Below are 57,671 nucleotides of genomic sequence, written 5' to 3'. Positions count from 1 at the left end.
TCTGCTGCCGGAGTGTCTCCTGCTGGGCATCACTGCTTTGTTGCAGGTGCGCGTAACGGGTTCGCGCTTCGCTGAGGTCAAGTTGCGCCGCCTGATTGCTGCGCCACAGCTGAATGAGCGGACGAACCGGAGCAGGAAAATCACTGCTGTAGCTGTCCAGGGTGGCGACATACTGGCGCCGCTCGACCGGCGTGACGTTGCCGTTAGCCATTAACACGCCCTGCTTAAAGGCGCGTGACCAGCCGTCTGCCGGCCAGCGGTGCGCTTCAGCCCGGGCTTCGGCTGGCGACAACCGTTCTGCACAGTCGATGGTGCGCATCCAGTAGAGCGGATTAGCCAGCGCCGCGTGGTTTTCAATCTGCCACACATCACTGCAGCGGGTCGCCAGATAATCAGCTATTTTGACCTCCGGTTCCATCACCGGATGGCCCGACGGCAGCGATGAGGTGGCCGGAGAGGCAGTACATCCGCTGAGCAGCAGCGTGGTCAGCGTGCTCAACAGCAAAGCGGGTAAATATTTCATCAGTCAGACATTCCCGGCTGTGGTGTTCAGTTCAATGCGAAAACAGACGCCGGTGCGATCGCTGGAGACCAGCGACAGGTCGCCCTGCATCCGGCGCAGACAATCTTTGGCAATACTCAGGCCCAGCCCGCTGCCTTTCACCGGCCCTTTACGCTGCTGGCTGCCCTGAAAGAACGGCTCGAATATCATCTTCTGCTCGTCCGGCGGAATCGGGATGCCGCTGTTGGCAACCTCGATCCAGATCCGATCGCCCTGCTGCTGACTGCGCAGCCAGATGGTACCGGATTCGCTGCCGTAGTTCACGGCGTTCGAATAGAGGTTGTCGATCACCCGCATCAATAACGTCGGCTCGGCCAGACAGCGGGTCGCGTTGAGATCCAGCACCGTCTGCATCAGTTTGGTCCGCGCCGAAAGCGCATGCGCGCTGACCACCCGTGCCACAATTTCATCCAGCCTGACCGTTTCCAGTTGGGTCGGGCCATCGGCCAGTTTACGGTTGTAATCCAGCAGTTGCTCAATCAACCGCTGCAGATGGCGGCTGCTGCTGTCCAGAATCGACACCACCTCTTTCTGCTCGCTATTAAGCGATCCGGCCACTTCATCCGCCAGCAGTTCGGTGCCTTCGCGCAGGCTGGCTAACGGCGTTTTCAATTCGTGGGAGAGATGACGCAGGAATTCATGACGCTGGGTTTCCAGCCAGGCCAGTCGCTCACTCAGCCAGAGGATACGCTGGCCGAGTGACCGCAGCTCACGCGGGCCGCGAAGCTCTATGCTGCTGCCCAGTTCGCGTCCTTCACCCAGCCGGTTGATCATCCGTTCAATGCGCTTAACCGGCCCGATGATCATGCCGGTGAAGAGCATCATTAACGCCAGGCTGATGATAAACAGAATCAGCGCCTGCCAGCCAAAGAACTGGCCGCGATCGGCAATCTCACGCTGTAGCTGTAAGCCACGTGAAAACACCACTTCGCGCGTATCCTGCACCATCCGGATATTAGTGGCCGAGAAGCGATCCAGCGCCTCGGCGGCGCGCGGCACCGGATTGCCATTGTCGCACTGCGGTTGGGTCAGCAGGGGCAGCGTGGCTTGCAGTGTCTGGAAAGCCGGCAGTTCCGGCAGGCTGGCGCTGTGGGCGCTCAGCATCTGGCTGTAACGAGTACGCTGCGTTTGATAGAGCCGCGCCAGCGAGGCATCATCCAGCACGCAGTACTGGCGATAGCTGCGCTCCAGTTCAACCGCGGTGCGGGCCATCGCCTCGCTGCGGCGCACGTCGGTGAAGGTGTTGCGGTTGGTATCCGCCGCCTGTTCGCTGAGGGCTGAAAGGCTTTCCCACGCCTGCCAGGCCAGCACCAGCAGCGGTAACAGCACCAGCACAAACGCCATCAGCACCAGCTGGCGCAGAGAACGGGGAAATAAACGCCATCTTTTCACGCGGCCGCTTCCTTAGAAAAATGCTGTCTGGATGCTAGCGGACTCTGATGCAGGAAGAAAGAGGCAGAAAAGAAAACGGCAGGCGCGCTGGCCTGCCGTTGACGCGACGCCAGCGGCATCGCGGAACAATGGGTGGAGCCTTACTCAACGTTACGTCCGGCGTTTGATAACGTTGCAAAGCAAACGATTATCGATGAGGTGGACGGCAGGCTCCGTTTGGTGCGTCATTCGGGTTTTATGAGCTCTTTTCCGCAGTGCGGGGCAATCATAAACAGGTGAATGAGCAGCGCACGGAGTATAGCAAGTTTCATGCCAATTAATAAATAACTATATTTTTCAGTTAATTGTCAGATTCACCGGGCTAACGGCAGCGTTAGCGAACCGCAAAAGCCGGTAAAAGTGTCGCCTGAAAGCAACACTCAGTACGAGAGGAAAACTAGCTGATATAAATCAGCAGGATAAATGTCGCCAGACGGCGACACCGTTAAGCCACGGCTGTCGCCATTTGCCAACAGCCGCCTGAAAATAAAACAGGAGGCGCTGTGGCCTCCTGTTGTTATCAGCGGATTATTTAACCCAGCTGTTTACGTGCGTTGCGGAAAATACGCATCCACGGGCTGTCTTCGCCCCACTCTGCCGGATGCCAGGAGTGGCTGACGGTGCGGAACACCCGCTCCGGATGCGGCATCATGATGGTGACGCGGCCGCTTTCGTTGGTGACCGCAGTGATACCGTTTGGCGAGCCGTTCGGGTTAGCCGGATAGGTTTCTGTCACTTTGCCGAAGTTATCGATAAAGCGCAGCGCCACCAGTCCTTTCGCTTCCAGTGCGGCCAGATGAGCCGGGTCGCGCACTTCTACAAACCCTTCCCCATGGGAAACCGCGATAGGCATATGCGATCCGGCCATTCCGTCCAGTAACAGCGACGGGCTGGCTGCCACTTCGACCAGGCTGAAACGGGCTTCAAACCGCTCAGACTGGTTACGCACAAAGCGTGGCCACAGGTCACTGCCGGGAATCAGTTCACGCAGGTTGGACATCATCTGACAACCGTTACAGACGCCGAGCGCCAGCGTCTGCGGACGGTGGAAGAAGGTCTCAAACTCATCGCGTACCCGAGCGTTGAACAGGATTGATTTTGCCCAGCCTTCGCCCGCGCCCAGCACGTCGCCGTAAGAGAAGCCACCACAGGCAACCAGCGCCTGGAACTCTTCCAGACCGCGCCGTCCGGCCAGCAGGTCGCTCATGTGCACATCAACCGCGGTAAAGCCGGCCCGGTCAAAAGCCGCTGCCATTTCAACGTGCGAGTTGACGCCCTGCTCACGCAGCACCGCAACCCGTGGACGCGCGCCAGTGGCGATCATCGGGGCTGCGACATCTTCCTGCGGATTGAAGGTCAGCGTAACGTTGAGGCCCGGATCGCTGTCGTTCTTTTTCGCCTGGTGTTCCTGATCGGCGCAGGCCGGGTTATCACGCAGGCGCTGCATCTGCCAGGTGGTTTCTGCCCACCAGGTGCGCAGCGTAGTCCGGCTTTCGCTGTAAACCGCGCTGTCGCCCGAACGAATCACAAAGCGGTCGCCTGGCTGAGCATGACCCAGCAGATGACTACAGTCTGCCAGACCGTGATCGGCCAGGATTTGCTCTACCGCCGCGCGATCAGCAGCGTTAATCTGAATCACCGCACCCAGCTCTTCGGTAAATAAGGCGGCCAGTGGGTCATTGCCCAGCGCCACGATATCAACTTCAACACCGCAGTGGCCGGCAAAGGCCATTTCTGCCAGCGTCACTAACAGGCCACCGTCGGAACGATCGTGGTAGGCCAGCAGTTTCTGCTGCGCCACCAGCGCCTGCATCGCATTGAAGAAGCCCGCCAGCTGGCTGGCATCACGCACATCGGCTGGCTTGTCGCCCAGTTGACGATAAACCTGTGACAGCGCCGTAGCGCCGAGGGTATTGGCCCCGTTACCGAGGTCGATCAGCAGCAGCAGGTTTTCCCGATCGGGCTGCAGCTGCGGCGTGACGGTGCGACGCACATCTTCAACCCGCGCAAACGCGGTGATCACCAGCGACAGTGGCGACGTCATTTCACGCTGTTGGTTGCCTTCCTGCCAGCGGGTTTTCATCGACATCGAATCTTTACCGACCGGGATGGTGATGCCCAGCGCCGGACAAAGCTCTTCGCCGACCGCTTTTACCGCGGCGTACAGACCGGCGTCTTCGCCCGGATGACCGGCAGCCGACATCCAGTTAGCCGACAGTTTGACGCGTTTCAGCGAGCCGATAGAGGTGGCCGCGAGGTTAGTCAGCGCTTCACCCACCGCCAGACGGCCAGAGGCGGCGAAATCGAGCAGCGCAACCGGCGCACGTTCGCCCAGCGCAAAGGCTTCACCGTGATAGCTGTCGAGGCTGGCGGTGGTCACGGCGCAGTTGGCGACCGGGATCTGCCACGGCCCGACCATCTGGTCGCGCGCAACCATGCCGGTCACGCTGCGGTCACCAATGGTGATCAGGAAGGTTTTCTCCGCCACGGCGGGCAGATGCAGCACGCGATTGACCGCATCCACCAGGGTGATGCCATCACGCTGCAGTTCATTGCCCTGCGCCTGCTGCGTCACCACGTCACGCGTCATCTTCGGCGTTTTGCCCAGCAGCACGTCAAGCGGCATGTCGATCGGTTTATTGTCGAAATGGCTGTCGCTCAGGCTCAGATGCAGCTCTTCGGTGGCTTCACCGATTACCGCAAACGGTGCGCGCTCACGCTGGCAAATCGCTTCGAACTCTGCCAGCTTCTCGGGTGCCACCGCCATCACATAACGTTCCTGTGATTCGTTGCACCACACTTCCAGCGGACTCATGCCCGGCTCATCGTTGAGGATATCGCGCAGGTTAAACTGACCACCGCGGCCGCCATCGCTGACCAGCTCAGGCATCGCATTCGACAGACCGCCCGCGCCCACGTCATGAATGAACAGAATCGGGTTGTCATCGCCCAGCTGCCAGCAGCGATCGATCACTTCCTGGCAACGACGTTCCATTTCCGGGTTGTCACGCTGTACCGAGGCGAAGTCGAGATCGGCATCAGACTGGCCCGACGCCATTGAGGAGGCGGCACCGCCGCCCAGACCGATGTTCATCGCCGGACCGCCCAGCACCACCAGCTTAGCGCCGACGGTGATTTCACCTTTCTGCACGTGGTCAGCACGGATATTGCCAATGCCGCCCGCCAGCATGATCGGCTTGTGGTAGCCGCGCAGCTCGGTGCCATTGTGGCTGGTAACCTGCTCTTCATAGGTACGGAAGTAACCGTTCAGTGCCGGACGACCAAATTCATTGTTAAATGCCGCGCCGCCCAGTGGGCCATCGGTCATGATCTCCAGCGCGCTGACGATGCGGTCCGGCTTGCCGAAATCCTCTTCCCACGGCTGCTCGAAGCCAGGAATACGCAGGTTCGACACTGAGAACCCGACCAGGCCAGCTTTCGGCTTGGCGCCGCGTCCGGTTGCCCCTTCGTCACGGATTTCGCCACCAGAGCCGGTTGCCGCGCCAGGCCACGGTGAAATCGCCGTGGGGTGGTTGTGAGTCTCAACTTTCATCAGGATATGTGCCGCTTCCTGATGCCAGCGGTATTCGCTTTCTGCCGCATCAGCGAAGAAACGGCCGACGTCGGACCCTTCCATCACCGCAGCGTTGTCTTTGTAAGCAGACAGCACGTAATCCGGCGTCTGCTCCATGGTGTTTTTGATCATCTTAAACAGCGATTTCGGCTGCTTCTCGCCATCAATAATCCAGTCGGCGTTGAAGATCTTGTGGCGACAGTGCTCAGAGTTAGCCTGAGCGAACATATAGAGTTCGATGTCGTTCGGATTGCGGCCCAGGCGGGTGAACGCCGCCAGCAGGTAATCAATTTCATCGTCTGCCAGCGCCAGACCCAGCGAGAGGTTAGCCTGGACCAGCGCCTGACGGCCCTCACCCAGCACATCGACACTTTTTACCGGCTGCGGTGAGTGGTGAGCGAACAGCTGCTCAGCTTGCGCCAGATCACTGTAGACCGTCTCCATCATGCGATCATGCAGCAGCGCGCCAAGCGATTGCCACTGCGCCTCGGTTAACTGAGGGGCCTGCACGTAAAATGCCAGACCGCGCTCCAGGCGACGGACCTGCGGCAGATCGCAGTTGTGAGCAATGTCGGTGGCTTTCGATGACCATGGCGAAATGGTGCCAGGACGCGGTGTCACCAGCAGCAGACGCCCTTGTGGCGCATGTTCAGCGAGAGAAGGACCATATTTCAGCAGACGCTGTAAACGGGTCTGTTGGTCGGCGCTCAGTGGCGCGCTGACATCGGCAAAATGGACGTACTCAGCGTAAATATCACTCACCGGCAGGTGAGCGTCCTGAAAGCGGGTCAGCAGTTTGTTTACACGAAATGCCGACAGGGCGGGCGAACCACGCAGAATTTCCATCATAAGATCTCTCGTCTTCGAAACGCCGGGCGACGCTTCATTGGGCGCAACAGGGGAAAACGGGGCGTATTATAGAGAAAGCGCCCTCGCGACGAAACCGTTTGCGCAAAATTTATGGCCCACCGGATTTGCCTGAAATTTGCGCAAAACCTGCTATATGAGTTGCTCAGCTTCGCTTTGTTGCGCAAAATGCCCCTCGCTCTGGGAGTTCAAAGAAGACAAATACTGCCTTTAAAAGACAGAGGCCTTAGAGCCAGCGAGAGATAACTATTTGAAACGCCTAAAATTTAATTATCTGTTTATCGGTCTGGTCGCCGTGCTGTTAGCGATGGCATTGTGGCCGTCCATCCCGTGGTACGGCGGTGGGCAGGATACGATTTCACAGATTAAATCACGGGGAGTATTGCGTGTCAGTACCATCAATTCCCCTCTGACTTACTACACCATAAATCAGGCCCCGGCCGGTATGGACTACGAGCTGGCAAAACGCTTCGCCGATTATCTGGGCGTTAAACTGAAGGTGACGGTCCGCCCGAACCTGAGTGACCTGTTTGACGATCTTGATGAAGGGAAAGCGGATGTGCTGGCGGCGGGCCTGAATTATAACAGCGAACGCCTGGCGCGGTATCGAACCGGGCCCGGCTACTACAACGTTTCGCAACAGCTGGTGTATCGCGTGGATAAGCCACGCCCTAAAAACCTCGGTGATCTCAAGGGGCGGCTGACGGTCGCCTCGGGATCGGCGTACCTCTCCAGCCTGAAAAGCGCCCGCTCTAATCAGTTCCCCGATCTGGACTGGGCGATCTCCACCGATCAAAGCCCGAAAGCGCTGCTGGAAGCAGTGGCGGATGGCAAACTCGACTATACCATCGGCGACTCGGTGACGATCGCCCTGCTGCAACGCATCTATCCGCAGCTGGCAGTGGCGTTTGACGTCACCGATGAAGAGCCGGTGACCTGGTACATGAAGCACAGCGACGATGACAGCCTGAATGCGGCGATGCTCGACTTCTTTAACGGCATGGGTGAAGAAGGCGCAATGGCGCGACTGGAGGAGAAATATCTCGGTCACGTAGGTACCTTTGACTATGTCGATACCCGCACTTTCCTGCGCGCCATCGACAGCACCCTGCCCGACATCAAGCCGCTGTTTGAGAAGTATGCCTCCGGCATCGACTGGCGCCTGCTGGCAGCCATCTCTTATCAGGAGTCGCACTGGAATCCGCAGGCCACCTCGCCGACCGGCGTGCGCGGCATGATGATGCTGACCCGCAATACCGCTGAGAGCCTTGATGTGGGCGACCGCACCGATCCTGAGCAGAGTATTCGCGGCGGCAGTCAGTATCTGCAGAATATGATGGAGAAAGTGCCGCAAACTATCCCGGAAGATGAGCGCATCTGGTTTGCACTGGCGGCCTACAACATGGGCTATGCCCACATGCTCGACGTGCGTAAACTGACGGCGCGTCAGGGCGGCAATCCGGATAGCTGGGCGGACGTTAAGCTGCGGCTACCCATGCTGAGCCAGAAGCGTTACTACACCCAGACCACCTATGGTTACGCGCGCGGGCACGAGGCGTATAACTACGTGGAGAACATCCGTAAATATCAGATCAGTCTGGTGGGGTATCTGCAGGAGCAGGAAAAACGCCTGGCACAGCAGATGGCTGCGCAAGCGGAACTGGCAAAAGGCTATCCGGCAGTTGAACCGAACATCGCCATGAATTAACTCTGGCGTTGCGCCTGACGCAGCGCTTTTTTCTGCTCGCGCCGCATGCGGAAGAAATCACTCAGCATGGCGGCACACTCTTCTGCCAGCACGCCGCTGTGCAATTCAATCTGATGATTCATGCCGGGATGCCCCAGCACATCCAGCAGCGAGCCTGCCGCCCCGGTTTTGACATCATGCGCACCATACACCAGCCGGGTAATGCGACTGTGGACCATCGCGCCCGCGCACATCACGCACGGCTCCAGCGTCACGTAAAGCGTGGTGTTCAGCAGCCGATAGTTTTCCAGTACCTTACCGCCCTGTCGCAGCGCCATCATTTCGGCGTGGGCGGTCGGATCGTGCTGACCAATCGGGCGATTCCAGCCTTCGCCAATCACCCGCTCATCCTGTACCAGCACCGCGCCGACCGGCACTTCGCCCTGCTCCCAGGCTAATCGCGCCAGGCCGAGGGCGTGGCGCATCCAGTATTCATCGCGTTGTTGATTCATGCAGGCCACTCCCGTCAACAGAAAAGCGGCGCATTATAGCGGTCTCGCGGTCGCGGGTGAAACTTATTCCAGCTGTTGCAGTTCGCCCGCCGGCGTGACACGCCAGCGATGCTGGCAGAAAAACAGCAGCGGGTTATCCTGCTTGCTGTCGCTGTACCCGCTGTAAAGCTGCAGCGGCGTGCCGATTTTCTCCTCCAGCTGCGCCACTTTTTCATGGCCGAGACAGCGCATCGCCAGCACCCGACCGCCCCAGCCGCGCTGCATCTGGCTGGCAATCATTTTCACCCGCGGCAGAAAAGCCGAGTCGTAATAGACCTGTTCGACCAGCGACTGTGGTGAGCCGGTAATCAGCCAGACATCGGCGTCATCGCTGCCGAGATAGTCAGTCAGGCGCTGTTGCACCACCGGGAACGCTTTCACCCGCAGGCGAAACCATTGCGCGAATTCAGCTTCTAGACGCAGCAAGGTTCGCTCTGAATGACCAAAGGTGATCGACCACAGCAACAGGCTCATCGGCCAGCGTGCCGCCCGGCCTTTGAACAGCAATCCGAGCCCCACCACCGGCAGCAACGGGACCACCAGCAGCAGATTCAGCGGCCGGCGTCGCAGCAGATAACGCATAAAGGTGCCAAACATATCCTGCTGATGCAGCGTGCCGTCCAGGTCGAAAAATACGATGCGACGTTGTGTACCCTTGGTCAAACAACTCTCCTTTTCGCTGATTTTGCGCCAATAGACTCTATTGTAGCCATCATCAGGCGGCACGGCGATGGCTGTCATTTTTAATTCCGATGACTACAATGCCAGATGAATAGTTTATTCTTCGCAAATTACTCCTGAATCATGAGGATTGGGCATGAGTTCATTGCTGCGCATTCGCCAGCTTTATCCCCGTCTGGCGCTAAACGAACGCCGGCTGGCTGATTTTCTGCTGTCACAACCCGATCGGGCCCGTCATCTGAGTTCGCAAAAGCTGGCGGAGGAGTCAGGCGTCAGTCAGTCGAGCGTGGTCAAGTTCGCTCAGAAGCTGGGCTATAAAGGGTTTCCAGCGCTGAAACTGGCCCTGAGTGAGTCACTGGCCGACAAGGATGCGATTACCGTGCATAACCATATTCTCAGCGATGACCCGCTCAAAATGGTGGGAGAAAAGTTGCTGGCTGAAAAGCTGTCGGCGATTCGCGCCACGCTGGATATCAACAGCGAAGAGAAGCTCAACGAGGTGTTGCAGCTGCTGAAGAATGCCCGGCGCATCCTGCTGGTGGGAATTGGTGCTTCCGGGCTGGTGGCAAAAGATTTTTCATGGAAGCTGATGAAAATCGGGATCAATGCGGTCGCCGAGCAGGATATGCACGCCCTGCTGGCCAGCGTACAGGCGATGGGGCCGGGCGATGTGCTGCTCGCTATCTCTTATACCGGTGAGCGGCGTGAGATCAATCTGGCCGCGCAGGAAGCCGCCCAGGTAGGTGCCGACGTGGTGGCCTTTACCGGCTTCACCCCGAATACCCTGCAACAGAGCGCCAGCCAGTGTCTCTATACCGTAGCGGAAGAGCAAAGCACCCGCAGCGCAGCCATCTCCTCGACCACCGCCCAGCTGGCGCTGACTGACCTGCTGTTTATGGCGCTGGTGCAAAACGATCCGGAACGCGCCTCCAGCCATATCCGGCACAGCGAAGCGCTGGTGAAAAAGCTGGTCTGATCAGCCGGAGGGCGTATAATAGCCGCGCTTTTTCTGTTGTAACCAGGTGGGAAAAATGGCGCTGTTGATCACGGCCAAATGCATTAACTGCGATATGTGCGAACCGGAATGCCCGAACCAGGCCATCTCGCTGGGTGATGCGATTTATGAAATTGACGTCAGCCGCTGCACCGAGTGCATCGGGCATTATGATGAGCCAACCTGTCAGCGGGTTTGCCCGATCGATAACACCATTATTACTGATCCACAGCACACCGAATCACGCGATGCGCTGTGGGATAAGTTTGTGGTGCTGCACGGTTAGCTTTCGATAATCACCGTGGCGCAGGCGTAATGACGTTCGTCAGCCAGCGTCACGTGAACGCTTTTCACGCCCAGTCGCTGTGCCAGCTCATCCGCATGCTGGAAAAAACGTAACCCCGGTTTTCCCAGCGCATCGTTATAAACCTCAAACTGATTAAAGGCCAGACCGCCACGAATGCCGGTGCCAAATGCCTTGGCCGCCGCCTCTTTGACGGCAAAACGCTTGGCGAGAAAGCGCACCGGCTGCTGGTGCGCCTGATATTGCTGCCATTCCGCTTCGCTCAATACCCGCCGCGCCAGTCGATCGCCGGAGCGCTCAATCACCCCGGCGATACGCTCGATTTCAACGATGTCGGTACCCAGCCCGAGAATTGCCATCAGCGACGCGCTTCACGCAGCAGCTGCTTCATCTCCCGGACTGCGTCAGGCAATCCGCTCATCACCGCACGGCCAATAATCGCATGACCAATGTTCAGCTCATGCATTTCCGGCAGCGCGGCAATCGGCAGCACGTTGTGATAGGTCAGACCGTGGCCGGCGTTGACCTTCAGACCAAGGCTGGCCGCGAAGGTAGCCGCCTGACGGATACGTGCCAGTTCTGCATCGCGTGCCAGGCCTTCCGGGGCTTCAGCGTAGGCACCGGTATGAATTTCGATATACGGCGCTCCGCTGGCCACCGCCGCTTCAATCTGGCGGTGATCGGCATCAATGAACAGTGAGACCAGAATTCCCGCTTCACTCAGCAGCTTGACCGCCGTATTCAGCTTGTCCTGCTGGCCCGCCACGTCCAGTCCGCCTTCGGTGGTCACTTCCTGACGCTTTTCCGGAACCAGACAGCAGAAATGCGGTTTGATATCGCAGGCGATGCCAATCATCTCATCGGTAACCGCCATCTCCAGATTCATCCGCGTCTGGATGGTGTCACGCAGAATACGCACATCACGATCGGTGATATGACGGCGATCCTCGCGCAGATGCACGGTAATGCCATCCGCGCCCGCCTGCTCAGCGATAAACGCCGCCTGCACCGGATCGGGATAGTTTGTCCCGCGCGCGTTACGTACCGTGGCAATGTGATCGATATTGACGCCTAACAGCAACTCAGACATGACCATCCTCACCTCTTGTTTGTCGTAATGTTGAGTGTACCGCGTTGCATCCGGCAAGCGGTACGACCAGCGCTATTCAGCGGCTTCGTCGGTTTTTTTCTTCGGGATAAACTGACGAAACAGTTCCTGACTCTTGAGCGGCTTACCGCCAAGGTAAGGTTTCAGGGCGATACGGGTGAACCGCTTAGCGGCTCGCAGGCTGTCGGCATCAGGGAATTCGCGCTCACACAGGGCGCGCAGCTGGCGACCGGTGAAGCTGCGTTGATTCAGCACCAGGCTGGCGATAAAGCCGCGCTCTTCGCGGTAGCTGTAGGTCATCTCGTCGCTGACCGGCTCGCCACTGCCGGCACAGTGCAGGAAATCGACGCCGTAGCCAAGATGGCCGAGCAGCGCCAGTTCAAAGCGGCGTAGGGCCGGTTCTGGCGAGCCCTGCGATGAGGCTAAGCTTTGCAGACAGTTAAGATAATCGAAGAACAGATCGGAGAACGGGAATTCCTGCTCCAGTACGCGGGATATCAGCTCGTTGACGTACAGGCCGCAGTAAAGCGTGATACCGCTGAGCGGTAACGCCAGCGATACCGCTTCGGCATTGCGCAGGGTTTTGACCTCGCCCCGCCCGCTCCAGCGAACCAGCAGTGGGGTAAAAGGCTGTAACGCCCCTTTCAGCTGGGAGCGCCGTGAACGCGCCCCTTTCGCCAGTACCCGCACCCGCCCTTCACTTTCGCTGAACAGGTCGAGCAGCAGACTGGTCTCACTGAAGGGACGACTATGCAGCACAAAGGCGCGTTGCCAGCCTTCCATCGAATCAGAGATCGTCTGTGTAACCCAGGCTGCGCAGCGCACGTTCGTCGTCCGCCCAGCCCGATTTCACTTTAACCCACAGTTCGAGATGCACTTTCGCTTCGAACATATCTTCCATGTCTTTACGCGCTTCAATGCCGATCGTTTTGATTTTGCTGCCTTTGTTACCAATCACCATCTTCTTCTGACCTTCACGCTCAACCAGAATCAGGCCATTGATGTCGTAGCCGCCGCGTTCGTTAGAGACGAAGCGTTCAATTTCTACCGTCACCGAGTAAGGCAGTTCAGCACCGAGGAAACGCATCAGCTTCTCACGGATGATCTCCGACGCCATAAAGCGCTGTGAACGGTCAGTGATGTAATCTTCCGGGAAGTGGTGATCGGCCTGGCGCAGATGTTTACGGGTAATCGCCGCAATGGTATCGACGTTCTTTCCGCTTTCCGCCGAGATCGGTACGATATCGAGGAAGTTCATCTGCTGGCTCAGGAACTGCAGGTGCGGCAGCAGAATACTCTTGTCCTGGATGTTATCGACTTTGTTGATCGCCAGCACCACCGGCACTTTGCCGTCGCGCAGTTTGCCTAACACCATTTCATCATCCGGCGTCCAGCGGGTGCCTTCAACCACGAAGATCACCAGTTCCACGTCGCCAATTGAGCTGCTGGCGGCGCGGTTCATCAGACGGTTAATCGCGCGTTTCTCTTCCATGTGCAGGCCGGGCGTATCGACGTAGATCGCCTGATAGGCGCCTTCGGTATGGATGCCCATGATGCGGTGGCGCGTGGTTTGCGGCTTACGCGAGGTGATCGACACCTTCTGTCCCAGCAACTGGTTCAGTAAAGTGGATTTGCCGACGTTAGGTCGGCCGACAATCGCGACAAAGCCGCAATAAGTTACGTTTTCGCTCATTCGAGTCCTGAGTTATTCAGCGCCTGTTCAGGCGCCGGGATAGTGCATATTCGGGTCATGATTGATTCAGCGTCGGTTCAGACGCCAGGGCCAGCAGGCAGTCAGGTCATGATATATCGGGCACCGTTGCCGGTGCCCGGGTCAGGGGAATTATTCGAGACCCAGTTTAATCAGCGCCTGTTCGGCGGCTGCCTGTTCTGCTTTACGGCGGCTGGAGCCTACGCCCACCACCGGATCGGCCATGCCACTCACCTGACAGTGAATGGTGAATTCCTGATCGTGAGCTTCGCCACGCACCTGTACCACCAGATAGCTTGGCAGCGGAAGGTGACGCCCCTGCAGATACTCCTGCAGACGCGTTTTCGGATCTTTTTGTTTGTCGCCAGGACTGATTTCGTCGAGGCGGCTCTGATACCAGTCGAGGATCAGTTTTTCTACCGTCTGGATACTGCTATCGAGGAAGATACCGCCAATCAGCGCTTCCACCGTATCCGCCAGGATCGATTCGCGACGGAAACCGCCGCTTTTCAGCTCACCCGGCCCTAAACGCAGGCATTCGCCGAGATCAAATTCACGCGCCATTTCCGCCAGCGTATTACCGCGCACCAGCGTGGCGCGCATGCGGCTCATGTCACCTTCATCAACCCGCGGAAAGCGGTGATAAAGCGCGTTCGCAATCACATAGCTGAGAATGGAATCGCCGAGAAATTCAAGACGCTCGTTGTGCTTACTGCTGGCGCTGCGGTGAGTCAGGGCCTGCTGTAACAGTTCCGAATGAGTAAAAGTGTAGCCCAGTTTGCGCTGAAGCTTGTTAATCAGGATGGGGTTCATGCGATTCCAGTTCTTTGTTGCGTCTGTGACTCTGCATACCAAACAGGGCTGAGAATCCAACACATTCCGTTTGGTGTGCAGTGGCCTCCCGCAGGAGGCCACCCGATTTGCCTGTTAATCAGACAATACTTTTAGTGGATGCCGCCGATACGACTGAATCGCACGCCGGTAGGCCACTGTCCTTCTTGTTTCTCAAAGCTCATCCAGATAGCGACCGCTTTACCGACCAGATTACGCTCCGGGACAAAGCCCCAGTAGCGGCTGTCGGCGCTGTTATCACGGTTATCGCCCATCATGAAATATTGCCCTTTCGGCACTACCCAGCTCGCCTGTGGCTGACCCGGCTGCTGGTAATACATGCCCGCCTGACTCTGCGCTTCGTTCACCAGCAGGATGTCATGGGTCACGTTGCCAATCGTCTCTTTACGGGTGCCGAGGCGTAAGCCACCGCGCATCGTATCGCCCTGTGGCACCTGATAAAAACCGTTGCCAGTTTCGTTACCATCAAAGCCGCTGAAGGTCTGAATAAAGTTGCTCGGCTCAACGTCGGTATAAGTCACCGCTAACGCGGTGTCACAGGCTTTACCGTCGGTACAGGCTGGCTTGACCGTCAGGGTTTTGCTGTAAGGATCATAGATCACTTTATCGCCAGGTAAACCAATCACGCGTTTAATGTAGTCGAGGCTCGGATCTTTCGGGTATTTAAATACCGCGATGTCACCGCGCTTTGGCTGACCGGTCGGGATCAGCGTGGTCTGAGTGATTGGATCTTTAATTCCATAGGCAAACTTCTCCACCAGAATAAAATCGCCAATCAGCAGCGTCGGCATCATCGATCCCGAAGGGATCTGGAACGGTTCGTAAATAAACGAACGCACGATGAACACCACGGCCAGTACCGGGAACACCGAGGCGGTAGTTTCAACCCAGCCCGGCTGCGACGATACTTTCGCCAGCGTTTTGCTGTCGAGCGTATTACCGGTTTGCGCCTGAGCCGCCGCCTGTTTAGCCCGACGTTGCGGTGCCCATTTAAAACGATCAATAACCCAGACGATGCCAGTAATCAGCGTCGCTATCGCCAGTATCAGGGCGAACATATTAGCCATTGGAAATCCTTATTTGCTGTCCTTACCGACATGCAGAATCGCGAGGAAGGCTTCCTGCGGCAGCTCAACGTTACCGACCTGCTTCATTCGCTTCTTACCGTCTTTCTGCTTCTGCAACAGTTTCTTCTTACGGCTGACGTCGCCGCCATAACACTTGGCGAGTACGTTTTTACGCAGCTGTTTAACCGTTGAACGCGCGATAATGTGGTTGCCGATTGCCGCCTGAATCGCAATATCAAACTGCTGACGCGGGATGAGCTCTTTCATCTTCTCAACCAGATCGCGTCCACGATACGGTGCGTTTTCACGGTGGGTAATCAGCGCCAGCGCATCGACACGTTCGGAGTTAATCAGAACGTCGACGCGCACCATGTCAGAGGCCTGGAAACGTTTAAAGTTGTAATCCAGCGAAGCATAGCCGCGTGAGGTGGATTTCAGACGGTCGAAGAAGTCGAGCACCACTTCTGCCATCGGAATCTCGTAAGTCAGCGCGACCTGATTGCCGTGGTAAACCATATTGGTCTGAACGCCACGTTTCTCAATGCACAGTGTAATGACGTTGCCCAGATATTCCTGCGGCAGCAGCATATGACACTCGGCGATCGGTTCGCGCAGCTCTTCAATATTATTCAGCGCTGGCAACTTAGACGGGCTGTCTACGTAGACCACGTCGCCGCTGGTGGTAACCACTTCATACACCACGGTCGGTGCCGTGGTAATTAAATCGAGATCGTATTCACGCTCCAGACGCTCCTGGATGATCTCCATGTGCAGCAGACCGAGGAAGCCGCAACGGAAACCAAAGCCCAGCGCCGTCGAGCTTTCTGGCTCATAGAACAGCGAGGCGTCATTCAGGCTCAGTTTGCCGAGCGCATCACGGAACGCTTCATAGTCGTCAGAGCTGATCGGGAACAGACCGGCATAAACCTGCGGCTTCACTTTTTTAAAGCCTGGCAGCGCTTTGTCTGCCGGGTTACGCGCGGTGGTCAGGGTGTCCCCTACCGGCGCGCCGAGGATGTCTTTAATCGCACAGACCAGCCAGCCAACTTCACCGCAGTTAAGCTCGGTACGGTCAACCTGCTTCGGGGTGAAGATGCCGAGACGGTCAGCGTTATACACCTGGCCAGTACTCAGAACCTTAATTTTATCGCCCTTGCGCATGGTGCCGTTTTTAACCCGCACCAACGACACCACACCGAGGTAGTTATCGAACCAGGAGTCGATAATCAGCGCCTGCAGCGGTGCTTCCGGATCGCCTTCTGGCGGCGGGATGTCACGCACTAAACGTTCCAGCACTTCCGGTACGCCAACGCCGGTTTTTGCCGAGCAGCGCACCGCGTCAGTAGCATCAATGCCGACGATATCTTCAATTTCCTGCGCCGCACGATCGGGATCGGCCGCTGGCAGGTCAATTTTGTTCAGAACCGGCACTACTTCCAGATCCATCTCAATCGCGGTGTAGCAGTTCGCCAGGGTCTGCGCTTCTACGCCCTGCCCGGCATCCACCACCAGCAGTGCGCCTTCACAGGCCGCCAGTGAGCGGGAAACTTCATAGGAGAAGTCAACGTGACCCGGAGTGTCGATGAAATTGAGCTGGTAAGTTTCGCCGTCTTTCGCGTGGTAATCGAGCGTTACGCTCTGTGCTTTGATGGTAATACCGCGCTCGCGTTCCAGATCCATAGAGTCAAGAACCTGGGCAGCCATCTCACGGGCGGTGAGGCCACCACAAATCTGAATCAGGCGGTCAGAGAGCGTAGATTTACCATGGTCGATGTGGGCGATGATGGAGAAATTTCTTATGTGCTTCATTTATATGAATATCTTCGCATAGAGAATCAGTTGAAAACCTGAGCACAGACACATTCAGGAAGATCGCTCTTTACCCACAATCCTGTCAGCCTCATTAATGACGACGCATATTACACTGTTAACGCCGCGCATAAAAGAATGGAACGTTGTGGAAGCGAAACAGAGTTTTGCGTAAGGGAGAACAGACAAAGGCCGCGGAGTGCGCGGCCTGGAGATGCGTTACGCTTCGCTTTCAACGCGCAGCGCATCAGGAGGTAATGCGATGTTCAGGATCACCGGTTGAAAGGCTTCGCGATCGCCCAGTTTCATCGAGACGCCTTTGGCGATAATAAAGCCGCCAATACCGCCCAGCAGCGCACCACAGGCGGCCGCCAGATCGCTGCTGAACAGCGCCTGAAACAGCCCTGCCACCACAAACAAACCCAACAGCGGCGTCATATAGACCAGCAACGCCGAGCCCAGCAGGCTGCTCTCGCGGATACCCAGTTCGATACGCTGACCCGGCTGCAGCGGTTTGCTGCTGGCGATCTGCATTACGTGGGCATTTTTCGGGCCGAGTTTGTTCAGCATGTGGCTGCCGCAGCCTTTACGCGCCTGGCAGCTGTTGCAGGAGGTTTTCGCTTCAGTATGCAGAGTGGCGATGCCATCCTGCCATGCCACCACGGTGGCCCATTCTCTCATCATTTTTGTGACCCCAGGTCGATGCTGTCCGCAATGCGTTTTGCTGTCGAAGGCGGTAATTCGCCGACCACCGCAATCTCGCTATTATTGCGCACAACCGTTTGTACCGTACGACGTCCAGTGCGCAATGTCTGGGTGGTACTACTTTTATCGGCCGGAGTGATATTAATGGCGAAGCTGAACAGGCCGTCGCTGTAGAGACGCGACTCCATGTTTTTGTTCAGCGCGGGCAACGTACGACGATTCTGAGAGACCAGCGTCATGCCGGCGGGTATCCAGCCTGGCTGCCAGTTGAGCGTCACCGCATCCCCTTTCGGGACGGAGAGCGATGGCGGCAGGTTGGCCTTCTCCAGCCCCTGCATCAGGTTACGCACCCCTTCATCCACCGCGAAGCTGATGACACGGAACTGCTCCAGCGTTTCACCGTCGCGGTCCAGCAGGTCAATCCGCAGAGGCAGCCTGGTATCCACATCCAGCCAGACGACATAGCTGTAGCGGGTGCCATCGCGTGACACGATGCGCAATACGTCGCACATCTGATCGGCAATACGCGAGCGGCCAACGGTAATGAAGTCGTACGCACTGCCCAGCTTGGTGAAGTCTGCAAAAATCACCGACGGCAGCGCATCGATAATGTGGTTACCGGGCAGCGAAAACGGCTCAAGACCAGGTTCGAAGTAGCTGATATCGTTGCCACGCTGGATCACTTCACGTCGCGGGCCGTCCATCTGCAACAGCTGAGCAAAAATACGCTCATCAATCACAGCATGACGATAACGCAATGATTCAATGCCGAGGCGGGAGACGTTGATATAGGCGAATTCGTAGTTGAGGTTTTGACTTGCCTGCTCCATCTGCTGCAATAACGCCCCGGACGCAGAAGGTTGCGCCGGGGCGGCAGATGACCACAACAGGCTGCCTGTCAGCAGGCTAACAGCATACCAAAGCGGCTTCATTACTGCTGCTGGAGTCCTAAGGATTGGTTTCCGGGAACATCAGCCTGTGCTTGTTTCGGTGCATCGGTTTCAAACTGCAGCTGATCGGCATGTAAACGGCGTTGCAGTTCATAATCCTGCAGCATCGCATTGACGCGACGACGCTGATCCTGAACCTGCTGATTAGCGCTGTTGGTATCAAACGCATCAGAAGGCACGCCGAGGCTGACCGGTGAGGCTTTGCCCATCATCGGCAGCGTGTTAAACACCGGAGAATCGGACGATTCAGCCGTGCCGCCGTTTGGCTGGTTGTAGTGCTGGACGCCAACGATAACTGCCAGAGAAACACAGGCAGCCACGCCGACCTGGGTTAACTGTGCTGCCCATGGACGCACTTTCTGCCAGAACGGCATTTTTTCCCAGCGGGAAGGTTCTGGCTGCGCTTCAGGGATCAGCGGTGTAACAGTACGCAGCGGTTCTTTTTCGATGGCAGCGGCAACGCGCGCAGAGATATCGAAATGCAGGAACTCGCCAACATCGCCGCGCATGGTATCGCGAATCAGATGGTAGCTTTCCCAGCTTTTCTGTAGATCTGCATCCTTCGATAAGGCTGAGAACAGCTCGTTATCTAAGGTCTCACCATCCATTAAAGCGGAAAGTTTTTCTTTCTGCATGCCTATGTACCCTTCCAGTAGCCGTTATCACTGACGTTGGATAAGCGGTTGAACTTTATTATCAATGGCCTCTCGCGCACGGAAGATACGTGACCGAACAGTGCCTACCGGGCAATCCATAATGACGGCGATCTCTTCATAGCTCAGGCCGTCCAGTTCCCTGAGGGTGATTGCCATACGCAAGTCCTCGGGTAGCGCCTCGATGGTACGAAAGACAATTTGTTTCAATTCGTCAGACAACATTAAGTTCTCAGGGTTCGAAATTTCTTTTAATGCACCCGCACTTTCGAAATTTTCTGCGTCAATCGCATCCACATCGCTGGATGGCGGACGTCGCCCCTGAGCAACCAGGTAATTTTTCGCTGTATTAACCGCAATGCGGTACAGCCAGGTATAAAACGCGCTATCGCCCCGGAAAGAGTCCAGTGCGCGATACGCTTTAATAAACGATTCCTGTACTACATCAGGCACATCGCCCGACGGAACATAGCGTGAAACCAGGCTCGCCACTTTATGCTGGTAACGAATTACCAGTAAGTTGAAAGCTTTTTGATCTCCCTTCTGTACCCGTTCAACGAGGATCTGATCCGTTAACTGCTCGCTCATCCGAGGTAATGTCTCCCCAAATTTTTTATACGCGTAAAGTAACTGCCAGCACATCTCAATGGTTCTGAGCAAGCATGCGCTTAGAGTTGTGATGTGGTGCGAAGTTCACTTATCGCCCTAATATTTACCGCTCCGCTGGTGATTATCCGGCTTGTTCATTTTCGTTCAGTACAGGGAGCGTAAATCGCAGGCAGAGTAACCTATGACAACGGCTTTTTCATCTTTAAATCCCTGCGCTTAATTAAGTTTGGTATAAAAAACACTTTTTAAACCGTCCCGAATTTAACCTGCTGATTGTTAGCGACATTTAGCCTGACGCTGCCTGGCGCGTGGAAAATTTGTTCAAAATACTTCACAGCAACCGGCTTAACGCTTATGCTCAGGCCTATTCTTGTTTAGTAAATTAAACACCATGACAAATGCAAATCCGGATTATCAGTGTGATGTATTGATTGTGGGCAGCGGTGCCGCCGGCCTGTCGCTGGCGTTACGGCTGGCCAGACATTATCAAGTGCTGGTGCTCAGCAAAGCGCAGGTCAATGAGGGCTCCACCCTGTATGCGCAGGGCGGTATCGCGGCGGTGTTCGATGAAACCGACAGCATTGAGTCGCACGTGGCGGATACGCTGATTGCCGGTGCCGGCCTGTGCGATCGCGACGCCGTTTCGTTTATTGCCAGCAATGCCCGTCACTGCGTGCAGTGGCTGATTGATAACGGGGTCGCCTTTGATATCGATCCGCAGGCGGCAGGCGAGATGCGCTATCACCTGACCCGTGAAGGCGGCCACAGTCATCGCCGCATTCTGCACAGTGCCGATGCCACCGGCCGCGCGGTAGAAACCACGCTGGTCAGTCAGGCGCTGAGCCATCCCAACATCCGGATTCTGGAACGTACTAACGCGGTCGATCTCATTCTTTCAGACAAACTGGGCCTGCCCGGACCACGCCGTGCTGTGGGTGCGTGGATCTGGAACCGCAATCGCGAGCAGGTGGAAACCTGTAGCGCCCGCGCCGTCGTGGTCGCAACCGGCGGCGCAGCCAAAGTCTATCAATACACCACCAATCCCGATATTGCCTCTGGCGATGGAATTGCGATGGCGTGGCGTGCCGGCTGCCGGGTCGCCAATCTGGAGTTTAACCAGTTTCACCCGACCTGCCTGTTTCATCCGCAGGCGCAGAATTTCCTGCTAACCGAAGCATTACGTGGCGAAGGTGCCTGGCTGCTGCGTCCTGACGGCAGCCGTTTCATGCCCGATTTTGATCAACGGGCTGAACTGGCGCCGCGTGACATCGTCGCCCGGGCGATAGACCACGAAATGAAACGGCTGGGCGTGGACTGCATGTATCTCGATATCAGTCATCAGCCGGAAGCATTTGTCCGCGCTCACTTCCCGATGATTTACGACAAGCTGCTGACCTTTGGCTTTGATCTGACCAAACAGCCGATTCCGATTGTGCCTGCCGCGCACTATACCTGCGGCGGCGTGATGGTCGATCAGCAGGGGCGTACCGATCTCAATGGCCTGTATGCGATTGGTGAAGTGAGTTATACCGGCCTGCACGGCGCTAACCGGATGGCGTCCAACTCACTGCTGGAGTGTCTGGTTTATGGCTGGTCAGCCGCGGAGGATTTGATTCGCACCCTGCCCGACGTCGAAGCGGTGACTACCCTGCCCGGCTGGGATGAAAGCCAGGTCGATGATGCGGATGAGCGGGTGATCATCCAGCATAACTGGCACGAGCTGCGGCTGTTTATGTGGGATTACGTTGGCATTGTGCGAACCACCAAGCGCCTCGAGCGGGCGTTGCGCCGCATCACGCTGCTGCAGCAGGAAATTGATGAGTATTACCATCACTTCCGCCTCTCCAACAACCTGCTGGAGCTGAGGAATCTGGTGCAGGTCGCCGATCTCATGGTGCGCTGCGCGCTGGAGCGAAAAGAGAGCCGCGGACTGCACTACATCCGCGACTATCCCGACCTGTTACCCGAAGCGCTGCCGACCATCCTGACGCCGCCCGGTTACAGGAACAGGTAGAATGCCCGCGTCAGGCAACACCAGTCTTCGGAATAGTGGGTGTCGGGCGCGCGAATGGCAAGACGCTCCAGCAGCGTTTCGCCGGCCTGCGGAGAGAAAGCCAGCAGCACGCGATGCGGCGGGCGATGAGCATATTCCGCCACGTCCAGCCGAAAACGTAAATGCCAGCCATCGGCCAGCGCCTGGCTGATAAACGTTTCGCCGGTCGCGGTGGGCAGTACCACGCAGAACATCCCCTCTTCTTCAATCAGCAACGCTGCGCTGCGTAACAGGGTCTGATGATCGAGGGTGCGGGTCGCACGGGCGCTGTCCCGCGCCGCAGTGGAACAGGCTACGCCAGGCGCAAAGTACGGAGGATTGCTGACAATCAGCGAATAACGCTGCTCGCAGTCTTCGGCCCAGCGGGCGATATCCTGCTGATGGATGTGAATACGCTGCGGCCACGGCGACTGCTGTACATTCTCGCGTGCCTGCTGCGCCGCCTCACCGTCTAACTCGACCGCATCAATCTCAACCGGCGACGACGTGCGCTGCGCCAGCATCAGCGCGATCAGTCCGCTGCCGCTGCCAATGTCCAGAATCCGTCTGACGCCAGCCACCGGTGCCCAGGCACCGAGCAGAATGGCATCGGTACCGACTTTCATCGCACAGCGATCGTGCGCGACAAAAAATTGTTTAAAGGTAAATCCGTTCTTGTTTAACTGGGGCCGCTCACGCGGCTTATCGTGCATCATGGGTCGCTACCATTCACTTATTTTCTGCCGTGCGGCAGCGCATAAGTGTAACGTGACAGGTAAGGGAATTCACGCAGCAGACCATACCTGGCGGATTAACAGATGAAGATTATGTCTGATCTGTCTATAATCAGCGCCCCAAACTGAGGTAGACCATGACAGTAACCACATTTTCCGAACTCGAACTCGACGAAAGCCTGCTGCAAGCGCTGCAGGAAAAAGGCTTTACGCGCCCAACAGTGATTCAGGCTGCTGCAATTCCGCCCGCGCTTGAGGGCCGCGACGTTCTGGGTTCGGCACCTACCGGGACCGGGAAAACTGCCGCCTATCTGCTACCGGCGCTGCAGCACCTGCTTGATTTCCCCCGTAAGAAATCTGGCCCGCCCCGCATTCTGATCGTCACACCAACCCGCGAACTGGCGATGCAGGTCGCCGACCAGGCGCGTGAACTGGCGAAACATACCCATCTGGATATCGCTACCATCACCGGCGGCGTGGCCTATATGAACCACGCTGAAGTGTTCAGCGAAAACCAGGACATTGTGGTGGCGACCACCGGTCGTCTGCTGCAATACATCAAAGAAGAGAACTTTGACTGCCGCGCAGTTGAAACGCTGGTGCTCGATGAAGCGGACCGCATGCTGGACATGGGTTTCGCACAGGATATCGAAACCATCGCGGCAGAAACCCGCTGGCGCAAGCAAACGCTGCTGTTTTCCGCCACGCTGGAAGGCGAAAACATCAAAGACTTCGCCGAGCGTCTGCTGAACGATCCGGTTGAACTGGAAGCCGATCCCAGCCGCCGTGAACGTAAAAAGATCCAGCAGTGGTACTATCGCGCTGACGATCTGGAGCATAAAACCAAATTACTGGTTCATTTGCTGAAACAGCCGGAAGTGACGCGCTGCATCGTGTTTGTGCGTAAACGTGAGCGTCTGCATGAGCTGGTCAGCTGGCTGCACGAAGCGGGGATTCGTAGCAGCTATCTGGAAGGCGAGATGGTGCAGGCCAAGCGTAACGAAGCGATTAAACGTCTGAGTGAAGGCCGGGTCAACGTGCTGGTCGCCACCGATATCGCGGCGCGTGGTATTGATGTTGAGGAAGTCAGTCACGTCTTTAACTTCGATATGCCGCGCACCGCTGATACCTATCTGCACCGTATTGGCCGTACCGGCCGTGCCGGCCGCAAAGGAATCGCGATCTCGCTGGTCGAAGCGCATGACTACGTACTGCTGGGTAAAATCAGCCGCTACGTCAATGAGCCGCTGAAAGCCCGCGTGGTGGATGAATTGCGTCCTGAGACGCGGGCGCCGCACGCCAAAACCACCGGGAAACCGTCGAAAAAGGCGCTGGCTAAGCGAGCTGAGAAGAAATCCAGCGAAGCTGAAAAACCGCGGGTGAAAAAACGTCACCGCGATGCCAAAAATATCGGTAAACGCCGCAAGCCGAGCGGCAGCGCGCCGGCTAATGAGTAATGCGGAATAAATCATCGCAGCCATAAAAAAATCGCCTCATCAGAGGCGATTTTTTTGATTTAATCATCAGTAACAGGCAGTTGGTGCCATTTTCAGTGTCTGATGGCGATCCGGCGATAACTGCCACCACACCGCCAGCCGATCTGGCTGCTATCTTATTAATATTCTGATAAAAATTGCTGTGTGCGCTTTGCGTTATTTTTCAGCGCCGGTTAACTGATGTCACTCAGAGACTTTCGGTGAAAGTACGGGCAATCACGTCGCGTTGCTGTTCTGGCGTCAGTGAGTTAAAACGCACCGCATAACCGGAAACGCGAATGGTCAGCTGCGGATAATTTTCAGGATGCTTAACGGCATCTTCCAGTGTTTCACGACGCAGAACGTTGACGTTCAGATGCTGACCGCCTTCTACCCGCACCTGCGGTTTAATTTCTACCGGCACTTCACGGTAGGTGAATTCACCCAGTTCGCTAAGCGCAACCACCTGATCTTCTTCATAGTCGCCTTTGGCACACAGGCAGCGAGCCTGAGCTTTCTCTTCGTCTAACAGCCAGAAAGAATTAAGGAGTTGGGGTTTATTAGTTTGAGTGATCTGGATACCAGTAATCATGTCAGCGCCTCCAGGGCAATGCGTGAATGAATCAAATTTGAGGCTCCGGTATAGCACTCTCCCACGCCGTCAGCCTTGACCTGGGTCAATTTTAACCGGTCATAAAGTCTCCTTTTTCGCTAACTGACTGATCTCAAACCGCTGCTGATATTAACTTTTTTTGCATTATTAAAAATATTTTTGCCCTTCAGCTCAGGGGCAGGAACGGCTAAGCTTACGGCACAAACCTTAAGGGAGTGGATTATGGCTGAAAAGCTGACCTGGCACGACGTGCTGGCTGAAGAGAAACAGAAACCCTATTTTACCGAGACGCTGAAACTCGTGGCGGATGAGCGTGCTGCAGGCGTGACGGTTTACCCACCGCAAAAGGATGTGTTCAATGCCTTTCGCCTGACTGAGTTAGGCGACGTCAAAGTGGTGATTCTGGGTCAGGACCCGTACCACGGCCCTAATCAGGCGCACGGACTGGCCTTTTCGGTGCTGCCCGGCGTGCAGGTACCGCCGTCGCTGCAAAACATCTACAAAGAGCTATTGCAGGACATTCCGGGCTTTCAGAAGCCGGACCATGGTTTTCTCGAAAGCTGGGCGAAACAGGGCGTGATGTTGCTGAATACGGTGTTAACAGTGGAAGCGGGCAAAGCCCATTCCCATGCGCGCTTTGGCTGGGAAACCTTTACCGATAATGTGATTGCCGCGATTAACCAGCATCGTGAAGGGGTGGTGTTCCTGCTGTGGGGCTCCCACGCACAGAAGAAAGGCAGCATTATTGACCGTCAGCGCCATCACGTATTGCAGGCGCCGCACCCTTCGCCGCTCTCGGCGCATCGGGGCTTTTTTGGCTGTCAGCACTTCTCGAAAACTAACGCCATACTGCGTGAAGCCGGTCAGCAACCGGTTGACTGGACGCCGGTACTGCCTGAATAAGCAGCAAGGCACACGGCCGCGACACTGCGCGGCCGTGGAACGGATTCAGGCGTGAAATCAGCCTTTCGCTTTGGCAACCGCCACCATCGCCGGACGCAGTAAGCGGCCATTCAGCGTGTAGCCACGTTGCATCACCAGCATCACCTGGTTCGGTTCAAACTCTTCAGACTCCATCATCGACATCGCCTGATGCACTTCGGGATTAAATGGCACGCCAGTTTCGCCCACCACTTCTACACCGAATTTGCGCACTGCGCCGAGCAGACCTTTCAGGGTCAGTTCAATCCCTTCGATCATCGGAGCCAGTTGCGCGTCTTCTTTGTTCGCCACTTCCAGCGCACGCTCAAGACTGTCGATCACCGGCAGCAATTCGTTGGCAAATTTCTCCAGGGCGAATTTATGCGCCTTCTCAACGTCCATTTCGGCACGGCGACGAATGTTCTCAATTTCAGCCTGCGCACGCAGTTGTGCATCACGCACGCCGGTTTGCGACTGCGCTAATTCAGCTTCGAGCTGAGCAATACGCTCATCACGCGGATCCACCTCAGCCGCTGTCTCCGCTTCCTGAGGTTGTTGCTGATCCTGCTGAATTTCGTCTGAGACTTGCTCGTTTGGGGTGTTCTGTTCTTTACTACTCATGAATTTCTCCGCGTTTTGCACATTCATTTCGCTGGTTGGCTTATTATGGGGATCGGTTTGACGGTTTCAAGGGAACCTATCACATTGCCTTGCCGTTTTGGCTTATAAGGAACACCCACTCGATGAACAAACACTTTAACTGCATTGGTATTGTGGGTCATCCACGCCATCCCACCGCGTTAACCACGCATGAGATGCTCTGGCGCTGGCTGACCGCCAAAGGTTATCAAGTGATCGTGGAGAAGCAAATCGCGCAGGAGCTGGCGCTACACGACGTCCAGACCGGGACGCTGGCTGAGATTGGTCAACAGGCAGATCTGGCGGTGGTGGTCGGCGGTGACGGCAATATGCTGGGCGCGGCCCGGGTGCTGGCGCGCTATGACATCAAGGTTATTGGCATTAACCGCGGCAACCTCGGCTTTCTGACCGATCTCGACCCGGATAATGCGCAGCAGCAACTGGATGAAGTATTGCAGGGCAACTACTTCGTTGAGAGCCGCTTTTTACTGGAAGCCCAGGTATGTAAATCAGACTGTTCGCCACGCATTGGCTCGGCGATCAATGAAGTGGTGCTGCATCCCGGAAAAGTGGCGCACATGATCGAGTTTGAAGTCTATATCGATGAAGTGTTTGCCTTTTCTCAGCGCTCAGACGGCCTGATTATCTCCACGCCGACCGGTTCCACCGCCTACTCGCTTTCTGCCGGCGGCCCGATACTCACCCCTTCGCTGGAGGCAATTGTGCTGGTGCCGATGTTCCCGCATACGCTGTCGGCTCGTCCGCTGGTGATTAACAGCAGCAGTACCATCCGGTTGCGCTTTTCTTCACGCCGGAGCGACCTGGAGATCAGCTGCGACAGCCAGATTGCGCTGCCGATCCAGGAAGGTGAGGATGTGCTGATCCGACGCAGTGCCAGTCACCTGAATCTGATTCACCCTAAAAACTACAGCTATTTCAATACGCTGAGTTCGAAACTGGGCTGGTCAAAAAAATTGTTCTGAAAAGCCGTGCCGCCTCTTTACTGGATAAAATTCCAGTTTATACTGTATGAAAAACCATATGTGTTTATTCATACAGGTGAACCTATGCTGGCCCAACTGACCATCAGTAATTTCGCTATCGTTCGTGAGCTCGACATTGATTTCCAACGCGGTATGACAGCAATCACTGGTGAGACCGGTGCCGGTAAATCTATCGCGATTGATGCCCTGGGATTATGCCTGGGCGGTCGCGCAGATGCCGACATGGTGCGTCAGGGCGCCAGCCGGGCCGATCTTTGCGCCCGCTTCCAGCTTAAGTCCTCCCCTTCTGCTCAGCGCTGGCTGATGGATAACCATCTGGATGATGGCAATGAGTGTCTGCTGCGTCGGGTGATTAGCGCGGACGGACGCTCACGCGGGTTCATCAACGGCACGGCGGTTCCGCTGTCGCAGCTGCGCGACCTCGGCCAGTTACTGATTCAGATTCACGGCCAGCACGCGCACCAGTTGCTGCTCAAACCTGAGCACCAGAAACATCTGCTGGATGCCTACGCCGGTCATGACGATCTGCTGCAGCGCATGCGTACTCATTATCAGACCTGGCATCAGAGCTGCCGCACCCTGGCGCTGCATCAGCAGCAGGCTCAGGAGCGTGAAGCACGTCGCGAACTGCTGCAATATCAGCTGAAAGAGCTGAACGAGTTTGCACCGCAGGCTGGTGAATATGAGCAGATTGACGAAGAGTACAAGCGGCTGGCAAACAGCGGACAGCTGCTGTCGACCAGTCAGCAGGCGCTGCAACTGCTCGCGGATAGCGACGATAACAATCTCTGCAGCCTGCTCTACAGCGCACGTGAGATGCTGTCTGAGCTGACCTCGCTGGATGAGAAACTGAACGGGGTTTATAACCTGCTGGAAGAAGCGGCCATTCAGCTAAGCGAAGCCAGCGACGAGCTGCGTCATTACTGCGACAGCCTCGATCTCGATCCGAATCGCCTGTATGAACTGGAGCTGCGTATTTCACGCCAGATCGCTCTGGCGCGTAAGCATCACGTTACGCCGGAAAATCTGCCTGAACTGCATCAGCAGTTGCTGGCGGAAGCGGAGTTGCTGTCACAGCATGAAAGCGATCAGGAGAGCCTGCAGTCGCTGGTTGGCGAGCACTATCAGGCAGCCCTGTTAAGCGCGGAGCAGCTTCATCAGCACCGCACTCAGTACGCTGAGGAGCTGCAGCAGCTGATTACCCAGAGCATGCATCTGCTCTCTATGCCGCACGGCCAGTTTAAGATTGCCCTGACCTTTAACCCGGACCAGCTGACTGCTGAAGGTGCCAGCCGCATCGACTTCCAGGTGACGACTAACCCTGGTCAACCGCTGCAGCCGCTCGGCAAAGTCGCCTCCGGCGGTGAGCTGTCCCGTATCGCGCTGGCGATTCAGGTCATTACTGCGAAGAAAATGGAAACGCCAGCGATGATTTTCGATGAAGTCGATGTCGGGATCAGCGGTCCGACCGCCGCCGTAGTAGGCAAACTGCTGCGCCAGCTGGGCGAATCGACTCAGGTGATGTGTGTGACTCACCTGCCGCAGGTAGCAGGCTGTGGTCATCAGCACTTCTTTGTCAGCAAAGAGACCGATGGCGCCATGACCGAAACCCATATGCAGCCGCTGGACAAGCGCGCGCGGCTGCAGGAACTGGCGCGACTGCTGGGCGGTAGCGAGGTTACACGCAACACGCTGGCTAACGCCAAAGAACTTTTAGCCGCCTGATAGCGCACTTTTTTAACCTGCCGTGGTCATATGCATGCTCTGTAGAGGTTCCCAATAGCGAAAAGGTTTATTATCATCGGCACTTATGTCGCCAAAGTAATAAAGCCTGCCGCAGGCAGAGTTCAGATTTTGTTGGCAAAAAAACAGCCTGTAAAAGGCGTTTGGCCCCGGAAAAGGAATGTATAGATGCGCTGTAAAACGCTGACTGCCGCGGCAGTGGTAATGTTGATGATGACCGCCGGATGTTCCACCTTAGAGCGCGTGGTATATCGTCCTGATATCAACCAGGGTAACTATCTGGTTGCCAATGATGTGGCCAAGATTCACACCGGTATGACCCAGCAGCAGGTGGCTTACACGCTCGGTACGCCAATGATGAAAGATCCGTTCGGCAGCAACGTCTGGTATTACGTTTTCCGTCAGGAACCAGGCCATGAGCGCGTTCAGCAGCAGACGCTGACGCTCAATTTTGATGGTAACGGCGTCCTGACCAATATCGACAACAAGCCGAATCTGGCGCAAAAAAGCGACTAACTAAACGGCAGACAGCAAAAAAGGCGCACTGAGCGCCTTTTTTTATGCTGCGGATTAACAGGTCATTGCTGCCCTGCCGTCTGCTGCTTACTTTTTACCGGATGCAGAGCGCTCTGCGCGTTGACGACGCAGCTCTTTAGGATCGGCAATCAGCGGTCGATAGATTTCAATCCGATCGCCTTCATCCACCACATCACTGAGCTTCACGGCCCGGCTGTAGATACCTACTTTATTACTGCTGAGGTCGATTTCACGGCGCAGTTCCAGAATTCCGGATTGCTGTATCGCCTGCTCTACCGTGCTGCCCTGCTCCACTTTGACGTAGAGCTGGTATTGCTTTTCAGGCAGCGCGTAGACCACCTCAACCGAAATATCAGGCACTGTAAACCTCTTTGGCACGCTGGGTGAAGGCCTGCACCATACTGTTGGCCAGCTCTTTGAAGATCCGACCAAAGGCCATCTCTACCAGCATGTTGGTGAATTCAAACTCCAGGCTTAACTCAACCTTGCAGGCGTCATCGCCCAGCGAGATGAATTTCCAGCCGCCGGTCAGCTTACGGAACGGCCCGTCAACCAGCTGCATATGAATGCTCTGGTTATCCGTCAGGGTATTGCGGGTGGTAAATGTTTTGCTGATGCCTGCTTTCGACACATCCACGGACGCGGTCATTTGATTCTCTGACGCATCCAGCACGCGGCTTCCGGTGCAACCCGGCAGAAATTGCGGGTAAGCATCCACATCATTTACAAGTTTGTACATCTGCCCGGCACTAAACGGGACCAGCGCCGAACGACTAATCTGAGCCATAATGGTTCCTGTTCATCACGAAACCGCTGAATAATAGCATTTTCAGCGATTAAACAAAAATGCCTCCGAGTAAGGGTGTGCTAGAATATCCCGTTTCCTGCTGCCCCGCTGGACTGGGGATGCGATAACCGACTAAGTGATGTAAAATACGCCGCACTATGACAAAGAAAAAATCACACAAACCCGGTTCTGCCACTGTTGCCATGAACAAACGCGCCCGCCACGAATACTTCATCGAAGAGGAGTATGAAGCGGGATTATCGTTGCAAGGATGGGAAGTTAAATCACTTCGTGCCGGCAAAGCCAACATCAGCGACAGCTATATTCTGCTGCGCGATGGCGAAGCGTTCCTGTTTGGTTCAACCTTTCAACCCTTAGCCGTTGCCTCCACCCATGTGGTGTGCGATCCCACGCGTAGCCGCAAGCTGCTGCTGAAGCAACGTGAGCTGGATTCACTGTATGGCCGCGTCAATCGCGAAGGTTATACCATCGTAGCGCTCTCGCTCTACTGGAAGAACGCCTGGTGTAAACTGAAGATTGGTGTTGCACGCGGTAAGAAAGAGCATGATAAACGTGACGATATCAAAGACCGCGAATGGCAACTGGATAAAGCACGTATCATGAAGAATTCAAAGCGTTAAGCGCTGGATTCTGACCTGCTTTTTTGCTAGTATTTGAAGTTCTGGGGCTGATTCTGGATTCGACGGGATTGTGAAGCCTTAGGAGCATGCCGAGGGGCGGTTTGCCTCGTAAAAAGCCGCAAAAAAATAGTCGCAAACGACGAAAACTACGCACTAGCAGCTTAATAACCTGCTTAGAGCCTTCTCTCCCTAGCTTCCGCTCTTAAGACGGGGATCAAGAGAAGTCAAACCCAAAAGAGATCGCGTGGATGCCTTGCCTGGGGTTGAAGCGTTAAATCCAATCAGGCTAGTCTGTTAGTGGCGTGTCTGTTCGCAGCTAACCGGCGAATGTAAAAACTGACTAAGCATGTAGTGCCGACGGTGTAGTAATTTCGGACGCGGGTTCAACTCCCGCCAGCTCCACCAAATATTGATGTACTGAAGTTCAGTAAAGTCTACTAAGCCCGCACAGCACAAGCTCTGCGGGCTTTTTTACGTCTATTGTAGTCTAGTGAGAATTGCTGAGAACTACGAGTTATGGCACCCTGAATGGGACCCACGAAGATGGGTCCTAAAATCGAGGGTCCCAAACATGGCCAAAATCGCTAAGAAGCTCACTGACACTGAAATCAAAAGCACCAAACCTGCCGAAAAAGAGGTTAACCTTTTTGACGGCGATGGTTTGCTGTTGCGAATCGCTCCCCTGGCGAAGGGAGGGAAGAAAAATTGGTATTTCAGATATGCAGTGCCTGTGACCAAAAAGCGAACTAAGGTGAGCTTAGGAACCTATCCTCACCTTACACTTGCGAAGGCACGAGCTTTACGTGATGAATACTTGTCGTTGCTTACAAATGGTATAGACCCCCAAGTTCATAACAACCAAAAAGCCAATGCACTGAAAGATGCCACGGAACATACATTTCAAGCAGTAGCCAAGAAGTGGCTTGATGAGAAAGTCAAAACGTCAGGCATCTCCCAAGATCATGCTAACGACATCTGGCGAAGCCTAGAGAGAAATATCTTTTCCACATTGGGTGATACCCCAATTAAGGAGATTCGCCCTAAAATGCTTAAACAGCATTTAGAACCCATAGAAAAACGAGGTGTCCTTGAAACACTTCGCCGCATCATATCCCGCCTGAATGAAATTTTCCGCTATGCAGCAACAGAAGAACTCATAGAATTCAACCCGGCAGACAACCTGGGGCAACGGTTCAGCAAGCCAAAAAAACAGAATATGCCAGCATTACCCCCTTCCGAACTCCCTCGCTTCTTGGTTGCTCTAAACAATGCTTCTATCCGTTTGGAAACAAGGCTACTGATTGAGTGGCAACTTCTCACATGGGTTCGCCCAGGTGAAGCTGTTCGCACAAGATGGTCAGATATTGATATTGAAACTGGCATGTGGAACATCCCGGCGGAGTTTATGAAAATGAAGAAGCCTCACAAAGTTCCACTGAGCAAAGAAGCTTTGCGAGTTTTGGATTTAATGAAAGTCATCAGCGGGCATAGAGAGTGGGTGTTCCCCAGTATCAAAGCTCCACTCAATCACATGCATGAACAAACAGCTAATGCGGCCATAATCCGTATGGGTTTCGGAGGTGAGCTTGTAGCTCACGGTATGCGATCCATTGCTAGAACGGCTGCTGAGGAGTCTGGCAAGTTTAGGACTGATGTCTTAGAAGCCGCCCTTGCCCACTCGAAGAAAGATGAAATAATTGCAGCCTACAATCGTGCAGAGTATCTCACTGAACGGGTGGTTCTCATGCAATGGTGGAGTGACTATGTTTCGTCTCAAAAATGCAAAGTTATTGCCGCATAACTCTCCCATGATGGATTAACTATCTTGATTTAGTTAAAGAATTAATAATCACACCATTAACCTATGTGGACTAAGCATAGCCATTTACAAATGGGGACATTGAGTCCACATAACGAAAGCTGTCGGTCATATCAGCTAAATAATTCACATCTCTTCTCGATTATCATACACCTCGAAGATCTACCAAATTCGCTCTAATCAATGATAAAACAGTTGAATTCGGTTAAAATTTGATCAATTTTATCCTCTACATTGTATTGAATCATCCATGAGGTTTCGTGCATGGCTAGCGAAAATGACAAAAATCATAGAGTTAGGGTCGCGCAGTACTTGAGGATGTCTACCGACCATCAGCAATATTCTTTACATAATCAGTCCGAATATATCAAAGATTATGCTGAAAAGAACAATATGGAAATCGCTTATACCTACGATGATGCAGGTAAGAGCGGAGTCAGTATCGTAGGCAGGCATTCTTTGCAGCAGTTACTTAGCGATGTAGAACAAAAGAAAATAGATATACAGGCTGTATTATTTTATGATGTGAGCCGTTTTGGTCGTTTTCAAAATAGTGATGAAGCGGCATATTATTCCTTTCTATTTGAGAGAAATGGTGTAGATCTTATATATTGTTCCGAACCTATACCCACTAAAGATTTCCCTTTAGAGTCCTCTGTTATACTGAATATAAAAAGATCTAGTGCTGCATATCACAGCAGGAATTTATCTGAAAAGGTATTTATAGGGCAAGTAAATTTAATAAAGCTTGGTTATCATCAAGGCGGTATGGCTGGTTATGGGCTGAGACGTCTTTTAGTAGACGAAAATGGCATAGCTAAAGAAATATTGAGTTTCCGCAAAAGAAAGAGTATTCAAACAGATAGGGTAATATTAATTCCGGGACCAAAAAATGAAATAAAAATTGTAAATAGAATATATGATCTCTTTATAGATAATAACGTCCCAGAATTCATTATTGCTGAGAGATTAAATGAACAGAACATACCTGCAGAAAATGGAACATTATGGACTCGTGCAAAAATACATCAAATTTTGACAAATGAAAAATATATTGGAAACAACATATATAACAAAACCTCATCTAAATTAAAAAGTAGGCTTGTAAAAAACCCCAAACATGAATGGGTTAGATGTGACAAGGCATATAAACCTATTATTTCAAAGAAAAAATACAATAAAGCTCAAGAAATAATTCAGCTCCGATCCATTCATTTGACTAATGAAGATCTATTAGAAAAACTAAAACAAAAATTAGAATCTAATGGAAAACTATCAGGCTTTATCATTGATGAAGATGATACAGGCCCTTCATCTTCTGTTTATAGAACCCGATTTGGTGGTCTTTTAAGAGCATATACTTTGATTGGTTATAAGCCAGAACATGATTACAGCTATCTCAAAATAAATGAAGCACTAAGATCATTTTACTCAGAGATAATTGAGGATTTTAAGGGTGAAATTTTAAAAAGTAACTGTCATATAGACGAGTATAAATATGCCCCAATGCTTTACATCAATGATGAGTTTTTAATTTCCGTCCTTGTTACTAAATGCATACATATGAAATCAGGTAAACTTAGATGGAAAGTCCGGTTTGATAACTCACAGAAAGCAGACATAACAATTGTTATACGAATGAATTCACAAAATATTTCACCTCTTGATTTTTATATCATACCAAAGATTGAAAACGAATATAATAAAATGTGCATGACGGAAACAAACAACATTCGATTAGATCTCTATAGATTTGATAATCTTGATAAACTTCTACAAATTATTACTCGCATGAAAGTGAGGGAACTATATGCTGCCTGAAAAAAATGAATTCCCAATAATTCAAATTGAGATTGCAAAAATAAAATTTCTTAACCCACGAACAAGAAATAAGGTAGTGCATGAAGAAATAAAGGAAAGCATAAAAAAAAGAGGATTAAGCAAGCCTATAAGCGTAAGAGCTATTGATGAAGGCGATTTCAAATATGCTTTAATTTGTGGTCAAGGGAGAATAGAGGCTCTCGTTGCATTAGGTGAAACTATTATTCCAGCAATTATAAGAGATGTATCAGAAGAAGATGCTTACGTTATGAGTTTAGTTGAAAACATTGCAAGGAGAAGACCACGTTCTAATGAGTTATTACAGGTGATTAAAGACATGAAAATCAGAGGACTTTCAGACTCCGAAATAAGTGAGATTACTGGATATTCATCGAACTGGGTGAGCAGTATTAATATGCTACTTGATAAGGGAGAGCATAAACTTCTCTCAGCAGTCGAACGGGGTAATTTGCCTCTGTATCTCGCAGTGCAATTTGCAAGATGTGAAACTGAGGAAGCACAAGATATTCTTACCGAAGCATATGATAAAAAATTAATAAAAAGTCGGGACATTATAAAGATAAAACACATTCTAAATCAAAGAACAGTTGGGAATAAAGGTGCAAAAGCTGCCGGATTTTATTATCACAAACCATCAAAAAGGATGACTGCAGAGGAGTTGATTGAGCTTTATGAAAATAGTATCGCTGAACATAAATCTGTTTATAACAACTCAAAATTCATAAAAACCAACCTACTAATAGTAAATGAGATTTTTAACATCATAATGATGAATAAAAGCTTTCAACATATACTTGAACAAGAGAATCTTTCAGAACTACCATCTCAGATATTAACCCCAGTAAACAAAGAGGTATTAAAATGATTCAGATACGTTTTGGCGATAATTTTATTTACCTGGAAACTAATAAGTTAATTCCATCTAAGGAATTATTAGAAAACGTAAAGCGAAGCCATAAATATCATCAAATAGTTACCTCTATCGAAAGCTTAGGTATTATTGAACCAATAATAGTATTCTATGACAAAGATAAAGATGTCACTAAGATACTTGATGGCCATTTAAGGGTTGAGGCTTTAAAAGACTTAGGTATAGAAAAAGCTCCATGTATACTTTCGAGCATAGATGATGCTTTCACTCCTAACAAACAAGTGAATCATATAAATGTAGTTGAAGAACATAGAATGATAATTAAGTCTCTGGCAAAAGTATCAATTGAAAAACTTAGTGCTGCTTTGGGCATATCTGTTGATGCCATAAAAGATAAAGCGAATGTGATGAACGGCATAGATCCAAGTGTAATTGCGAAACTTTCTGATAAACCTATACCTAAGGCTACATTTGACGTTTTGAGGAAAATGAAGCCAATTCGCCAAATTGAAGCAGTCGGTACAATGATTAATTTTGATAATTATAGTAAAAAATTTGCAATGAGCATCTTGGATGCAACACCGGCATCGATGATAGTAAATAAAGGGAAAAACACTCCCTATAAAAAGGACATAAAAAAAACCATACTTCGTCTGGAACAAGAAATGGCAACAACTTCGGAAGAAACGAAAAAGCTTCAAACCGAGTATGGTTCAGATATGTTGAAATTCGTTATAATCCAGTCATATATTAATAAATTACTTGGCAATTCTAAAGTTCTTCATTGGTTCTTAGAAAACGAGGTTGATTATCTTAATGAGTTAAAAAGAATTTCTAGAATAAATTCTTTGGATGATAAGACTCTTACTGAAAACAGCAAGTCATAGTCATGGTTTTATATAGCCTAAATAAACCAAGAAGTATACTTACACAACGACCTTCACGCCGAAGAAGCTGTCAGATACGCCAGCAACCAAAGCATTACGTTTAAGTGTCAGTCATTGATACGAAGGGATAACTGCGTATCAGCAGCCGGACATTGAGTCGAATAAAGGCTGGTAGAGAGGGACAGTTCTGTGTCACCGGGAGATTCGTCAGAAACATCAGCGGCAGAACAGATGAACCAGCAATTGGTAGTGCACAGAAAACTCTCCAGTATTTAATTATTCAACTTAACACTAAAAAAAATCACATAGTTAATATCATAATTTTTCTTTGGTCTACGTATGCGAGAGATATTGTGGCTTTAACCGGGTATTAGGAGTCGTTTCAGATAAAAGATGTTCTTCGATTCGACTGGACTTGGTAATAGCAATAAGTAATCGTTAATATTGAAGGACGAAAGGCTACTTCAAAACAAAGTAACCTTGCCAATATTCCCATCTATGGGACAAGTGGTACATTAACTGCACATAGTGCAGGATACATATGACATAAAACTTTTTATTTATGGCATACATTATAAATAACTTGTATTTTATGAATGTCAATAGGTTCTTGTTTAATACTTTTAAAATAATTAATTGATTGTTTTTATTATAGCTTCGCTTGTACAAGCGAAGATCCAATTGTTCTTGAATGAATAATGCCAATTATAAGAGAAGCAAGGGCTAACTCTGCGAAGCCGCTGCGCTTGCTTCTTTGAGTTCCCCTTGCTTTTCTGCCCTTCGGTTAGAAAAGAAGCCAAACCGCTACCAACCTTGAATCTCTATATTTTTTGAATAGATAAATATTACCCGTTGCCTTAATCACCACTATCAAAAATAAAAAATCATCTTACAAATAACCCCATACATATCATTTTAGATTGCGACCTTGTTTAATTAAAAATTCAACCTTAGATGGAATTTAATGTACAAGGAATGTCCTACTGTAACGGAGAATTTTAAACATTAAAAATTATAGCTATGGTTTGTCATAGCCTGTACATCTATTCACCTCATGCATATGCACTAAGAAAGCTTTTTTGAATACTGGAGTTGCCCCTGCTAAAACGGACACGGCTAATTAAATGCTAATATGGCATCACGATTTTCGCGTGGCGATTTGATGTTCAACCTCTTGTGTGGATGCAAATTATTATAATCCTCTATCCATTCTGCCATTTTTTCCATCACTGAGACTGCATCCGGCAGATCATTTACGTACACGTAATCCCGCTTGAACGTCTTTACAAACGATTCTGCCATGCCTTAACTTTCCGGACTGCGTACTGGTGTAGTACACACGATGAACCCCAGTGAACTGGCGAATGTGCGCGTGCCATCGGCTGTGCAGCAATTATGCCAATGACAGTGGCTCCATTGACGGCAATGACCTGACATCCACAATCCCGGTACAAAGCACTTACCTGATGAGTCATTGCACTTGCTGAGCTGAACGAACACACTAAAACTAGGTAATAATTAATCGCTGTATAAGCTCGTAACAAGTGGAACTTTAAGGCAAAATAGGGCCACCTTCCCCCTTCACAAAGTTACACTAATGGCCAGAAAACCTAAAGAAATCAAAACAGACCCGTTAGAGGTCATCCTGTGGAAAGCGGCTGACAAGCTTCGTAAGAACATTGATGCAGCCGAGTACAAGCATGTGGTGCTGGGCCTGATTTTCCTTAAATACATTTCTGATTCTTTCGAGTCACATTACGAACTGCTGAAAGCAGGCAGGGATGAATTTGCAGGTGCAGATCCGGAAGACAAAGATGAATACACTGCTTACAACGTATTCTTTGTCCCCGAACTGGCGCGATGGAGTTACCTGATAGCTAAGGCCAAGCTACCTGAAATCGGTAAGCTGGTTGATGATGCAATGGAGCTTATCGAAGCAGGTAACCCGCAGCTAAAAGGTGTTTTGCCAAAAGTCTATGCCCGACAAAACCTCGACGCCACTGTTCTAGGTGAGCTAATAGATCTGATTGGCAACATTGCACTAGGTGATGCCAAAGCTCGCTCTGCTGACGTTTTAGGCCATGTGTTCGAATACTTCCTCGGTGAGTTTGCATTGGCAGAAGGTAAACAAGGTGGTCAGTTCTATACGCCGAAATCTATTGTTAACCTGCTGGTAAACATGCTCGAACCCTACAAAGGCCGTGTTTTTGACCCTTGCTGTGGTTCCGGTGGTATGTTCGTACAGTCAGAAAAATTTGTGGAAGCACACCAAGGAAATATTGACGATATTTCGATCTATGGACAGGAGTCCAACCAGACCACTTGGCGTCTGGCAAAAATGAACCTGGCAATTCGTGGCATTAACTCTGAACACGTTCGTTGGAATAATGAAGGCTCATTCCTTAACGATGCTCATAAAGATTTGAAATCTGATTTTATCATTGCTAACCCTCCGTTTAACGTCTCCGACTGGTCTGGCGAGCAGCTTCGTGGTGATGCCCGCTGGCAATATGGAACTCCACCTGCTGGGAATGCTAACTATGCCTGGATGCAACATTTTTTGTATCACTTGTCTCCTAGAGGACAAGCGGGTGTTGTTCTGGCAAAGGGCGCATTGACTTCTAAAAACTCTGGTGAAGGTGATATTCGTGCTGCGTTGGTTAAAGAGGCCAATGTAATTGACTGTATCGTCAACTTACCTGCAAAGCTGTTCCTTAACACTCAGATCCCCGCTGCATTATGGTTTATGCGCCGAGACCGTGAAAACAGCCACCAGTATCGTGATCGCAGTAAAGAAATTCTATTTATTGATGCCCGTAATCTCGGTCATTTAATTAATCGCCGTACCAAAGTGCTTTCTGAAGACGATATTAAGACCATCGCTGATACCTATCATAACTGGCGTAACAAAGATGGCGAATATGAAGACGTCGCGGGTTTCTGTGCGTCAATAGACATTGATGAAGTTGCTAAACTCGATTATGTGCTGACTCCGGGCCGTTATGTCGGTCTCGCTGATGAAGAAGACGATTTCGACTTTAAAGAACGGTTTACTGCTCTTAAAGCAGAGTTTGAAGCACAACTGGAAGAAGAAGCGCGCCTGAATAAAACTATCGCTGATAATCTGGCGAAGGTGATGTTATGAGTGAGTGGTCAAACGTAAATCTAGCGTCATTGTTGTCGTTTGGTAATGGGAAATCCCGGCCATTAGATTCTGGAAATATTCCAGTATATGGCGGCAACGGTATTATGAGCTATGTATCTCACTTTAACTATGATCATGAAACAATCATAATTGGTCGTGTAGGGGCCTATTGCGGTGCTACTTATTATGAAAATAAGCCCATTTGGATTTCTGACAATGCTCTGTCAGCCAAAGCGGTTGGTGAACATAATACAAAATATTTATATTATCTATTAAAAAACTTAGATTTAAATCAATTTGCAGAAGGTTCAAGTCATCCTCTGCTAACACAAAAGCTGTTAAATTCAATTGAAACCAAAACAGCATTAAATCCTAATGAACAAAAATCTATTGCCTCTGTGCTATCGTCTCTTGATGACAAAATAGATCTGCTTCATCGCCAGAACAAAACTCTGAAATCTATGTCTGAAACCCTTTTTAGACAGTATTTTATTGAAGAAGCGCAGGAAAATTGGGAAGATTGTAATATTACTGATCTCTTTGAGGTTAAAGACGGTACTCATGCCTCCCCAAAACAATCAGTATCTGGCTATCCTCTGGTGACTTCAAAGCATATAGGAAGTGGAATTATTGATTTCAATAACACTTATCTTATTTCAGAAGAAGATTATTCATCAATAAATAAAAGAAGTAAGGTTGAAAAGTTTGACATACTATTTTCTATGATAGGAACTATAGGTAGTACGCACATTGAATTATCTGATGAAATAAATTATGCAATCAAAAATGTCGGGTTATTGAAAACATCTCAAAATCATAATTGGAAATTTTACACCTATTTATGGCTTCTTTCTTCCGAGGGTAAAGACTTTATTCATGCGACGAAAAGTGGAAGCACACAAGAATATATTAGCTTAGGTTCTCTGCGCTCGATAGTTTTCAATAAACCAGATAATAACACTTTGAAAAAATTTAACAACATTGTAGAAATCCATTTTGATAAAATTAATAATAATAACAAGCAAATCATAACATTAGAAAAACTTCGTAATACCTTACTTCCTAAACTGATGAGTGGTGAAGTTCGGGTTGAATATGCAGAAAAAGCAATCGCGTCAGTAGCATAAAATAATTAAGCGGGTGTACAACTCGCTCTTTGGTTAAGCGGCAATAAGGACAGTAAGCATGGCAAAGATGACCGAATCCGATATTGAAGTAATGGCGATTGAACACTTGCAAGGGTTGGGCTATGAGTATGTTTACGGCCCGGACATTGAACCTAGTGGAATCAATCCATTACGTAGCTATCAGCAGGTTATCCTTGAAGATAAGGTGCGTACTGTCCTGCAACGCCTGAGTCCTCACCTTAGTGAACAGAAGTGTGAGGAAGCCCTGAAACAGGTGATTCAGATCAGCACACCTGACCTGATGGCAAATAATCTGGCCTTTCATCGCCTGTTGACCGAAGGAATCAATATCGAAGTCAGTAAGGATGGTAATACACAAGGAGAACTGGCCAGCCTGATCGACTTTAACGATCCCACGAATAATGAATTTCTGGTCATTAACCAGCTAACCATCAAAGAAGGCAACCATACCCGCCGGCCGGATCTTATTTTGTTCATCAACGGTCTGCCATTAGTCGTTATCGAACTTAAAAATGCCGCTGACGAAAATGCTACCGTAACAGGTGCCTATAACCAGATTAAAACCTATCAAAACCAAATCCCTGGCCTGTTTACGTACAATGCCTTTAATGTGATATCTGACGGACTGGAAGCCAAAGCTGGGACAGTTTCGGCTGATTTCAGTCGTTATATGACGTGGAAAACAGCTAACGGTAAAATACAAGCTACCAGTACCCAACCAATGCTCGAAGTTTTATTACAGGGGTTGCTTAATCCTGTAACACTGCTGGATATGATCCGCCACTTTATTGTGTTTGAAGCAAGCAAACATGAAGACAGTAAAGGGATTATCAGTATCCGTACGGTTAAAAAAATGGCAGCTTATCATCAGTACTACGCGGTCAATGCAGCAGTATTATCCACTATTCGTGCATCGGCGGTGAATACGAACGCCCCCTCTGCCGAATTGGCATTACGCCAGCAGGGACGTAACAGTAAAGATCTTGTTAATGCGCAAAAAACCGGAGATCGTAAAGCGGGGGTCGTGTGGCATACCCAAGGTTCCGGTAAATCGCTTTCGATGGTGTTTTATACTGGAAAGATTGTACTGGCGCTGAATAATCCAACAGTGGTAGTGATCACTGACCGTAACGATTTGGATGATCAGCTATTCGGTACGTTTTCTTCTGCCACTCAGCTACTTCGTCAGACACCAAAACAGGCCAACAACCGGGAAGAACTCAAAGACTATTTGCGTGTCGCCTCTGGCGGTGTTGTGTTTGCCACTATTCAAAAATTCCAGCCTGATGACGGCGGCAATATCTATGAGCTACTATCAGACAGAACCAATATTGTCGTTATCGCAGATGAAGCACACCGTTCCCAGTACGGTTTCGGCGCCAAAGAAGTTGACGTAAAAGACAGCGAAGGCAACGTAACAGGTAAACGCACCGTTTACGGCTTTGCCAAATATATGCGTGATGCCTTGCCCAATGCGACCTATCTGGGCTTTACCGGAACCCCCATAGAAAAAACGGACGTAAACACACCTGCTGTTTTTGGTAACTACGTTGATATCTACGATATCTCACAGGCCGTAGAAGACGGTGCAACCGTGCGTATCTTCTATGAAAGCCGTCTTGCCAAAATTGCCATCAGTGACGAAGGTCGCCAGCTAATTGAAGACTTCGACGATGAGTTTAACGAAGACGAACTGACGCTTACCCAGAAAGAACGGTCTAAATGGGCCAGAATCGAAGGTTTGATTGGCAGTTCAAAACGTATTAAAGCCATTGCGGTGGATATGGTTCAGCACTTTGAACAGCGCTTAAAATCTAATGCCGATCATGGCAAGGGCATGATTGTAACCATGTCCCGTCGTATTGCTGCTGAGCTTTATAAAGAAATCATAGAGTTAAAACCTGAATGGCACAGCGATGATCTAAATGATGGTGTGATTAAAGTCGTCATGACCTCTTCTGCTGCTGACGGACCAGAAATCGCTAAACACCACACCACAAAAAAAGAACGTCAGGTTTTGGCTAACCGTATGAAGGATGACGACGACAAGCTGAAACTGGTGATAGTGCGTGATATGTGGTTGACCGGCTTCGACGCTCCCAGCATGCATACGCTGTACATCGACAAACCAATGAAAGGCCACAACCTCATGCAGGCGATTGCCCGTGTGAACCGTGTGTATAAAGATAAGATAGGCGGTCTGGTTGTTGACTATCTAGGCATTGCCTCTGATTTAAAAGAAGCCCTCTCCTTTTACTCTGATGCAGGTGGACGTGGAGATCCTGCTGAGGTTCAGGAAGAAGCCGTAACGCTCATGCAGGAAAAGCTGGAAATCCTGGAAGGCATGATGCATGGCTACGATTACAAAGCTTACTTTACTGCAACGACTTCACAGCGCCTGACGATTATCCTTGAATCAGAAAACCACATTTTAGGGCTGGATAACGGCAAAGGGAAAATGCGTTTCCTTGCCGCCGTTGCTGCCATGTCTCAGGCATTTGCGCTGGCGACTCCGCATGATAAAGCAATGGAAGCAGCACCCGAAGTCGCATTCTTCCAGGCAGTAAAAGCTAGACTGAATAAATTTACTGAAAACTCAGACGGATCAGAAGAAGAACACAATGACAGTCTCGAAGTTCGGGTAAAACAGACTATCGATCAGGCTCTGGTTACCGATAAAGTTGTTGATATTTTTGACGCTGCTGGGATACAAAAACCTGATATTTCCGTTCTTTCTGAAGAATTCCTTCAGGAAATGAAGGATTACCAACACAGAAATATTGCTTTGGAAACGCTTAAAAAACTGCTTTCTGACGAGATAAAGGTTCGCTCGAATCAAAGTATCACCCAAGGCAAAAAACTGATTGATATGCTGACCTCTGCAATCAATGGCTACCAGAACAAGGTACTGACCGCAGCGGAGGTAATTGATGAGCTAATCAAGCTTGCCAAGACTATCCAGGAATCTGACAGCCTTGCCAGCCAGTTAAACCTCAGCGCCTATGAATATGCCTTCTATTCTGCTGTTGCAGATAACGACAGTGCTCGCGAGTTAATGGAAAAGGAAAAACTACGAGAACTGGCAGTCGTACTTACGGAGGCGATCCGCAACAATGTCAGTCTTGACTGGACAGTGAAAGAAGCAGCAAGAGCAAAAATTCGCGTGGTGGTAAAACGTCTACTCAAAAAATATGGTTATCCACCCGATATGTCCTTGCTCGCCACAGAGACCATTTTGAAGCAGGCTGAACTTTTAGCTGGAGAATTAGGAAAATGATCCCCCTAAATTTTTAACATAAAAACTATTTTAAGTTATACAGGAGAAGCTAATGGATAGCAGGCCATATCTTAAAACAGTACTATATATACTATCACTGTGGCTTCTATTTTTATCATTATTAATTATGTCCTACGATAAGGTTTTGATAAAAAATCTGTGGGACTATATTTTTACTGAAAACTTTACTTTCTCAATCTCGTCATTGAAAGTGAGAAATATCGTTTTCATAGTTAGTTTGATTTTCATCTTTATTGGTGCAATTATTTTAATAGTCCTTGCAAATAGCTTTGGTTCGGGTTGGTCTGTTGCATGCACTGTCTCGGATATTAGCAATGAAAACCATGAACATTTAGAGTTTTTAACCACTTATATAATGCCCTTAGTTTTCACTGATGTCGATAGTAAGAGAACTGTATTAAATTTAGGGTTGATGATATTTGTAATCGGCGCAATATACGTAAAGACAAACCGGTTTTATTCTAACCCATCACTTGCAATACTCGGATTCAGAATATACAAAGCTAATGTCCATGACCGTGGAGTGAAAAAATGCACAGTAATCTGCCGCAGTGTTCTAAAGAGTACAGATAATATAAAATATATAAAAATCGACGATGAAACTTATTTGGCTAAAATAGTGTAGAGGTCATGACATGTTCACTAACATTGAAAATATTTTAAAATCGAAATGCATCTCTGGCGAAGCATTTTTTGTTGCTGATGTCCAGGGTACGATAGATATATTTAAGGTTAACCTTGAACCTAATGCTGAAAAAGATCTGACCACTTCATTTTCTAAAAGCTTAATCAATAATATTATTGAACCTAACAGAGGTAAAGCGGCCGTTCCACTTGTATCCACTTTATTAGAAAGAGATAAACAAGTTTTCGAATATGATCACTTAGCAATTAATCATCTCCCAATTGAATTTACTAAAATGAACAACGTGCTAAATTTCGGTGTCAATGGGAATGCAACACAGTTTGATTTTGCAACACAAAGCCTGACATCGGTAAAAGCCGTAATTTACCACCTTTGTGATGGTAATGGAAACAGCGTAGTCATTTACCAACATAAATATCCTGTTTCTCTACATAAGAAAACAAAAAAGTCTTTCTTGAGTCTAAATGGCAGAACCTTAGATAAGATCACTCATGACAGTATTGATATAAATGACACGATTGACTTCTTCTTTTTTCAGAATAAGTACTATGCGCTAAACATTAAACTTCTTGAAAGAATGTATGGATTAGAAAGTGTAATAGATAATCTTGCAAATAACTCAACGCCATTAATAATAAACCTTGGAATTGTTAATACACAAGGTATGCCAGTCCCACTAGATATTTTCAAGGACATGTATAAAGACAGAGCATTTATGCGTAGACTTGCTATGGTTTCAAAAGGGAACTTAGTAAAAACGGGAGTTTCAGTCCCTCAAATACAACAAGTTATGCAAAAATTCCCTGTATTTCAACGGAATATTGATCTAACAGGAGGATTAATAAACCTTAATACTAAAGATCAAAAGAGATACTTTATCCGGCTTCTAAATAATGAAGCATCTTTTGCAGCACTTGATAACTCGCCCTTCCTGGCTGTTGAAAAAGACTCCGCTGCTTAAATTTTAAATGAGCATCCTCAAGCCGAATAACTTAAAGGATGCTCTTCAAATTTTAATAAGAATTATCAACAGCAAAAAACCTCATAAAAAACACTACTTATTTAATTTCCAAAATTAAGAAGAACATTAATAACCACCATTATATTACATGATCTTTTCCATATCCTATAGCATTACTCTCTATAGTATTAATATCTGAGCCTCTAATTATCTCCTTTATACAGATTAGCTCCAATATGGATAAATATTCTTGTGAAAATGGTTAATCCACATCACATAGGATAACCTTAACGTCCCTATGTTCCATTAAGTTAAGAATAACCTCAAGCAAACCAAATCAGATACCCCCTAATAAAACAAAAATAAATTTGAATACCGTAAAATCTGGTGTCATTAATATCTTGAAAACAACAAAAAAGGAGATAAACAATGATATCAAGAGAAAATAATAAAAATAACCTATTCCGTGTAAAGTCTAAAAATGGTGTCCTTCGTTGCCTTAAGGCTGGCATGGATATAAATATGTGCAATAGTAAAGGTCAAACTGCTCTTTTTACCTGTAATGTACCTGAAGCTATACAGGCAATGATTGACGCTGACATTGACATTCACCACTTGGATAATGACGGTAATAATGCATTATTCTATGCTCAAAATGTTGAAACAGTGGAACTTCTTGTCAGTAATGGTATTAATGTTAACCACCGGAATAAGTCAGGCACCCTTGCGATTCAACATATTGATGTTTCACCAGGGTTAGTAAAATATCTTATCAAAGCAGGACTAGATATCCATACCAAAGATAGCTATGGCAACTCCTTTCTTTTCATTCCATTTGAAGGATATGTATACGATGCACTCATTGAGGCTGGTTGCGACATTAATCATAAAAATTTAAGCGGGCAGACAGCATTCGATTACTGGCAGTCAGAAAACCACAGCATAGATGGTAAATATACTCACTGGGAATCTAAAAACGATAACTACATTCGTTTTCTTATCCGTAATATTCATCTTAAAGACAGTTCAAAAATTGTATTCACGAACATTACATTTAAATCAATTGAGCTGTTGTCGTTACTTATAAAGCAAAAAAATGAATTTGAGATAAGTGATAAGTGCATTATCACACCAACAAATGCCGACGTTAAAAAATTAATTTTACAACTAAAGAAACTGACAGACATTAGTCATGTTTGGTTTTACATAAACAGTACATATCTACTGACTCACTATGTAGGAAGACTGCTAATTAAATGGTTAATATGTCATGATATAAAAGTTGATATAGAATCACTAAAAGAACGCTACTTCTATGAAGAAATCCTCCAGGAAAAATCACAGAGAGAGCAAAAGGTTTTACGAACAACTCTTCAACCAGTTACCTGTAAAGCAATTACAAAAAAAAGATTATAAATTGAATCTGCCTGAACACTCTCCCCTTGGCTTTAACCTTTAGTTAGATAGCCAAGGGGCGCTAACATCATTAATTTAATACAAAGCCCCACATTGCACCTTAGCACTTTGATAAATTTATTTTTTAAAACACCCTCATCGCCAATTCATACAATATCAATCACTACTCTCAAACCAAATCAATCAAATAAAACGCAGCACTTTTTGATAAAAATAATATAACAGTAAAAAACAACACCTTATATGAAATATAATAAAAATATAACCATTTAATTAAATAAATATAAAAATATATTTGCATTTTGTTTATTTAATAATATATATTTCCTTTGTTAATTAAATAAAGGAGAACTGAAATGAATAAAACAAACTATCCAAGCCTGACTAACTATCTCGCCAAAACAAAAAAGAACGCAGATCTTTATAGATTATATAATCCACAGTTTTCTTTTTTCTGCAAAAGTGACACTCAGGAGCAAAGATTTTATTTCGATTATTTCTCAAGACATATGGTCTCGAAGAGAAATATTTTAACCGTATTCTCTATCTATACATTCACCTCTTATAACATGAACAAAAAAGAGACAATAAAAAATTTCATTCGATTTCTCAAAACGACGAATGAAAGTACATTCCATAATGCTTTTTCATTTCGCGGTGGTAACATTTTGTATGTAAGCAACAAAAACATGTTGAAAGAGATCTCATGGTTTTCACTCGCTCGAATTTACGAAGACATTAAAAAAATAAAGGAATATAAAACCAACCATGACAACTATATCAGATTAGTCGCTTAACAGAAGAGAAAAATTATGAATAACAACGCAATAAATGCATTACTCTCTTGTAAAACTCCAAAAGACATTCAGGCTTGCATTAATGCAGGCTCCGATATTAATACACTGGATTCGTTTGGAAGAAATATACTATTTTACTGTAAAAACCCAAGAATGATTGACACTCTGGTTAAAGCAGGAATAGATTTTAACCATGCTGATAACTATGGTCACAATGTTTTGTTTAACCAGCGAAATCCTCACATACTGAAAAAATTGATTGATTCCGGCGTAGATATACACCACAAAAATGGTCTCGGCCAAACCTGTTTATGCTCGTTAGCTGATAATATATCCTGTTGCAAAACCCTGATCAATGCTGGAATTAATGTCAACAATGTGGATAAATGCGGAAGAACAATACTTTTTTACGTAAAAAATCACTCTATCTTTGATTTGATGGTACAGGCCGGTTGCGATATAAACCACAGAGATAACCAGGGTCACGGTATTTTTGAAATTTGCTATTCATTAGGCGATTTCAAAGCCAAAATGCTCATTCGTCATATTAGTATGAAGGATAGCAGTCCAGTAATTTTCAACTACCTCAACAGCGAAAGTCTGCAGATAATGGATTTGCTTCAGAAGAAAAACCTTAACTTTACTATCTCTGATAACTGCCAGGTTTATCTAAGTGCCAATGAAAATGAAATGAGCTCTTTCTTCAGTGAACTAAAGAAGAAGAAAGATATCAGCAACACACATTTTCGCCATATTGTACTGCGAGGTTATGATTTACGCGGGGACATTGAAACCATTAAATGGTTTATCCGCAATGACATCAAAATAGATAAAAAACAACTGGAACAGCATATTCGACATGATGAGATTTGTAAATATATAGCAGAACATGAGAGAAAGAAACTTAGCGAAATTATGAAACAAACAATCTCTTTAATGCCAGTAAAACGTAGATTGTAACCTCCGCCCCTCCTCACTGTCATAATGAATTTAATATGAACCCTATTTTTACCCAGAGCAGATTACCTAATTAGCAATCTGCTCCACCTCTCTTATTTATAAATTTCGACACTGCCTTGACTTATTTTACCAATGCGCTAACTGTAGATCATGAACACATTTTAAAAAAGGTTAGATATGCATAAAAATGAAAGTAAAGAAGATCTATCAAGAAGCTCAAGAAGAGGTAAATTCCATACAGCAAAATATTCACCTAATGAAGTTCGAACTCACTGCGTCAGCGTTCGGTTAAACGAAGAAGAATTATCTATTCTCGATAGTAAAAGAGGCCCTTATAAAAAAGGGGAATGGCTAAGAATGGCATCCCTCAACAAACTCCCACCGGTATTACCTGAAATCAATCGTGAAGCATGGATTAAGCTCGGCAACCTTTCACAGGATTTAAACCGCCTGCTGAATCATCTCGACAGCAAAAGCCCTGACAGCGAACTGACCCGTACAGAACTCTTCGCCCTGCGCAGACAAATCAAAACTCTCAGGGATCACCTTATTCCATCAACCTTTCTGGAGCAAGACCAGTGAAAGGCATGCAGAAAATAAAGCGGGGTAAACAGTTTGCAGGTGTGGTTCTCTATAGCCTTAAGTCAGGATCTCACCACAAAATCACGCCTTATATTATCGGTGGCAACATGACGGGAAGCACTGCTGCTGAACTTATCAGTGAATTTGAAGGCACAAGACTACTGCGCCCCGGTGTCGCCAAACCTGTCTGGCATAATTCGCTTCGCCTGCCAAAGGGAGAAACACTGTCAGTCAGACAATGGGCGGCATTCGCTGACGATTATATGACCCGGATGGGATTCACTGAAACCCATCTTCGCTGCTATATCATGCACGATGATTCGGACGGGCAGCATATCCATATAATAGCTAACAGAATTAACATGGTCGGTGGGAAGCTGTACCTTGGGAAAAATGAAAATCTTATCAGTACCCGGATTATCAGCAAGCTGGAGAAAGTCCACAAGCTCACTCAAACCACATCTGCAATCAGTAGTCATAGTCAGGAGAAAAGAAAGCCTTCCCGCAACGAGCTGATGATGGCTGAAAGAACGACAACGCCCTGCCCCAGGTCCACTCTGCAGAGCCTGATTGATAATGCGTTAACCGGCCGCCCTGATTTGCTGACTTTTATCGCTATGCTGGAAAAGGTAGACGTCAGCTGCAAACCCAATATCGCCTCAACGGGAAAAATGAACGGCTTTTCATTTCAGTACCAAGGTATTGCCTTTAAAGCCTCTCAATTGGGTAAAAAATATGGCTGGTCTTCCCTGCAAACATTGATTGATTTCGTACCGGAACATCTGACTTTACTGAAACAAGCACAAAAGCCAACAGTACCTGCACCTGTGCGATTAACAGTGCCAATGCCAGTGCCAGTGCCAGTGCCAGTGCCAGTGCCAGTGCCAGTGCCAGTGCCAGTGCCAGTGCCAGTGCCAGTGCCAGTGCCAGTGCCAGTGCCATCATGCGAGCCTGAAGAACAGGTTGCAAACCGGGAAACGATTCTGGAGAAAATCCTTCAGCTTGAAGAAAAAATTCGTCTGGAAAGACAACAGGAAACAGTGGGTGTCATTCAACTCAGGAGCAAACTGCACAATACAGCTCGTCAGATACCCCGCCAGCGTCGTCTGCATTCGTGGCTTGTATTGCTCGGCCATATTGTGGCACTTCTCAGGCGCAGGGGCATGTCTCTGTTACAGGCCACTGCACATCCTTTCCACCAAATCCTGCACCTGCATCTTCTGACACCCTGTCATTCCATGACAACAAATCCCATTAAAGAACAATTAGTTAAAAATAACCCCCATCCTGCACCATAAGTTAACTAATCCATATTTTAGTGATAGTCAATAAAATATTGATCGTTTATATAGATCGATAATCTTGTTATGATAGTTATAAACTATTAACAGAGATCCATCGATCGGTACAAGCAATTTTACTAAAGCGGATCATTCATCGAAAATGTTCAAAAATACATCACCTTAAATCAGGCCACGGAGTCATGATGGATAATAAAACGATTAGCTGCCCCTTCTGCTTTACACAAAGCCCGCACGGCGTGCGGATTTGCAAAGGCTGCCATGCAAAAGTCGCCTACGGTGAGAGTCCGCTCAGTGTGGCATTCCTGTTTCAATTCGTGGCATTAGCTCTCGCCTGGTTAGTATTTTCATTGACCGGCAGCACTCCTGTCTCAGTCATTACGTTTTTTGCCAGCGTCATTATTCTTATCTGCATTATTAAAAAGAAATATGCAGACAGAGTTGTTTTTATACGGTGATATTAATTTCATACCACCGCAAACATAAAAAATAAATATGAGAGAACTTATGAACAGATTCATGATTTCTGTGTTTTTTATTTCTGCTTTCCTTATTTCTGGTTGTTCAACATCAGGCAACCAGCATCTAAAAAAAGAAACAGCACAAAGTCTGCAGTCGAAAATTATAAAAAATAAAACAACGAAATCAGAAATCATTACCGCATTAGGTGAGCCCGAAACCAAAACTACACTTGATAGTGGCAATGAAGAATGGACTTATTCGATGGATAACAATCAGTTTGATGCCACCACATTCATTCCAGTGGTCGGGTTGCTGACAGGCGGTTCACAGACGCAGGCCAAAACGCTGGAAATCGAATTTAAAGGCGAAACGGTCAGTAAGTGGACGTTCTCTGAAAACAACAGCAAGATGAAAACCGGCCTTATTCAATAACGTACTCTACAGTCTGGGATTATTTTATGAAAACATATGCATTTACCACACTCATTGCGTCCATTTTTTTGCTGAGTGGCTGTACCGGTGAACCGTCTGAGCAGGATATTTACACTGCGATGAATAAGGTCATGGAGCAGACGAATGCCATCGTTAAATCCATAGCAGGTAAAGATGTCCCGAAAGACGCACTGCGGGAATTAAAATCTGTCAAAAAGCATGACTGCGAAAAACTATCGGATAAAAGCTATAAATGCAATGTAACAGCTGTTGTCGATAACGAAAAACGCACAGCGGCTGTCACGCTGATCAAAACGGATGATGGCTGGCAGGTCATTGATAAGTAAGACCACAGTAAAACAATCCCGCCAGGCAGGACACCAGACCGGTGGCTCCTGCCTTTTTAATGCCCGGTAATGTCTTGCGGGAAACGACTGCTTTTATGTCACTCTGCCATCCCCTGTCCAGTACGTATCCGCTGCCTCACAGCCTTTTCCTGACCACGGATCCTGGTGGTGTATAAGCCAGAGAACGTGCAATGCGTTTCTTTTCATACTGTGCCAGTAAATCAGCATAAATGTGCTCTGCTTCATCCAGATTGCCTGAAATATAATTCACGAGCGAATTCAGGCAATGCAGTAATGTGTCACTGTTTGCGTGTTGCCTGAGCAGAGGGGCCTTCAGGGTAGAAACGACACCCATAAACATCTGCATGATATTATCAACGTGATAACACGAATTGCGATATTGCGCACGTGAATAAAAATACTTCAGATGGTATCCAGCGAAAAGTACATAAAGTTTTCTGTAAAAAATATTGTTATTAACACTGTCGCGATGGTGTGTTATATATTTATCAACAACAAATATAAACTTTTCTTCCTGAGAAGAAACACAAATATTACTCATAACCCTCTCATTTTTTGTTTTTATAATTAAGTACTATCAGCTTTAAAATTTAAATCAATACAAAATTGAAAATATTTTATTTTAAAATGACAACTATTTATTCTTTTAATACTGGAAACAGCTTACGCTGTTGCAATGTTGAGTCTGATCGATTGCATTACCACTTCCTTTTTTCAAAAGCTAGGTAGTTTCCAGATTTCAGATAAAACCCCTTCAGGAATTTTTTTGAGAGAGTGCTACGCACCGGCTCACGCCCCCGACGACAGATATATGTAGATTATTTTTACCCGTCAGATGAAAACCCAACGTTTAATCCCTCTTGCAGCGCCGCTGAGTGCCCACAGCACTCACTCGCTGAAGCAGAAAGGATTTTTCCGAAGGGGTTCCGGCGTGAGCCGTATTAAGTTAACGGGTAAATCATGTAGTCGGGTCCACTCTTTCGTTAAACTCAGCAGTCTGAATCTCTGCGCGAAGCGTATTTGTGCTGAGAGCTAAACCCAACTGTCTGAACTCCTGCGCGAAGCGTATTTCTACTGACAGTTAAACACTATAGCAATGTTCTGAAGCCCAGTGGCGCAACATACAGGTGCGCAGGCTTCACTTAAGGAATAATATTACGAAGGAAAATCAGCAATAGCAGTGTTTATCAAACTGTGTACAATGGAATTTTGTGTCAGTCTAAAGCTAAATTTCGGTTTCTTGTTTCTTTATCACTCTTTTATCTTGCAAATACAAAAAGAAAATTAATCAATTACATCAAAAAGTTAAGATAGAATATTGGTTGTATATTTCAGAACCAAAAATTATTAATGACATAACGGGTGATGGTGAAATTTAGCACCCTTCGTAATAACTCTGACAACCCTTAATATTTCACTAAAAAAATAATCACAGAGCAATAAATATAATATTTTAAAATTTTTATTACTAATAATATTGACAAACAAATTTAATATGCCATATCTGTTATCACAATAATAAAAAAGGAGCCATTATGTCAAACACAAGTGTTATGTTAACTAAAGAACAAAAAGCAATCATTGCAGAAGCATTAGATGTTATGCCCGAAGATCTGGAAGAAATAAAAGTTAAAGCAAGTGCCTGTAAAAAGACATCCTTTCGTGACGATTTTTCGATGGTCTTTAAAGATAATACGGCCACACTCGCCCGAATGGATCTGACACCAACGGCATTCAGAATTGTTCTTTATCTTTTCTCAGTCATTGATTATGGAAATATTATCCCTGACTTTTCACAGTCACGTACTGCCAGAGAGTTAGGACTGAATAAATCGAATGTTTCACGTGCATTCAGAGAATTATTTGAGAGGAAGATACTGATCCGTAACGCTGAAGACGGTCAGGTTTACCTGAATTCTAATTTATGCGTAAAAGGTATTCCTCATCGTTTCAATGAAGATCTGATGGATAAATTCAGTAAATCCAGACTTGAGACTGAAGATTTTGCCACTTCATTCAACTTTTATCGCGCAGGGCGCAAAACAAAGCCTGTAAAAAAATCCAGAAACAGATATCCAACTGACGGCATTCCCTTTTAAAAGACATAACAGCGCGGTGATTTTACGCCCCACACCAGCGAAAAACTTAACAAAACAAAGGATATCTTTATGAAGCAAAGACTCCCTGCTTACCTTTACCAGAATAAATTATCAGATGAACAACGCAATCTGAACAATACTGCTCACTATGTGTTTTGGCTTCTCACATTAATCGCTTCATACACACCAGATAAAAACACTGTTTACCTGAACTTTCACCGTGCAACATCCATCGCACAGCAGGAAGATATACATATTACGCCAGCCCGATTTTATCGGGCCATCGATGAACTGATTGATACGAATGTTATTATACCTACTGAGTTTAAATACCAGTATCGTTTAAACCCTGTATTTTTCAGTTATCTTAAATAAAACAAAGGGCAGAGAATGAAAGTTTAGGATATTCCTATCCTGCAATGCTTACTATAGCAAAACCACATGACCGCTATCAAAAGCACATAATTTTTATATATCATTACCAGTAGGATTAAAATAAGAAGGTACAGACTTGTGCTGTCTGTACCCATGATAATTTATTACAGACTTTACACCTTTTTACCTGCGTTATTCTTTCTGATAATATTTTTTTCATTGATAAGGTGCTCAATACACATTCGTACTTCATCATTAATGGTAACATCTGTAGCACCTTCGACCAGTATAGAACACAACAAATAAAGAAGGACGTGCTCAAACTCTATCTCTTCGACTGGATCTACATAATTACGATAGGTTTCAATAGCCTCATACAAGCTATCCGGTGAAGTCACAAATGCACATACAAAATCTTTATCTTCCGGTACTCTGATTGAATTATTAATTTTAAATCTCCTGTACTTATTAATTTATAATGTCACGGTAAAAATTCCATCATAATTTCCACCAATGACTATTGTTATTACTTCTTAATACCAAAGCCTAACCTAATACTACTTATAAAATATCAGGCGGCCCTCGGCTCATTGTTGAATAGCACCATTTATTTTTACACACCAAATTTAATACACTCATCATTAGCCCCGTAATCAGGCTGCATTTTTACGTGAACGTTCAATTGCAGATGCGATCCATTCATCAACTTCGCTTTCGACAAATGCAATTGCACGCGAACCAATTTTTATTGGTTGTGGAAATAAACCTTCGTTGATTAGACGATAAATCCAGGCCTTGCCATAGCCGGTTCTGTTCATAACTTCTGGCAAGCGAATTAGGCGGGTATTTTGATTGTTCATTTTGTTTTCCCTTTGTCGTTGTGATGGGATCACTATACGAACAGTTGGGAAAAGAAAGGAGCGAGCTTCCTAACTGCAGGGTTACGGTCTGCCCTGCAGTAGTAGACTTCGGGAATTCGAGATCAGTTAGAATCAGAGAGTTTCATCACATCTGAAACTCTCATGTTTTTCAGGTGGGGATTTCGGTTCATGAAAAAATTGAACTGCCTAATGAAGTCTATCGTTGCAGCTTTCATCGCAAGCGGACGATCTGAGTCTTTAATGTGATACCCTAAACGGGTAGTTGTTTCTTCATCTTCATCAGTATAAAGAAGCCGGGAGAGGCGATCATCTGAGATTCTTAGTTCTTTCCTTTTTGCCCAAAGTAAGATGTCCAGCATCGCAACCAACCTGTAATTTATGATTTTTTTAATGGTTCCATAGCCGAAACGAACGATACCGGTTTCATTAACTTCCACTCCTTTTACCGATCTCCATTGTGGCAGGGCCGCTTTTATCGATTCGGCTATTTCATCGTCAGTACCACTACCAAGATCGATTTCAAGCAACACCGTTTTCTCACATAAGGGGGACAAGAGTTGTGACACATAAGCTTCGTGATGAGGCGCATTAACACAATATTCATCGTTTCCTTCCTCCCAGGTGAAAAGATTCACACTAAGAGCCATCACACTAAGTTCAGCAAGCCTGGTGATATCCGTGATAAAAATGTGTGGAGGACTGTAGAGAGTATCGTTAACTGTTGGATAATCGAGATGCTTCCCTTTGAAAAGATGGGGGTTCCCACTGAAAATTTCAGTCATGTACACCCATAGCCCTTTCTTTTCTTCGTCAGTAGGCCCAGGCTTGTACAGAAGTGCTCTTGCCCAAAGTTCGTGATACAAGGCATTTAAACTGATGTCTTCGAGCTTGCGATAGTTATCTATGTCAAGCCAAGCTTTGATTTCTTTAGTATGCTCTGGTGACCAGTTTTTCAAAATTCAAATCTCCTGCCTTCTTAAAGATTTAAGTCATACGAATAGAGTTCAGTTAGTTTGAAAAAACTACCGTATTCACTAATCGATGAAAAGCACTTCCTGCTTGCAAGTTAACCTAGCCAGAAGGAAGTTGAACTGAGAAATTTGTTATCTTTTGATGCAACTTGCCAGGGTCTACGTCCTGTCAGGAAAGGAGAGGCAGGGACATGGACCGACTACGCCCTGCCTCTTACTTTACTCTGGGCGTATCTTGTCGTTGTTCTCGACCTGTTCGCCAGAAAAACCGGAGGGGTGGGCAATGAAATTCAATTCTCACCTGACAACAAACTTACCATCAGAGCACTGGAAATGGTTTGGGAGCGCCAGGGGTCAACAACGGGTAAAAAGTGATCCGCATACCGCCACCACCGACGGTCTAATGTTGATCCACCTTGTTTACTCAGGATTAGCTTCAGCGATAACCCCGGCTTTCCGTTTTTGCTTCAGTCGATAGCCTTCTCCTTTTATTTGTACGACGTGTGTGATGTAAAATCCGGTTCAACATTGCCGATGTAATGGTAGCATCTCCCGCGAAGGTTTGGTCCTATAGTCCGGACGGCAGGTTACAGGCGTAAATTTACTGCAGGTGTTTCTGATGTATCCACGGGTGGTTTGTGGAAATTTTTATTCCGCACATCATGAACACCTTTCCCCAGCTGTTGCATTTCACAGAATTTCTGATATCTAATGACTTAAACATTTTTTCATGGGGGTGTTTATGGAATTAGTCATATCCTTATTACAAAAGGGCTTATTAGAAAAGGCATTAGACCTTGCCATTTCTGAATCATTCTTCAATGCAAGATCACCTGATGATATAAAGAAAGCTTTAAAAATAGGCTATGACATTAATGCTGTTAACAGTAACGGCAACAATGCCATTTTTGCCTGCAGAACCCTGGAAGCCATGGATTGCCTGCTCAGTTATGGAATTAATATACACCATATCAACGGACATGGGCAAAATGCGCTCTTTCATCAAAAAAATCCAGAAATACTGAAGAAACTGATTGAACTGGGTTTAGACACCTCGCATACGGATACTAATGGCTACACATGCATTTTTGAACATTACAGGAATGCTGAAGGATTGACAGAATTAATTAATGCTGGTTGTGATATAAATCACATCGATAAAAAAGGAA

54 protein-coding genes, 1 other RNA gene and 3 pseudogenes (2 of these 58 cut by a window edge) are annotated in these 57,671 nt (G+C 48.3%); 32 read left to right on the top strand and 26 right to left on the bottom strand.

Translation table 11 applies throughout. The annotated features are described in order from the left end of the window. The 3 genes from qseG to purL all read right to left on the bottom strand — a co-directional run. A protein-coding gene (qseG, locus tag AABB92_RS00565) for a two-component system QseEF-associated lipoprotein QseG (RefSeq protein WP_031376267.1) crosses the window boundary here: on the bottom strand, nt 1–523 show its 5' portion. The gene continues 146 nt to the left of window position 1, outside the view; only the first 523 of its 669 coding nucleotides appear in the window; it begins with the start codon at nt 521–523; the stop codon falls past the left edge of the window. A gap of 3 nt (nt 524–526) precedes the next feature. Continuing rightward, a complete protein-coding gene (locus AABB92_RS00560; RefSeq protein ID WP_031376268.1) occupies nt 527–1,954 on the bottom strand; it encodes a sensor histidine kinase in 1,428 nt (475 codons plus the stop codon). 571 nt (nt 1,955–2,525) lie between these two features. Continuing rightward, entirely contained in the window at nt 2,526–6,416 is a 3,891-nt protein-coding gene (purL, locus tag AABB92_RS00555; protein WP_031376269.1) for a phosphoribosylformylglycinamidine synthase, read from the bottom strand. A gap of 268 nt (nt 6,417–6,684) precedes the next feature. Between purL and mltF the strand changes: the two genes are divergently transcribed. Beyond that, nucleotides 6,685–8,142 carry a membrane-bound lytic murein transglycosylase MltF gene (mltF, locus tag AABB92_RS00550; RefSeq protein WP_031376270.1) on the top strand — a complete coding sequence of 486 codons (1,458 nt, stop codon included), beginning with the start codon at nt 6,685–6,687 and terminating at the stop codon, nt 8,140–8,142. Here mltF and tadA read toward each other — a convergent pair. Continuing rightward, complete coding sequence (gene tadA / locus AABB92_RS00545) at nt 8,139–8,633, bottom strand: tRNA adenosine(34) deaminase TadA (RefSeq protein ID WP_031376271.1); 495 nt, start codon at nt 8,631–8,633, stop codon at nt 8,139–8,141. The two genes, mltF and tadA, sit on opposite strands and share 4 nt — an antisense overlap. A gap of 63 nt (nt 8,634–8,696) precedes the next feature. Continuing rightward, on the bottom strand, nt 8,697–9,335 hold the full coding sequence (gene yfhb, locus AABB92_RS00540) for a phosphatidylglycerophosphatase C (RefSeq protein ID WP_031376272.1): 639 nt from the start codon (nt 9,333–9,335) through the stop codon (nt 8,697–8,699). A 154-nt stretch (nt 9,336–9,489) separates the two neighbouring features. Between yfhb and AABB92_RS00535 the strand changes: the two genes are divergently transcribed. After that, nucleotides 9,490–10,329, top strand: a complete 840-nt coding sequence (locus AABB92_RS00535; RefSeq protein ID WP_031376273.1) for a MurR/RpiR family transcriptional regulator — start codon at nt 9,490–9,492, stop codon at nt 10,327–10,329. A gap of 55 nt (nt 10,330–10,384) precedes the next feature. Beyond that, entirely contained in the window at nt 10,385–10,633 is a 249-nt protein-coding gene (locus tag AABB92_RS00530) for a YfhL family 4Fe-4S dicluster ferredoxin (protein ID WP_031376274.1), read from the top strand. On the opposite strand, the gene acpS is transcribed toward AABB92_RS00530, so the two are convergent. The 11 genes from acpS to rpoE all read right to left on the bottom strand — a co-directional run bounded on the left by acpS (nt 10,630) and on the right by rpoE (nt 20,094). Beyond that, the gene (gene acpS, locus AABB92_RS00525; RefSeq protein ID WP_031376275.1) at nt 10,630–11,010 is read right to left on the bottom strand and encodes a holo-ACP synthase; all 381 of its coding nucleotides are present in this window, start codon (nt 11,008–11,010) and stop codon (nt 10,630–10,632) included. The genes AABB92_RS00530 and acpS overlap by 4 nt on opposite strands. After that, nucleotides 11,010–11,741: a pyridoxine 5'-phosphate synthase gene (pdxJ, locus tag AABB92_RS00520; protein WP_031376276.1), complete on the bottom strand. Its 732-nt coding sequence runs from the start codon at nt 11,739–11,741 to the stop codon at nt 11,010–11,012. Before pdxJ ends, acpS begins: the two co-directional genes overlap by 1 nt. 72 nt (nt 11,742–11,813) lie before the next feature. Next, a complete protein-coding gene (gene recO / locus AABB92_RS00515; protein ID WP_031376277.1) occupies nt 11,814–12,542 on the bottom strand; it encodes a DNA repair protein RecO in 729 nt (242 codons plus the stop codon). A 4-nt stretch (nt 12,543–12,546) separates the two neighbouring features. Next, the gene (gene era, locus AABB92_RS00510) at nt 12,547–13,452 is read right to left on the bottom strand and encodes a GTPase Era (RefSeq protein ID WP_031376278.1); all 906 of its coding nucleotides are present in this window, start codon (nt 13,450–13,452) and stop codon (nt 12,547–12,549) included. A gap of 150 nt (nt 13,453–13,602) precedes the next feature. Beyond that, on the bottom strand, nt 13,603–14,283 hold the full coding sequence (gene rnc / locus AABB92_RS00505) for a ribonuclease III (protein WP_031376279.1): 681 nt from the start codon (nt 14,281–14,283) through the stop codon (nt 13,603–13,605). 131 nt (nt 14,284–14,414) lie between these two features. Next, nucleotides 14,415–15,389, bottom strand: a complete 975-nt coding sequence (lepB, locus tag AABB92_RS00500) for a signal peptidase I (protein WP_031376280.1) — start codon at nt 15,387–15,389, stop codon at nt 14,415–14,417. Between the two features lie 9 nt (nt 15,390–15,398). Continuing rightward, nucleotides 15,399–17,198: a translation elongation factor 4 gene (gene lepA / locus AABB92_RS00495; RefSeq protein ID WP_031376281.1), complete on the bottom strand. Its 1,800-nt coding sequence runs from the start codon at nt 17,196–17,198 to the stop codon at nt 15,399–15,401. 219 nt (nt 17,199–17,417) lie between these two features. Beyond that, complete coding sequence (rseC, locus tag AABB92_RS00490; protein ID WP_031376282.1) at nt 17,418–17,882, bottom strand: SoxR-reducing system protein RseC; 465 nt, start codon at nt 17,880–17,882, stop codon at nt 17,418–17,420. Continuing rightward, on the bottom strand, nt 17,879–18,835 hold the full coding sequence (gene rseB / locus AABB92_RS00485) for a sigma-E factor regulatory protein RseB (RefSeq protein WP_031376283.1): 957 nt from the start codon (nt 18,833–18,835) through the stop codon (nt 17,879–17,881). Before rseB ends, rseC begins: the two co-directional genes overlap by 4 nt. Further along, nucleotides 18,835–19,488, bottom strand: coding sequence for an anti-sigma-E factor RseA (gene rseA / locus AABB92_RS00480; protein WP_031376284.1), 654 nt, complete (start codon nt 19,486–19,488; stop codon nt 18,835–18,837). Before rseA ends, rseB begins: the two co-directional genes overlap by 1 nt. A gap of 27 nt (nt 19,489–19,515) precedes the next feature. Continuing rightward, nucleotides 19,516–20,094, bottom strand: a complete 579-nt coding sequence (gene rpoE, locus AABB92_RS00475; RefSeq protein WP_031376285.1) for an RNA polymerase sigma factor RpoE — start codon at nt 20,092–20,094, stop codon at nt 19,516–19,518. Nucleotides 20,095–20,506: 412 nt separating this feature from the next. Here rpoE and nadB point away from each other — a divergent pair, with 412 nt between their 5' ends. Further along, nucleotides 20,507–22,129: an L-aspartate oxidase gene (nadB, locus tag AABB92_RS00470; protein WP_031376286.1), complete on the top strand. Its 1,623-nt coding sequence runs from the start codon at nt 20,507–20,509 to the stop codon at nt 22,127–22,129. Here the strand turns inward: nadB and trmN are convergent. Continuing rightward, nucleotides 22,114–22,863, bottom strand: coding sequence for a tRNA(1)(Val) (adenine(37)-N(6))-methyltransferase TrmN (trmN, locus tag AABB92_RS00465; RefSeq protein WP_031376287.1), 750 nt, complete (start codon nt 22,861–22,863; stop codon nt 22,114–22,116). The two genes, nadB and trmN, sit on opposite strands and share 16 nt — an antisense overlap. A gap of 155 nt (nt 22,864–23,018) precedes the next feature. Between trmN and srmB the strand changes: the two genes are divergently transcribed. Then, entirely contained in the window at nt 23,019–24,338 is a 1,320-nt protein-coding gene (srmB, locus tag AABB92_RS00460) for an ATP-dependent RNA helicase SrmB (RefSeq protein ID WP_031376288.1), read from the top strand. A gap of 226 nt (nt 24,339–24,564) precedes the next feature. On the opposite strand, the gene grcA is transcribed toward srmB, so the two are convergent. After that, nucleotides 24,565–24,948: an autonomous glycyl radical cofactor GrcA gene (gene grcA / locus AABB92_RS00455; RefSeq protein ID WP_031376289.1), complete on the bottom strand. Its 384-nt coding sequence runs from the start codon at nt 24,946–24,948 to the stop codon at nt 24,565–24,567. Nucleotides 24,949–25,191: 243 nt separating this feature from the next. Between grcA and ung the strand changes: the two genes are divergently transcribed. Continuing rightward, complete coding sequence (ung, locus tag AABB92_RS00450; RefSeq protein WP_031376290.1) at nt 25,192–25,872, top strand: uracil-DNA glycosylase; 681 nt, start codon at nt 25,192–25,194, stop codon at nt 25,870–25,872. 57 nt (nt 25,873–25,929) lie between these two features. Here ung and grpE read toward each other — a convergent pair whose 3' ends face one another. After that, complete coding sequence (gene grpE / locus AABB92_RS00445) at nt 25,930–26,511, bottom strand: nucleotide exchange factor GrpE (RefSeq protein ID WP_031376291.1); 582 nt, start codon at nt 26,509–26,511, stop codon at nt 25,930–25,932. A 122-nt stretch (nt 26,512–26,633) separates the two neighbouring features. On the opposite strand from grpE, the gene nadK reads away from it, so the two are divergent. The 3 genes from nadK (at nt 26,634) to bamE (ending at nt 29,792) form a co-directional block, all read left to right on the top strand. Then, a complete protein-coding gene (gene nadK / locus AABB92_RS00440) occupies nt 26,634–27,512 on the top strand; it encodes an NAD(+) kinase (RefSeq protein WP_031376292.1) in 879 nt (292 codons plus the stop codon). Between the two features lie 84 nt (nt 27,513–27,596). Beyond that, on the top strand, nt 27,597–29,258 hold the full coding sequence (gene recN / locus AABB92_RS00435; protein WP_031376293.1) for a DNA repair protein RecN: 1,662 nt from the start codon (nt 27,597–27,599) through the stop codon (nt 29,256–29,258). Between the two features lie 186 nt (nt 29,259–29,444). Next, the gene (bamE, locus tag AABB92_RS00430) at nt 29,445–29,792 is read left to right on the top strand and encodes an outer membrane protein assembly factor BamE (RefSeq protein WP_031376294.1); all 348 of its coding nucleotides are present in this window, start codon (nt 29,445–29,447) and stop codon (nt 29,790–29,792) included. 87 nt (nt 29,793–29,879) lie between these two features. Here the strand turns inward: bamE and AABB92_RS00425 are convergent, their stop codons facing one another. Both AABB92_RS00425 and AABB92_RS00420 read right to left on the bottom strand, forming a co-directional pair. Next, nucleotides 29,880–30,173, bottom strand: coding sequence for an RnfH family protein (locus AABB92_RS00425; protein WP_031376295.1), 294 nt, complete (start codon nt 30,171–30,173; stop codon nt 29,880–29,882). After that, complete coding sequence (locus AABB92_RS00420; protein ID WP_031376296.1) at nt 30,166–30,600, bottom strand: type II toxin-antitoxin system RatA family toxin; 435 nt, start codon at nt 30,598–30,600, stop codon at nt 30,166–30,168. Before AABB92_RS00420 ends, AABB92_RS00425 begins: the two co-directional genes overlap by 8 nt. Before the next feature lie 158 nt (nt 30,601–30,758). On the opposite strand from AABB92_RS00420, the gene smpB reads away from it, so the two are divergent. The 6 genes from smpB to AABB92_RS00390 all read left to right on the top strand — a co-directional run bounded on the left by smpB (nt 30,759) and on the right by AABB92_RS00390 (nt 36,660). Next, on the top strand, nt 30,759–31,241 hold the full coding sequence (gene smpB, locus AABB92_RS00415) for an SsrA-binding protein SmpB (protein ID WP_046288168.1): 483 nt from the start codon (nt 30,759–30,761) through the stop codon (nt 31,239–31,241). A gap of 43 nt (nt 31,242–31,284) precedes the next feature. Beyond that, nucleotides 31,285–31,646, top strand: a transfer-messenger RNA (tmRNA) gene (gene ssrA / locus AABB92_RS00410). 166 nt (nt 31,647–31,812) lie between these two features. Further along, the gene (locus tag AABB92_RS00405) at nt 31,813–33,042 is read left to right on the top strand and encodes an integrase domain-containing protein (protein ID WP_001062342.1); all 1,230 of its coding nucleotides are present in this window, start codon (nt 31,813–31,815) and stop codon (nt 33,040–33,042) included. Nucleotides 33,043–33,324: 282 nt separating this feature from the next. After that, nucleotides 33,325–34,881: a recombinase family protein gene (locus AABB92_RS00400; protein ID WP_000135615.1), complete on the top strand. Its 1,557-nt coding sequence runs from the start codon at nt 33,325–33,327 to the stop codon at nt 34,879–34,881. Continuing rightward, the gene (locus AABB92_RS00395) at nt 34,871–35,767 is read left to right on the top strand and encodes a ParB/RepB/Spo0J family partition protein (RefSeq protein ID WP_000936465.1); all 897 of its coding nucleotides are present in this window, start codon (nt 34,871–34,873) and stop codon (nt 35,765–35,767) included. Before AABB92_RS00400 ends, AABB92_RS00395 begins: the two co-directional genes overlap by 11 nt. After that, nucleotides 35,764–36,660, top strand: a complete 897-nt coding sequence (locus tag AABB92_RS00390) for a ParB/RepB/Spo0J family partition protein (protein ID WP_000614783.1) — start codon at nt 35,764–35,766, stop codon at nt 36,658–36,660. Before AABB92_RS00395 ends, AABB92_RS00390 begins: the two co-directional genes overlap by 4 nt. Before the next feature lie 1,116 nt (nt 36,661–37,776). Here the strand turns inward: AABB92_RS00390 and AABB92_RS00385 are convergent. Beyond that, nucleotides 37,777–38,055: pseudogene (locus tag AABB92_RS00385) on the bottom strand (integrase core domain-containing protein); the annotation flags it as partial. A 202-nt stretch (nt 38,056–38,257) separates the two neighbouring features. Here AABB92_RS00385 and AABB92_RS00380 point away from each other — a divergent pair. From AABB92_RS00380 to AABB92_RS00320, 13 genes are all read left to right on the top strand, one after another. Then, on the top strand, nt 38,258–39,805 hold the full coding sequence (locus AABB92_RS00380; RefSeq protein ID WP_046288167.1) for a type I restriction-modification system subunit M: 1,548 nt from the start codon (nt 38,258–38,260) through the stop codon (nt 39,803–39,805). Continuing rightward, nucleotides 39,802–40,932, top strand: coding sequence for a restriction endonuclease subunit S (locus tag AABB92_RS00375; protein ID WP_031376299.1), 1,131 nt, complete (start codon nt 39,802–39,804; stop codon nt 40,930–40,932). The genes AABB92_RS00380 and AABB92_RS00375 overlap by 4 nt, the downstream gene beginning before the upstream one ends. A gap of 58 nt (nt 40,933–40,990) precedes the next feature. Continuing rightward, on the top strand, nt 40,991–44,230 hold the full coding sequence (locus AABB92_RS00370) for a type I restriction endonuclease subunit R (RefSeq protein ID WP_031376300.1): 3,240 nt from the start codon (nt 40,991–40,993) through the stop codon (nt 44,228–44,230). A 52-nt stretch (nt 44,231–44,282) separates the two neighbouring features. Then, entirely contained in the window at nt 44,283–44,876 is a 594-nt protein-coding gene (gene kwaA, locus AABB92_RS00365; RefSeq protein ID WP_031376301.1) for an anti-phage protein KwaA, read from the top strand. Between the two features lie 10 nt (nt 44,877–44,886). Further along, a complete protein-coding gene (locus tag AABB92_RS00360) occupies nt 44,887–45,858 on the top strand; it encodes a Kiwa anti-phage protein KwaB-like domain-containing protein (RefSeq protein WP_031376302.1) in 972 nt (323 codons plus the stop codon). A 429-nt stretch (nt 45,859–46,287) separates the two neighbouring features. Continuing rightward, nucleotides 46,288–47,274: an ankyrin repeat domain-containing protein gene (locus AABB92_RS00355; RefSeq protein ID WP_046288166.1), complete on the top strand. Its 987-nt coding sequence runs from the start codon at nt 46,288–46,290 to the stop codon at nt 47,272–47,274. Nucleotides 47,275–47,630: 356 nt separating this feature from the next. Further along, nucleotides 47,631–48,071 (top strand): hypothetical protein, encoded by a 441-nt coding sequence (locus tag AABB92_RS00350; protein ID WP_001044498.1) that lies wholly within the window; start codon nt 47,631–47,633, stop codon nt 48,069–48,071. Between the two features lie 15 nt (nt 48,072–48,086). Continuing rightward, entirely contained in the window at nt 48,087–49,031 is a 945-nt protein-coding gene (locus AABB92_RS00345; RefSeq protein WP_031376304.1) for an ankyrin repeat domain-containing protein, read from the top strand. 177 nt (nt 49,032–49,208) lie between these two features. Next, the gene (locus tag AABB92_RS00340; RefSeq protein WP_001594377.1) at nt 49,209–49,613 is read left to right on the top strand and encodes a hypothetical protein; all 405 of its coding nucleotides are present in this window, start codon (nt 49,209–49,211) and stop codon (nt 49,611–49,613) included. Further along, a complete protein-coding gene (locus tag AABB92_RS00335; protein ID WP_072050969.1) occupies nt 49,610–50,911 on the top strand; it encodes a relaxase/mobilization nuclease domain-containing protein in 1,302 nt (433 codons plus the stop codon). The genes AABB92_RS00340 and AABB92_RS00335 overlap by 4 nt, the downstream gene beginning before the upstream one ends. 188 nt (nt 50,912–51,099) lie before the next feature. Continuing rightward, nucleotides 51,100–51,372: a hypothetical protein gene (locus AABB92_RS00330; protein WP_001594380.1), complete on the top strand. Its 273-nt coding sequence runs from the start codon at nt 51,100–51,102 to the stop codon at nt 51,370–51,372. 49 nt (nt 51,373–51,421) lie between these two features. Beyond that, nucleotides 51,422–51,808 carry a hypothetical protein gene (locus AABB92_RS00325; protein WP_031376616.1) on the top strand — a complete coding sequence of 129 codons (387 nt, stop codon included), beginning with the start codon at nt 51,422–51,424 and terminating at the stop codon, nt 51,806–51,808. 26 nt (nt 51,809–51,834) lie between these two features. Continuing rightward, nucleotides 51,835–52,155, top strand: a complete 321-nt coding sequence (locus tag AABB92_RS00320; protein WP_001594383.1) for a hypothetical protein — start codon at nt 51,835–51,837, stop codon at nt 52,153–52,155. 136 nt (nt 52,156–52,291) lie between these two features. Here AABB92_RS00320 and AABB92_RS00315 read toward each other — a convergent pair whose 3' ends face one another. Further along, nucleotides 52,292–52,717 (bottom strand): hypothetical protein, encoded by a 426-nt coding sequence (locus tag AABB92_RS00315; protein ID WP_046288164.1) that lies wholly within the window; start codon nt 52,715–52,717, stop codon nt 52,292–52,294. Nucleotides 52,718–53,711: 994 nt separating this feature from the next. Between AABB92_RS00315 and AABB92_RS00310 the strand changes: the two genes are divergently transcribed. Further along, nucleotides 53,712–54,275, top strand: a complete 564-nt coding sequence (locus tag AABB92_RS00310) for a helix-turn-helix domain-containing protein (protein WP_000072654.1) — start codon at nt 53,712–53,714, stop codon at nt 54,273–54,275. Between the two features lie 69 nt (nt 54,276–54,344). Then, on the top strand, nt 54,345–54,650 hold the full coding sequence (locus AABB92_RS00305) for a hypothetical protein (RefSeq protein WP_000813690.1): 306 nt from the start codon (nt 54,345–54,347) through the stop codon (nt 54,648–54,650). Nucleotides 54,651–55,303: 653 nt separating this feature from the next. Here AABB92_RS00305 and AABB92_RS00300 read toward each other — a convergent pair. Both AABB92_RS00300 and AABB92_RS00295 read right to left on the bottom strand, forming a co-directional pair. Next, nucleotides 55,304–55,510, bottom strand: coding sequence for a helix-turn-helix transcriptional regulator (locus AABB92_RS00300; RefSeq protein WP_001064738.1), 207 nt, complete (start codon nt 55,508–55,510; stop codon nt 55,304–55,306). 122 nt (nt 55,511–55,632) lie between these two features. Continuing rightward, the gene (locus AABB92_RS00295; protein WP_000800614.1) at nt 55,633–56,487 is read right to left on the bottom strand and encodes a DUF6387 family protein; all 855 of its coding nucleotides are present in this window, start codon (nt 56,485–56,487) and stop codon (nt 55,633–55,635) included. Between the two features lie 240 nt (nt 56,488–56,727). Between AABB92_RS00295 and AABB92_RS00290 the strand changes: the two are divergent. Continuing rightward, a pseudogene (locus AABB92_RS00290) lies at nt 56,728–56,856 on the top strand (IS3 family transposase); the annotation flags it as partial. Between the two features lie 66 nt (nt 56,857–56,922). Here AABB92_RS00290 and AABB92_RS00285 read toward each other — a convergent pair. After that, a pseudogene (locus AABB92_RS00285) lies at nt 56,923–57,070 on the bottom strand (ATP-binding protein); the annotation flags it as partial. 174 nt (nt 57,071–57,244) lie between these two features. Between AABB92_RS00285 and AABB92_RS00280 the strand changes: the two are divergent. After that, a protein-coding gene (locus tag AABB92_RS00280; protein ID WP_000424355.1) for an ankyrin repeat domain-containing protein crosses the window boundary here: on the top strand, nt 57,245–57,671 show its 5' end (the start). It continues 566 nt past the right edge of the window; 427 of the gene's 993 nt are visible here — the first part of the coding sequence; the start codon lies at nt 57,245–57,247; its stop codon lies beyond the right edge, outside the window.

The organism is Pantoea brenneri (genome assembly GCF_038594305.1).
Classification (GTDB): Bacteria; Pseudomonadota; Gammaproteobacteria; order Enterobacterales; family Enterobacteriaceae; genus Pantoea; species Pantoea brenneri.
Note: the sequence above shows the minus strand (reverse complement) of the source record. Positions and strands in the feature narration are given on the sequence as shown.

Bases quoted from the DNA above. Each gene is read 5' to 3' on its own strand.
- AABB92_RS00535 (WP_031376273.1), top strand. From the start codon at position 9,490: ATGAGTTCATTGCTGCGCATTCGCCAGCTTTATCCCCGTCTGGCGCTA.
- AABB92_RS00345 (WP_031376304.1), top strand. From the start codon at position 48,087: ATGAATAACAACGCAATAAATGCATTACTCTCTTGTAAAACTCCAAAA.
- bamE (WP_031376294.1), top strand. From the start codon at position 29,445: ATGCGCTGTAAAACGCTGACTGCCGCGGCAGTGGTAATGTTGATGATG.
- smpB (WP_046288168.1), top strand. From the start codon at position 30,759: ATGACAAAGAAAAAATCACACAAACCCGGTTCTGCCACTGTTGCCATG.
- rseB (WP_031376283.1), bottom strand. From the start codon at position 18,835: ATGAAGCCGCTTTGGTATGCTGTTAGCCTGCTGACAGGCAGCCTGTTG.
- AABB92_RS00370 (WP_031376300.1), top strand. From the start codon at position 40,991: ATGGCAAAGATGACCGAATCCGATATTGAAGTAATGGCGATTGAACAC.
- rnc (WP_031376279.1), bottom strand. From the start codon at position 14,283: ATGAACCCCATCCTGATTAACAAGCTTCAGCGCAAACTGGGCTACACT.
- AABB92_RS00320 (WP_001594383.1), top strand. From the start codon at position 51,835: ATGAAAACATATGCATTTACCACACTCATTGCGTCCATTTTTTTGCTG.
- AABB92_RS00360 (WP_031376302.1), top strand. From the start codon at position 44,887: ATGTTCACTAACATTGAAAATATTTTAAAATCGAAATGCATCTCTGGC.
- recN (WP_031376293.1), top strand. From the start codon at position 27,597: ATGCTGGCCCAACTGACCATCAGTAATTTCGCTATCGTTCGTGAGCTC.
- ung (WP_031376290.1), top strand. From the start codon at position 25,192: ATGGCTGAAAAGCTGACCTGGCACGACGTGCTGGCTGAAGAGAAACAG.
- pdxJ (WP_031376276.1), bottom strand. From the start codon at position 11,741: ATGTCTGAGTTGCTGTTAGGCGTCAATATCGATCACATTGCCACGGTA.
- nadB (WP_031376286.1), top strand. From the start codon at position 20,507: ATGACAAATGCAAATCCGGATTATCAGTGTGATGTATTGATTGTGGGC.
- kwaA (WP_031376301.1), top strand. From the start codon at position 44,283: ATGGATAGCAGGCCATATCTTAAAACAGTACTATATATACTATCACTG.
- grpE (WP_031376291.1), bottom strand. From the start codon at position 26,511: ATGAGTAGTAAAGAACAGAACACCCCAAACGAGCAAGTCTCAGACGAA.
- AABB92_RS00420 (WP_031376296.1), bottom strand. From the start codon at position 30,600: ATGGCTCAGATTAGTCGTTCGGCGCTGGTCCCGTTTAGTGCCGGGCAG.
- AABB92_RS00300 (WP_001064738.1), bottom strand. From the start codon at position 55,510: ATGAACAATCAAAATACCCGCCTAATTCGCTTGCCAGAAGTTATGAAC.
- srmB (WP_031376288.1), top strand. From the start codon at position 23,019: ATGACAGTAACCACATTTTCCGAACTCGAACTCGACGAAAGCCTGCTG.
- AABB92_RS00375 (WP_031376299.1), top strand. From the start codon at position 39,802: ATGAGTGAGTGGTCAAACGTAAATCTAGCGTCATTGTTGTCGTTTGGT.
- AABB92_RS00305 (WP_000813690.1), top strand. From the start codon at position 54,345: ATGAAGCAAAGACTCCCTGCTTACCTTTACCAGAATAAATTATCAGAT.
- acpS (WP_031376275.1), bottom strand. From the start codon at position 11,010: ATGGCAATTCTCGGGCTGGGTACCGACATCGTTGAAATCGAGCGTATC.
- lepB (WP_031376280.1), bottom strand. From the start codon at position 15,389: ATGGCTAATATGTTCGCCCTGATACTGGCGATAGCGACGCTGATTACT.
- purL (WP_031376269.1), bottom strand. From the start codon at position 6,416: ATGATGGAAATTCTGCGTGGTTCGCCCGCCCTGTCGGCATTTCGTGTA.
- rseA (WP_031376284.1), bottom strand. From the start codon at position 19,488: ATGCAGAAAGAAAAACTTTCCGCTTTAATGGATGGTGAGACCTTAGAT.
- trmN (WP_031376287.1), bottom strand. From the start codon at position 22,863: ATGATGCACGATAAGCCGCGTGAGCGGCCCCAGTTAAACAAGAACGGA.
- AABB92_RS00355 (WP_046288166.1), top strand. From the start codon at position 46,288: ATGATATCAAGAGAAAATAATAAAAATAACCTATTCCGTGTAAAGTCT.
- AABB92_RS00350 (WP_001044498.1), top strand. From the start codon at position 47,631: ATGAATAAAACAAACTATCCAAGCCTGACTAACTATCTCGCCAAAACA.
- recO (WP_031376277.1), bottom strand. From the start codon at position 12,542: ATGGAAGGCTGGCAACGCGCCTTTGTGCTGCATAGTCGTCCCTTCAGT.
- lepA (WP_031376281.1), bottom strand. From the start codon at position 17,198: ATGAAGCACATAAGAAATTTCTCCATCATCGCCCACATCGACCATGGT.
- AABB92_RS00530 (WP_031376274.1), top strand. From the start codon at position 10,385: ATGGCGCTGTTGATCACGGCCAAATGCATTAACTGCGATATGTGCGAA.
- era (WP_031376278.1), bottom strand. From the start codon at position 13,452: ATGAGCGAAAACGTAACTTATTGCGGCTTTGTCGCGATTGTCGGCCGA.
- AABB92_RS00315 (WP_046288164.1), bottom strand. From the start codon at position 52,717: ATGAGTAATATTTGTGTTTCTTCTCAGGAAGAAAAGTTTATATTTGTT.
- AABB92_RS00330 (WP_001594380.1), top strand. From the start codon at position 51,100: ATGGATAATAAAACGATTAGCTGCCCCTTCTGCTTTACACAAAGCCCG.
- AABB92_RS00325 (WP_031376616.1), top strand. From the start codon at position 51,422: ATGAACAGATTCATGATTTCTGTGTTTTTTATTTCTGCTTTCCTTATT.
- grcA (WP_031376289.1), bottom strand. From the start codon at position 24,948: ATGATTACTGGTATCCAGATCACTCAAACTAATAAACCCCAACTCCTT.
- AABB92_RS00380 (WP_046288167.1), top strand. From the start codon at position 38,258: ATGGCCAGAAAACCTAAAGAAATCAAAACAGACCCGTTAGAGGTCATC.
- AABB92_RS00400 (WP_000135615.1), top strand. From the start codon at position 33,325: ATGGCTAGCGAAAATGACAAAAATCATAGAGTTAGGGTCGCGCAGTAC.
- nadK (WP_031376292.1), top strand. From the start codon at position 26,634: ATGAACAAACACTTTAACTGCATTGGTATTGTGGGTCATCCACGCCAT.
- rpoE (WP_031376285.1), bottom strand. From the start codon at position 20,094: ATGAGCGAGCAGTTAACGGATCAGATCCTCGTTGAACGGGTACAGAAG.
- AABB92_RS00395 (WP_000936465.1), top strand. From the start codon at position 34,871: ATGCTGCCTGAAAAAAATGAATTCCCAATAATTCAAATTGAGATTGCA.
- rseC (WP_031376282.1), bottom strand. From the start codon at position 17,882: ATGATGAGAGAATGGGCCACCGTGGTGGCATGGCAGGATGGCATCGCC.
- AABB92_RS00390 (WP_000614783.1), top strand. From the start codon at position 35,764: ATGATTCAGATACGTTTTGGCGATAATTTTATTTACCTGGAAACTAAT.
- AABB92_RS00310 (WP_000072654.1), top strand. From the start codon at position 53,712: ATGTCAAACACAAGTGTTATGTTAACTAAAGAACAAAAAGCAATCATT.
- AABB92_RS00405 (WP_001062342.1), top strand. From the start codon at position 31,813: ATGGCCAAAATCGCTAAGAAGCTCACTGACACTGAAATCAAAAGCACC.
- tadA (WP_031376271.1), bottom strand. From the start codon at position 8,633: ATGAATCAACAACGCGATGAATACTGGATGCGCCACGCCCTCGGCCTG.
- AABB92_RS00340 (WP_001594377.1), top strand. From the start codon at position 49,209: ATGCATAAAAATGAAAGTAAAGAAGATCTATCAAGAAGCTCAAGAAGA.